Raw genomic sequence first — 55,493 nt, forward strand, 5'->3', positions numbered from 1 at the left:
GTTTCCCGCGTTGACGATGGACGTGTGCGGTTGGTCCATCCGTTCCATCCGCGGTGCGGCGAGGCGTTCGAGTTCCTGGAGCGGATGATCTCGTGGCGCGGGGACGTGGTCCTGGCCCTGGACGAGCAGGGACGCCGGTGCTCGTTCCCGGTGGAGTGGACGGACATGGCGCTGGTGGATGCGTTCGTCGAGGAGGCCGACGGGACCTGTCCGTTCCGGACCGGGGACCTGGTCCGGCTCGTGGATCTGGTGACCGGCCTGCGGGACGGTGTCGGGGGGATGACACCGTGACTGTCTCGCGATCAGCGCCGGTGTCCTTGCCAGGCGGCCCGTGCACCGGGGGCGTGCAGACGTCCGGCTGTGTCTGCGACCTGCTCCTTCTGCTTCTGTGGGTGGCGTTCGCGCCGTTGGCCTGCAGTCCGGGCGGCCGGATCCTGGTGACGTCGGCGATCCCAGGGAGGCGCGATGACCCGGCCGGCGAGCAAGCAGACCGTGTTGAAGGAGTTCCGGGCGCTCAATCCGCGGCCCGGGGCCGTGATCGACGAGGACTTTGCTGTGTGTCGGTTCCTCGATCCGCAGGACGTGGTGCAGGTCAAGTACGAGATGGTGCGCCGGGTTCGGGTGGACAACGTGCCCGTCGCGCAGGCCACGGCCGCTTTCGGGTTCTGCCGCCAGAGCTTCTATGCGATCGCCGCCGCGCTGGACGCGGGCGGGCCGGCAGCGCTGGTTCCGGGCAAGCCCGGTCCGAAGGGCCCGCGCAAACTGACCGAGGAGGTCATGGTCTTCGTCGAACAGCTGGAGGCCGGCGATGCCGCGCTGCGCTCACAGCAGTTGGTGCAGGCCGTTCACCGGGAGTTCGGGATCACCGTGCATCCGCGGTCGGTGGAGAAGGCGCTGGCCCGGCGGCGCGAGCCGCGCAGTACGGAGGTGCCCGATCACCGCTGATCCGGCGGTGTCGGCGGTGGACGGGGCCGAGGTCGCCCGACGGTATGAGGACCTGCGGGCCGCGGTCCTGGGCGGGCGCGACGGGGGAACACGGCACGGCTGGGCGGTGCTGGCCCGATCCGGCATGGCCGCCTGGTTCCGGGCAGTGGCATCCATCCCCGCCGTGTCTTTGCGGGCGGGGAAGCGGCCGCCATCCCCGGCGAGGTCGACGGGGATGGCGGAGGAACTGGTGGACGTGCTGGCGGTCATGGCCTGGACAGCGGCCGGAGGCTGCCGCAGCGACTGACGACAGCGGCGGCCCGAGGAGGGCCTGGTGAGTATCGAGAACAGTGACAAGGTCACGGCCGAGCACCTGCGACTGGACGCGTGTCTGTATGTGCGCCAGACCTCGCTGAAGCAGGTCGTCAACAACAGCGAGTCCACTCAGCGGCAGTACGCCCTGCGCGGCCGGGCCGTCGCTCTGGGCTGGGAGGAGGACCGGATCGTGGTGATCGATTCCGATCAGGGCCGCTCCGGGGCCTCGACCGCGGGCCGGGACGGCTTCCAGCGTCTGGTCGCCGAGGTCTCCATGGGACGCGCCGGGATCGTCCTGGGACTCGAGGTGTCCCGCTTGGCCAGGAACAACACCGACTGGCACCGGCTGCTGGAGATCTGTGCGCTGTCCGGGACGCTGATCCTGGACGAGGACGGCCTCTACGATCCGCGGACCTTCAACGACCGGCTCGTGCTGGGCATGAAAGGCACCATGTCCGAGGCCTTATGCCGATCTCGGCATAAGGCCTCTTATGCGGACCCTGCCGTTGTGCTGAGGTGGCGGCCGGGAGCCGTCATGGCGACAGCGCCCGGCCGTAGGTGAGCGGCGTAATCTACAGACCGTCGAGGAATGCCAGGATGGTGTCGGTGGGTCGGTAGCGGTCCGGGGTGGCGTCCTGCGGGGCGGTCCTGACCAACGCCTGCTCCCTGAGCGCAAGGTCAGCATGTAGTAACGCATGGTCGAGCTGACCGTCCAGTGACCGAGCACCTGCTGAATGGCCACGAGGTCGACGCCGCGTTCGTAGTTGTGGGTCGCGCAGGCCCGTCGCAGGGCATGCGGACTGAACCGCTCGGCCGGCGGACGTCCTTCGAGTTCCATCAAATAGCGGAGCCGGTTGGGGATGGTTCCGCGGTGGAGGCTGCCACCGGATTCGTCGGCGAACAGCACTGGTGAGTCGGGGAACTTGGGCCGCACGTCCTCGAGGAACCATCGCAGCATCAGGTCGAGGCCATCGAGCATGGGCACCCATCGCGGCCGCGGTCCGGAAGTGTGGGCGCCCTTGCCGAAGCGGACGTGGAGCTTGCCGAACGGCCCACGGGTGAAGTGGAGGTTAGGCTTCTCCAGCAGCGATGCTTCCTCGGAGCGAAGTCCAGCGTGATACAGGGACCGGAACATCGCATAGTCCCTCACCGCGGGGCCGTACTTCCTGGCGGTCGCGATCCTCTGCTTCATGAAGTCGAAGAACTCGCCCACCCTCTCCGGCGTCGGAGGCGGCAGCAGGGCCGGGGAGTCGTCACCGACGTGACGCGAGGCATTGAACTCATCGACTGGGCAGACCAGCCGGACCCCGAAGGCGGCCTCGATCTCGGCCGACTTGCGGGCCTGCAGGAACCGGTGGAACCCCTTGAAGATCTGGACGTATTCGCGCCGCGTCGAGGTCGCCCGGCCCTTCACCGCCAGGTCGCCGACCACCCGGTCGATGTCCTCTGGAGTCACCTTCCACACAGGCCGGCCCAGGGCCGCGAGGGTTCGCTCCAGCAGGCCGATGTCGTTGTCGATGTCACCGGGCTGAACCCGCGGGCCCGCCAGAACGCGACGAACGCGTCGACACACGCGGCCTGGACTGCCACGGGTCCGTCGCCAGCGGTTCCTGCGGAACGGCGCCCGCCCGCGATGACCTGCAGTCTCGCCTCGCCCACCGGCACCCCTTCCTCGCGCCTGAACCGTCAAGGTGCCACCTGGAGAAATGGGGTGCCGCCACGAGATTCAACGAGGCCCCCAGGAAGGGGATACGGCCAGGTGGCAGCAGGAACTCTCGATGAGAAACAAGTGCCAGCCCCAGATGAATGGGGCCAGGTCTTCGGCGACGAAGTCCTCGCCATCCTCGACCGCCTCCTGAACCACTGCGACGTGATCGCCATCAACGGCACCGGCTACCGGCTCAAGAACCGCCTCATGGCCATCGAGCGCGAGACCGAAGTGGCCTGACAGCTGGGGACGTTCGTCTTTACGCGCCTGGGGAGAAAAGTCCGTACGCCGACACAAGCAGCCTCCCGCGTCCGTGGCACACCCTTTTCAGGAAGGTGACTTCCATCTCGAGCTCACGGTTACGCCGTTCGAGCTCCTTCAGGCGTGCCCGCTAATTCACAGTCGGCTCTGCATCGGGGGCCTGCTCCAGTTGCTTCTCGTGCTTCTTCACCCAGCCCCGGAGGGTCTCCGAGTTCAGGTCAAGTTCCCGGGCCTTCGGAGATCGTCTTGCTCGACCTCAGAGCAATCTGGACTGCTTCCTCGCGGAACTCCGGCGAGCACTTGCTCGGTGGCGCCACTTCATCCTTGTTTCCTGCTCAGGGCAACCCTATTGGGTCCCTGTCCGGAAACATCGGGGCACTTCACTGCCAGCGGCCCTGGAGATTCGAGGCGTGGTCCGGAGGCGCATTCCGTTCCCGAAGCGATGCCTGACTACTACGCGCTGCGGGTGTTGCCCCCGCGCCGGGCGGGTTCCTGGCGGCCCCCATGGGTGTTCGGTCAGAAGCGAATCCGTGGACAGCCTGGAACCCCCACTGCTTTGCTCCTTCCGTCGGGACCACAGGCGCTCACCGATGCGCCTTATGCTCCTAGATTTCCCTACGACGGGAGGTGATTCGTGATGCGTAAGTACGTCAAGCCGACCGCCCAGACAGTCTCGCAGGGCACCATTCTGCGTGACCGCGCCTGAGCCTAGATCCGGCCTATCCATACGACGGGAGGTGATTCGTGATGCGTAAGTACGTCAAGCCGACCGCCCAGACAGTCTCGCAGGGCACCATTCTGCGTGACCGCGCCTGAGCCTAGATCCGGCCTATCCATCAGGGCGTGCGCACCTGCGGATTCGACGGTGCGCACGTCCTGCCCGGCCTCCCGGGCCCGTGCTGCAAGAGGAAGAACATGTGTGGACTCGCGGGCGTTGCCCGAATCGGCGGACAGGATCTCGGTCCGGAGACGGATGGCCTGCTGAACCGCCTGACCGACATCCTCCACCACCGAGGACCGGACGAGTGCGAGGTGCTCCGCCAGGGACCGGTCGGGCTGGCCTTCACCAGGCTGTCGCTGGTCGACCCGGAGGACGGCTCCCAGCCTCTGGTGAGCGACGACGGCCAACTGGTCCTTATTGCGAACGGTGAGATCTACAACCACAAGGAGCTGGCGTCGGCGCTGCCCTCCGACGTGCGGCTGAGCACGGGGTCCGACTGCGAGGTCCTGCTGTACCTCTACCGCCGTCATGGCATGGACTTCCTCCGGGACGTGCGCGGCATGTTCGCCGTCGTCCTGTGGGACCGCGCGCGCCGGCGACTGGTCCTCGCCCGCGACCGCTTCGGCATCAAGCCCCTCTACTACCACCAGAACGACGAGCGCATCGTCCTCTCCTCGGAGATCAAAGGCCTCTTCGCCGATCCCGCCACGCCCCGGCGTTTCGACTGGGCGAAGGCGTTGGCGGTGCCCTCCCTCGCCGCGGCGCCGCGGTTCAGCGCTCCCGAGCCGTGCACCTGGTTCGAGGGCGTGACGAGCGTCCCGGCCGCCACCATCCAGTGCATCGATCTTCAGGACGGCAGCTCGACGCGGCACCGGTACTGGGAACTGCCCAGCGAACCCGAAGAGTCGGGCGACGCGCGTCATCTCACCGAGCGGTACGCTGAGCTTTTGGAGGCCTCGGTACGCGACTGCGCGACGGCGGACACCGAACTCGGCCTCTTCCTCTCCGGCGGCGTGGACTCGGCCGCGGTGCTGGCGCTCGCGCGGGAGCAGCTGGGCGAGGTCCACACCTTCACGGCGCTGAGCGGGGGAACCCGGGAGAACGGGGACGCCGAGTCCTCGGACCGGCTCGCCCGGGAACTGGGCGTGCACAACCACCAGGTGGTGTTCGGCCCGCAGGACGTGCCGACCGCGGACGAATGGGCGCGTTTGGTCTGGCTGACCGAGACGCCTATGACCGGCCCGGAGGTCTACTACAAGCACGAGCTCCACCGGTTCGCCCGTCAGGAGCGGCCGGAGCTGCGCGGCATGCTGCTCGGCGCCGCCAGCGACGAGTTCAACGGCGGGTACTCCGGCGAGGTGGGCACGGACTGGGCGTCGTTCCTCCACAGCGTCGAGGGTATGAGCCGTGCCACCTGGCACGACCAGGAGCCCATGCTGCGGCACTGGTGGACGCCAAGCGGCTCGTTCATCGACTCCCGCGCGCTGCGGGAGCTGACGGGCCGGGCGCACGACGCCTACACGGAGTACCTCGGCTCGGAGTACCGCAAGATCCAGCAATACAACGTCTGGCACGAGGACCGCACCGCCGCGGGCAGCGGCGTCGAGGCGCGCGTACCGTTCCTCGACCACCGCCTGGTGGAACTAGTGGCGACCGTCCCGGAGCATCTGCGTCCGGAGCTGCTCTGGAACAAGAGGATCCTGCGGGACTCGGTGCGCGGGTGGGTGCCGAGCTGGGTCGCCGAGCGGGAGAAGGTCCCGTTCTTCTACGGCCCCGGAACGGGGCACGCTTACCGGATGCTCGTCCGTCTAATGAAGCGGGACGGCCGGGAGCTGGTCAACCGCGCGCTGTCGGCGCCGGGGGCGGAGACCTTCCTCGATGCCGACGCCATCGGCGCCGCGCTGACGGGCTTCGGCGACGGGTACACCGATGCGGCGTCGGTGGAGATCCTGATGGGGGTCGTCAACATGGGACTGCTCGCCGGCATGGCGGCGCAGCCGCCGACACTGTCGGACCTGTCCGCCGGGCCCGTCCGAACCGCGCTGCCGCACGGCGTGCACCCCGTGACGGGAACCGAGGAGCAGTTCGCCGCCGCCGTCGTGCACCCGTACACGCCCGATCAGGTTCCCGTCGTGTCCGAGGCCCTGCTGGTACTGAGCGATGCCGAGGGGACCTGCTACCTGGCGAACGAGGGGCAGATCGAGTTCGAGGTCGAGCCGAAGGCGCCGATCCTGCGGGTGGTGCGCTGCATCGATGGCGAGGCCACCCTCGCCAAGGTGCTCAGCGAGGCCGGGGTCGCCCTGTCCGACGTCGGCGACGAGCTGGACGCGCTGCTGGGGCAGCGCCTGATCTCCTTCGATGATTGAGAGGAGCCGTGATGTATCTGGAGGCGTTCCAACAGCAGCTCCTGCCCGGTCACGCGGCAGACCGGAGTCATCGTCTCGACTACGCGAGCCGCTTCGAACGTTGGGATGATCGCGCGGGTGTACGCCGCAAACCGCGCCGGAGCTACGAGGCGGGCGGGGGCCCGGGGCTCGGTCTGTTCTTCCCTCCGGAGCTGTATCCCGTGGCGCTGCACCCCCTGGTCGCCGCCCGGGGCGAGACCACTGTGCACCGTCTCCTGCTCCAACGGCTCTACGACTACCTGGCGTTCACGACCGAACTCGAGAGCGTCGCCGTCATCCCGGTAGCGATCAAAATCAGTCGTAGCCGCTCGGGTCTGCCACTCCCGGAGCACATGCAGGCGGACGCCTTTAAGATCGTAACGGATGAGGCGTGGCACGCTCAGTTCTCCGACGACTTCGCGCGCCAGGTCGCGGCGGAGACCGGCTGCGCCTCGCAGAACCTGGCTGGCACGCCTCCTGCCTTCCTGCCCCGGCTCGACGAACTGCGCGACCGGCTGCCTGCGCACGTCAGGGGCGTTGAGTCGCTGCTCTTCGCCATCGTGAGCGAGACACTGATCTCGGGCATCCTCGCGGGCATTCCTCGGGACGGACGCCTGCCGCAGTCCGTACGCGAGGTTGTGCGTGACCACGCGGAGGACGAAGGCCGCCACCACGTCTACTTCCGGTCGATGCTCCGGCACCTGTGGTCGGGGCTGACACCCCGGGAACGCCGCGCCATCGGCCCGCTCGTTCCGTCGGTCATCTACGCGTTCCTAGAGCCGGACTACGCCCGCGCCGCGGACCACTTGGCCGCCGCCGGCCTGAGCGCACCGGAGAGCGACCAGGTCATCGCCGAGTCCTGGCCCTCGGCAGCCACTCAAGCTGAGGTTGCTGAAGCTGCCTCCCCCTTGGTCCGGTACCTCCAGGAGGCCGGTGTCTTCGAGGACGCCCGCACCCATGAGGCGTTCGAGAGCTCCGGCCTGCTCGACGCCGGTCCCTCATCTCGCAGCATCGTGGCTGACGGAGCACCGCTCCTGTGCACCCCGAAGGAGTTCACCCGATGACGATCCATACGGTCGAGCACCGGCCGAGCACCGCAGGCCTGTTCTGGCGGTTCTGGCTGGCGACGACGACGAGCAGGACGGGCTCGATGCTGACGACGGTGGCGCTGCCACTCGTCGCGCTCACCGCCTTCGACGCGAGCGCCTTGCAGGTCACCCTGCTCGCGGCGGCCGGGCAGGTGTCCTGGCTTCTGCTCGGACTGCCCGCTGGCGTAATCGTTCAGAGCTGTCCGCTCCGTACGCTCCAGGTGACGCTGGAGCTCGTCCGCATGACGGCCATGGGCTCCGTGCCCCTGGCTTGGCTGCTTGGGGTTCTGACCTATCCGCACCTGATTGTCGTGGCGCTGATCGGCGGATCCGCCACCGTGCTCTTCGACATCGCCAGCTCGACCTTTCTGCCCTCCGTGGTCGACAAGGAGGAGCTGATCGCCCGCAACAGCCTGGTCTCCGGCACGGATGCGGTCACTCAGACTGGCGGCCCGTCCCTGAGCGGCATACTCATCCCCATCATGGGACCCGTCGGCGTCCTGGCGCTCGACTCGGTCAGCAACCTGCTGTCCGCTCTAGTGCTTAGGACGCTGCCTCAGCGCAGGGCGGGGATGCAGACGCGGGAGAAGGCCATGGTGCTGATTAAGGAAGGCTGGCGTTTCGTCGCCCGGCACCCGGTGATGCGCCCGTGCATGATTTGGGCGACCGCGGTCAACTTCGTCAGCGCCGCGCTGGTGGCGCTCACCCCGCTCTACCTCGTCCGCGAGGCCGGGGCCTCCGCTACCCTCGTCGGCCTCGTCATCGCCATGGACGGTGTGGGCGCGTTGCTCGGCTCGCTCGTGGCGACCCGGCTGGCGGATTGGTTCGGGACGGCGCGCGCCATCTGGGGCGCGGGCGTGCTGGGCGGCGCGCTGGCGCTGCTGATCCCGCTAACCACGTCGGCTGGGACGGTCTGGTACTTCGCGATCGGCAACGGGGGATTCGCCTTCGGTGTCGTCATCGGCAGCATCATGGCCCGGACTCACCGTCAGACCGAGTCGCCCGCCGAGCTGCTGCCCCGTGTGATGGCGACGGTGCGTTTCGTCTCCTGGGGCGCCCTGCCGGCCGGTGCCGCGGTCAGCGGTGTGCTCGCCACGGCCCTGGGCCTGCGTCCCGCGTTGTGGGTTGTGTGCGTGGGCGCCCTCGTCGCTCCGGTGACCCTCCTGCTGACTCGTGTGCGGGGGCTGCGGGACCTGGCGTCGGAGAGCCCGGCGGCATAGGGCCCGCTGCCGGTCACGGGCACGGGGCCCGCGACCGGCGGGGAGCACTGGTCGTGGAACGCATGTCATGCAGGTGACAGAAGATAAGGAGCACATCGTGAGAGAAATGTCCGTCGACGACTGGCTCAACCCGCTCCGTGAGCGGGATCTGCTGCCGGACGGGGCGCTCGCCGCCTTCGTCGTTGGCTCGGCCGCCCGGGGGTGGCACAACGCCCGCAGCGACTACGACATCTACATCGTCACCGGCACGCAGGGTAACTCCGACACCAGAAATCCCATCCCTGTCCCGCTGGACCCGCCCCTCGTGATGAGCGAGACCTTCTATGCGCAGGACAAGCGGTGGGAGGTCAAGTACTGGCTTGAGACGCAGATCAACCAGATGCTCGCCAAGGTCTCGTGGGATATCTACGAACAGGGCACATCCGCTGTGGATGAACTCACGTTCGTCGAAGAGCTCGCCCTTTCCCGTCTGAACAGTTGTCTGCCTCTGCTGGGCGAGGCGTGGGTCCTCGACAGTCGGCGCCGGCTCGCCGAATCAGCGTTCCGCTCCTGTGTCGTCGTCCGTTCCCTGGGAAGCGTGGACGACGCCGTCGAGGACGCGCTGGGGCAGATGGAAGCGGGCGACTTGGAGAGTGCGACGCTCTCGGCACGGAACGCCTTCGGGCATGCCATCGACGCCCTGCTCGAGAGCGAAGGTGAATTTGGTAGCCACTTGTCCAAGTGGCGGCCAAACCGCTTCAAGGCGGTGGCCCAGGAGGCTCTGTCGTTCGAGAGGTACTGGGAGTTGGAGACCATGCGGACGTACGATCCATCTGATCCCCGGCCATGGATCAAGGACATTCTCACCCTCTGCCAGGACATCGCCATGCGCGTGGACGTGTCATGACGTCCACGATCCGGTGCCGTCCTGAGGCTGTACCCCGACGCAGTCTCGGAGTCCGCGTCCGACGTGTCAAGGGCGACTTTCTCATCGGGGTGGAAGACAAGGCCCTGTTGCTGTCTGGACCCGCGCAGCTGATTTACTCCTCCCTCGACGGTGCACGCACTGTGTCCGAGGTCTCTCAACTAATCGCCGAGGAGTACGGCGTCGGCGAGGAGGAGGCGCTCGGGGACGTCCGGGAGTTCCTCGATGACCTCGCAGGCAGGGGCCTGGTCGAGTGGGTAGTCCGTCTCCCTAACCCGACTTCGGCGCCGTGATCAGGCTAACGGTCGACGACGAGAGCCTGCACACGATACGTCTGACGTTTAGCCCGCTGTGGGAGATGATCGGCAGCCTCGGCGTCCTTGCCAGGTATCGGGGCGAGGCACCCTCGCCGTACACGAACTGGGCACGCACTGTCCGACGCACGACGCCTGTCGAGCTCGTCAGGGAACTAGTGGAGGCATTGCGACAACCACAGCCATCGCCGCTCACCCCCGAGCTCTTGCCCGTACCCGACCCTACGCGGAACACTGTCACGTCCGAACTTGACCACCTGGTAGAGACACTGGGTGACGAGTCCGGCGCGCGCCGCGTTGCGACGTTGCTGCAGAGCTACTGGGGCCATGCGATGGCCCCATACTGGACGTCGATACGCTCGTCGTTGGAGGAAGAGATCCTCTTCCGCGGTCGGACCCTTGCCGTGGAAGGGCCCGAAGCAATGCTCAATGAGGTTGGTGGGCGTGTGCTTTGGTCGAAGCCTTTCATCACAGCGCCCTACCACCGCGATCTGGAGCGAAACGTCACGCGGTCGCGACTTGTTGTCGTGCCCACGGTGTTCGCGGGCGGGCTCAGGCTGTTCGTCGAGCACGACGATCGGGTGGCCATGTCCTACCAGGCGCGTGCAGCGGGTTACTTCCACGTGCTGACAGCCCGGCCAGCGCCCCGGGAGGCCGAGGATCGGCTGGTATTGCTACTGGGCAAGGGGCGCGCGCAGGTAGCGCGCGTCCTGGTGGTCCCGAGGACGACCACAGCCGTGGCCGAGACAGTGGGGCTTGCCAAAAGCACAGTTTCCCAGCACCTTGCGGTGCTGACGGAGGCCGGCTTCGTATGGAAGCAGCGGCTCGGCGGTCGAGTCTTCTACCAGTTGGACCGCAGTGGCCTCGCTCTGCTGAGGCAGCTCGGCCTATGAGAGTGCGGTATGTGGCGTTCCGTCGGTCTTGTCATCGCTCGATGGTGTGACGAACACTCCGGCCTGATCACGATGTGGCACATACTTGCCCACGATGTGGAGTACGCCGACCTCGGCGGCCAGTACTTCCTGGAACGCACGGGCCGCACCCAGCTGGGCGTTTCCCCCCGACGCCGCCAGTCTGCTACCGGGCCTCCTGGCGGCTACCCGGACCGGACTTCCACCGGCAGGCAGCAACGAGCTTACGACTCAAGATCAACTACATCACGAAGACCTCCGAGTCTGCTGGGCGCGCGAACGATCGAGGCTAGACTGCCCGATGGCACATGACAACGCGTCACACACGACGGGAAAGCCACGACGAAGCCGGGCGACCTCCACAGATCGCTCGGCGACATGGAAGGACGAATGCTGATGAGGTCGGCGGAAATCCGCAAGCGCTGGCTCGGATTTTTCGAGGAGCGCGGGCACACGGTCGTGCCTTCAGCATCGTTGATCGCGGACGACCCGACCCTGCTACTGGTACCTGCGGGCATGGTGCCTTTCAAGCCCTACTTCCTCGGCCAGGAAAAGCCGCCCTTCCAGCGGGCCACGAGCATCCAGAAATGCGTGCGCACCCCGGATATCGACGAGGTCGGCAAGACCACGCGCCATGCCACGTTCTTCCAGATGTGCGGCAATTTCTCGTTCGGGGACTACTTCAAGAAGGAAGCAATCACCCTTGCCTGGGAACTACTGACCTCCCCGCAGGACGCGGGCGGCTACGGCATGGATCCCGAGCGGTTGTGGATCACCGTCTTCCACGAGGATTCCGAAGCCGAGGCGATCTGGCGCGATGTCGTCGGCGTCCCGCCGGAGCGGATCCAACGCCTTGGCATGGGGCCGAACTTCTGGTCCATGGATGTGCCTGGACCCTGCGGACCTTCGTCTGAGATCTGCTACGACCGCGGCCCGGAGTACGGCCCCGAAGGCGGCCCGGCCGTCAACGACGAGCGCTACATCGAACTGTGGAACCTCGTGTTCATGCAGTACGAACGAGGTGAAGGAACCGGCAAGGAGGACTTCGAGATCCTCGGGGAGCTGCCGGCGAAGAACATCGATACCGGTCTCGGCCTCGAGCGGCTGGCGATGATCCTCCAGGGTGCGAACAACATCTTCGAGATTGACACCTCGCGTGCCGTCATCGACAAGGCGACCGAACTGACCGGAGTCCCGTACGGCGCGGATCCAAAAACAGACGTTTCGCTCCGCATCGTTTCGGACCATATGCGGGCGTCGGTCATGCTGGTCGGAGACGGGGTCACGCCCGGCAACGAGGGCCGCGGCTACGTGCTGCGCCGGATTCTGCGCCGCGCCATCCGCAATATGCGGCTGCTCGGCTCCACCGGGCCGGTGGCCAAGACCCTGCTCGACACAGTGCTCGAGATCATGGGTGAGCAGTACCCCGAACTCCTGGCAGACCGCGCGCGTATCGAAATCGTCGTGCTGGCGGAAGAGGCCGCATTCCTCAGGACACTGAAAACCGGCACCGCCATCCTCGACGAGGCGGTCGCCGAGACCAAACACCGCGGTTCCTCCGTCCTGGGCGGCGACCAGGCGTTCATGCTGCACGACACCTACGGCTTCCCCATCGACTTGACCCTGGAAATGGCGGCCGAGCAGGGCCTGCAGGTCGACGAGGGCGGTTTCCGACAGCTCATGAAACAGCAGCGGGACCGGGCCAAGGCCGACGCCCGGGCTAAGAAGGCCGGCCACGCCGACCTGTCCGCCTACCGGGAGGTCGCGGACCGCGCCGGGGCCGTCGAGTTCACCGGATACGAGTTGCTGGAGGACGAGTCTTCCGTCGTCGGCCTGCTGGTCGACGGCGTCCCCTCACCCGCGGCGTCCGAGGGCGACGACGTCGAGATCGTCCTGAGTCGGACGCCTTTCTACGCCGAGGGCGGCGGCCAGTTGGCCGACCACGGCCGAATCCAGACACACGCGGGCGCGACCGTGACCGTTCACGACGTGCAGCAACCGGTGCCCGGCGTCCTGGTGCATTCGGGCACGGTGCTGGTCGGCGAAGTCACTGTCGACTCAACGGTGCTCGCGACGGTCGACGTCGAACGCCGTCGTGCCGTCTCCCGCGCGCATTCGGCGACCCACCTGACGCACCAGGCGCTCCGCGACGCGCTCGGCCCGTCGGCCGCGCAGGCCGGCTCGGAGAACTCCCCCGGGCGGTTCCGCTTCGACTTCGCCTCACCGTCCGCGGTGCCCCACTCGGTACTCGCGGACGTCGAGCAGGAGATCAATGAAGTGCTGGCCCGCGAGCTGGAAGTGACCGCCGCGGTGATGACCATGGATGAGGCCCGCAAGCAGGGTGCCGTCGCGATGTTCGGCGAGAAGTACGGCGACCGCGTGCGCGTCGTGACCATCGGCGACTACTCCAAGGAACTGTGCGGCGGAACGCATGTCCGCAACACCGCGCAGCTCGGCTTGGTGAAGCTGATGAGCGAGTCGTCCATCGGCGCGGGCGTACGGCGCGTCGAGGCACTGGTCGGCGTGGACGCGTACCGCTTCCTGGCCCGCGAGCACACGTTGGTGAGGCAGCTGACCGAGTTGGTCAAGGGCAAGCCGGAGGAATTGCCGGAGAAGATCGCTGGCATGATCACGCGGATCCGGGACGCGGACAAGGAGATCGACCGGTTCCGGCTGGACAATCTCATGCAGGCGAGTGCGTCGCTGGTTCAATCGGCCGAGCACGTCGGCGGCGTCGCGCTGGTCGCCGCGAAGGTGCGCGACGGGATCGCGATGGACGACCTGCGGCGGATGGCTCGGGAGGTGTGCGGGCGGTTCACGTCCGCAGAGGCTGCGGTCGCCTTGTTCTCCGTCAAGGACGGCCGCCCGTTGTGTGTGGTCGCGGTGAATGAGAAGGGACAGGCGAGCGGACTGAAGGCCGGCAAGCTGATCCATACGGCGATGACGGTCCTCGGGGGTCGCGGAGGCGGCAAGGACAACGTGGCGCAGGGAGCGGGCACCGACACGGGCGCCGTGGACCAGGCAATCGCCGCAGTGCGCCAGGGCGTCCTCGCGCAGGGTCTGTAGAACTGTCGTTCCGGAAATCGATGCGCAGGCCGCGGACTCAGGTTCGCGGCCTGCTTTGAAGCTGTCTCCTCAGCCCGATGCCGCGAGCAACGACAGTGCCCCGAGGCCGGCCCTCTGAGCCAGGCAGTGGGCCAGCCTGCGCGATTCGCGCACCAGGGCGGGCACGTCGACGCCCAGCAGCTCGCCGTCGGCGACCCGTCGCCGTCCCGCCACCCAGACGTCTTTCACCTCGCGAGGTCCCGCGCAATAGACGATCGCCTGGAACGGGTCGTGGACATTGGCGAGGGCCGGCGAGCCGCCGTCGAAGACAACCAGGTCGGCGGCCTTTCCGGGTTCCAGTGAACCGACTGCGGTGTCGAGGTGCAGCGCGGTGGCACCTTCGATGGTCGCCATGCGGAGGGCCGCACGCGCGGTCAGCGCGGCGGGGTCGAGCTGATCCAGTCGTTGAAGGAGAACGCCGGTCTTGATCGCTTCCAGCATGTCCTGGCGGTCGTTGCTGGCCGGGCCGTCGACGCCCAGCCCGACCTTGATCCCACTGCCGCGCAACCGTGAGACCGGGCACACCCCCGACGCGAGGATCATGTTCGATACCGGGTTGTACGCTACGCCGACGCCGTGCGACGCTAGGAGACGGATGTCGGCGTCCGCGAGCCAGACGCAGTGTGCGGCGAGTGTCGGCGAAGCGAACAGCCCGTTCTGCGCGCAGTACGCAATCGGGCTCATGTGCCGGGACTCCCGGATGTACTCGATCTCCTCTCGTGACTCATGAAGGTGGATGTGGACTCCGTCCGCATGCGACGATGCGAAGTCAACCGACCGCGCGAACATCGGCGGGGCTTGCGCGGCCACCGTCGCGATACCGACGCGGAACCGGCACAGCGTGCTGGCGGCTGCGGCCTCACGTAGCGCGGCATGCTCGGCGAACACGTCCTCCACCGGAGTCCCTGACCGCCGATCACTCGCGCCATAGGAGACGATGCCCTTCAGGCCCAGTTCCTCCAGGCCCTGGACGACTCCAGGCGTGACGGGAGTCGTCCTCGGGTCGCAGACGAACATGTCGTTCGTCAGCGTGATCCCGGTCCTCAGCATCTGAACACCGCCGAGCAGCGTACCGATGAAGGCGCTTTCCCGGTCGAGGCGGGGGGCGACGGCGTCGATCAGGACCCGAAGCCAGTCACCGAGAGCGTAGTTCTCCGCGATTCCCGTCACGAGGGCTTCGGAGAAGTGCCCGTGAGTGTTGATGAATCCGGGGGCGACGATATCGTTGGGCCCGCCGAGAACGGCACAGGAAGGAAACCTGCCGGACAGATCGGCGAACGACCCGACGTCTGCGATCGTGTCACCCACCACGCGCACGGCGCCATCCGAGATTATCTCGGGTTCGGACGATGTCAGGACGTGCTTGCCGCGGATCAGGAAACCGGCATCCTGCTGACGGAGATGGGCGTCCCCCTCCGAAGACATCGTCGGATGCAAGCTGTCGGACCGTTCAGTCATCGCATTCGCACCCATTCCCCATCCTTGTCGGAGTCAGTCTGAATTTCCACCGGCCGATGCGGGACATCTGAGATCTACGCCTCCCCCACTCTGCTCTCGGGCATGAGACGGGCGGATCCTTCCAGTTCCTGAGCGAAGTCGTCCCACAACTGCGCGTTCCGCCGGGCCAGTTGCACCATGATGGGCACACTGTGTGAAGGCACCGCCGAGGCGAGAGAGGCCGATTCCAGCAGGCTTGACGCGTTCGCCTGCAACAATCGCAGAAGCTGGCGTCCGGCCTGCTTGTGGCGCATGGACGGATCGCGGGCGAGCTTGGTGACGATGCTGACCGGATCCGCCACCGTTGACAGCGAGGCCCGCAGCGGGCGCGACTCCGAGCGGCGCCGGGCCGACGACACCCGGGCGTCCGGCCGGCCGCTCTCGTCGGACGCGTGCGCTTCCGGTATCGGATCTTGGCCTCGTGCCAGGCGGCGGCGCACATCGGCCACCGTGTTCGGCGATATCCCAGAGCTCTTGGCCACTTCCCGCAGCGATGACTGCGGTTGGTCCTCCAGCATCTTGGCAGCCTTGAGCCGGCCTTCCACCGTGCTCAACGGCCGGGTTTTGCCATCTCGCCCCACCCGAGCGGCCGGCAGCGACGACACGTCCTGGGTACTGGGCCGTATCTCTGCGACGATCTTGGCCGCCATGCCGACGACCTCGGCGATCGCCCGATCGGACATCTCGGGGTGCGACACGATGATGCGTGCCGCGGCGGCGCGCCGGTCGGCGCGTGACAGAGGGAGACCATGCTTCACATTCGCCTCGACGGCGCAGAGGAACGCGTCCTCGGCGGTTCCGTCGAAGAACTCGACGCTGATGGATTCTTCCCCGTTGAGCATCGCGGCCATGAATCGATGGGCGCCGTCGACCACTTCCATCGTTCGCCGGTCCACGAGGATCGGCGGGAGTTCGCCGTCGACCTCCGCGAGGCGCGCGACATGCTCCTCGTCCCTTCCGCCCAGGCGTGGAGACCGCCCGAGCGAGAGGCTGGCCAGCGGGACAACCCAGGGACCCCGCCCTGCGGGGCGGTCGTCGATCGCGACACCGCCGGACGGGGGCATCGGGTCTTGGTAGAGAGCTGATATCGACATCGCATCAACCTGATTCAAGGCTGTAATCCCCTCGTCGATTGACCTCCGCAAGGCAGTCGCACAACTCTCCGCCTCACGACGTATACACGCACCGGTCCATGCACGAACCGGCGGATTCTCAGTTCACTGAAGCAGGGCGGCAGTGAACTGGCCTCTCACACTGGGCAGTCGCGTTCTGGCGCGCGGCGAGAGCGCGGGGTGACACCGAGCGGGCGCCGGTAGTCCCTCGGTCATCGCTACGGCATGCACGAATCAACCTCCGCTGGATGGCTTGCGGAACCCACATGTGAGGGCAAGGGGGCGCCGCGATCTGCCGGAAGCGTCGCCGCCGCACCGATTGCACTGCGCCCGGACCCCCGGAGCCAGGCAGGCGACCGGCAGGTTCGTCGTTGCCGAAGTTTCCGTTGCCTTGCCCGCGCCGTGCCTGGTCCGGGAGCGCGGGCCGGGCGACCCTCGGTACGGGCAACACGGTCCGGGCGCCGAGCGTGGTCCTGTGAGCCGGCACCACGGCGCCGTGCCGGATCGTCCCTGTCGCGCGGCCGGCTCAGCCGGTGAAGGCGAGCGCCTCGGGGCGGAGTGCGGGGGCCTGTTCAGCGAGCACCGCCTGGATGTGGCGCAGCATGCGGTACTCGTAGCGGCTGCCCCGGTCCACCTGGAGCAGGGAGGAGTCGACCAGTTCGGCCATGAGGTCCATCGCCTCAGCCTCGCCGACTCCGAGCGCGGCCGTGCGGAGTCCGCCGGGAATGAGGCCGGCCAACTCGGGCATGCCAGCCAGCCGGGCCAGGAAGCTCTGGTGCCGCTCGTCCAGCAGCTCCAGGCTCCAGCGCACGCTGGCCCGCACCGTCTGCTGGTGCGGCAGCAGCGAGTGGTCCGCCGATCCGAGCAGCTGCCGGGCGCGGCTGTGGGACAGCAGGACCGGCAGCGGTACGGTCCGCAGCCGGTGCGCGGCGAACTCCACCAGCCTAGGCAGCAGGTCGAGCTCCCGGCACAGTTCGCCCAGCTGGTCGCGCTCGCCGGAGAGGTCGAGCATGGGGCACACCATGGCGAGCCGCTCCAGCAGCAGGTCGACGGCCGCCTCACAGGTCAGCGGCGGGGTCTCCCGCAGGACGGCGCCGTGCAGGTTCGGCAGCCGGCGTGAGGTGACGAGCAGATGCATCTCGGGGTATGCGGTGACCAGGTGTTCCACCAGCCGTGCGGTCGTCTCCGGCAGATGCTCGGTGTTGTCCAGCACCAGCAGCGCCCGCCGCGCGGGCTGCCCGTCCCGGATCACCTCGTCCACGGCCGCCAGGGCCAGATCCATCGCCGCCGCCGACGTGTCCAGATGCCGCTCGGCGGGGATACGGCCCATCTCGGCCACGGCCACGCCGTCGGCGAACCAGTGGCCCGCGCTCTGCGCCACCTCCTGGCAGATCCGCGACTTGCCGACGCCGCCCGGCCCGGTGACGACCACCACCTGATGGGCGGTCACCAGATTGCCGAGCTGCTGCAGCTCGCTCTCCCTGCCGATCAGGGAGGTACGCGGGGCACGCGGCCCCTGCCAGGTCCCGGTGCCGGGGTCGACCAGCCGCATCCATTCGGCGACGATCGACGACGGCACCGCCGGATCGCCGGCCAACTGCTCCTGCAGCTGTCGGCACAGGTCGGGGTCGAGTACCCCCAGCAGCATGTCGACGGAGCTGCGGCGAGGTCTGAGGATCAGTCCGCGTTCGAGATTGCGGATGGTCCGGACACTGACGCCTGAACGCTCGGAGAGTTCCTCCTGGGTGTAGCCGCGCAGCAGCCGAAGTCTGACCAGAGAACCGTTTACCACATCGATACACCTCCGGAGCGGACGGACTCGCCGCCGTTTTCGGCGGCCACCGGACGTATTCGAGGACTCGTCAGGCAGTTAGGAGTCTGCGCCGCCCCGTTCCTGTTCTCCTCCCGGGCCAGTACCGAATCATTGAGGGGTCCCCGGCACCGGATCCCAACAGCCGGTGACGCTGCGGCACTCGGGCCGCCCACGACAAAGCCGTGGGGCGGCCCTGCGCATACCGCAGTCAACTGCACACCGTGCGGGGCAGAACAGCCGCCGACTTCAGCGGACCCACGTACCCAGCACGCGAACTGGGAATTGGCCCAGTGGCAGATGCCTCTGGCCTGATAATCCCGCTCCGCAGATCCACCGACACCGTCAGTGATCGTGTTGAGGGAGGGGGGAGGATGCCGACCACACCAACCGCCTGCCAGCCGAGGCAGACACGCACGAGGGCCGAACGTCAGGCTCGACCGCACGCATCCGCACTGTGCGCGATGCCAGGGCGGGAGGACTGACACCATGGGCAGCACCGGTGCCTCCCGGCGCATCGGCGGCCTCTTCCGCAGCCGCGCCCTCGACGACAAAACACCCAGGCGCCGTCGTTCCTTCGACGACGACATCCGTCGGGCCCGCAAGATCTTCCGTTCAGACCTCTGCCTGCGCCCAGGCGCCACCCTTCAGGAACTCGTCGAAGCCGTCGCCGAACTCAACCAGCGCCCGATCCGGGTCGATGAGCGAGACCTCGATCCCTCCCTGGGCGGAATGTGCCTGCACGGGCCCACCGAGGACCGCATCATCGTCGGCCGCGACAACACCGAATGGCAGCAGCACCGCGTCAAGGTCCACGAGATCGGACACCTTCTGCCCGGCATGACCTGCGGTACGGACGACTGCCTGGTCAGCGGACACGGCCAGGTCCGCGGCAGCGAACTCGACCCGCAAACGCTCGCCAACCAGCTGACGACGCTGTCCCCGGACCTCGTGCACGACGTGCTCAACGCGTCCCGGCCGGTCAAACTTCGCGCCACCCACGACAACACCGAGGAGCTGGCAGTCGAGGCCTGGGCCACCGTCGTGCCACGGCTGCTGGCCCCGCCCGGAGATGTGAAATGGGCTGGTCAGCGAGGGTGGTGACGTGGCAGAGCCCCTCGTCGTTGGCGTGGTGATCTCACTCATCACACCGGCGGGCACTTCGCCCGGGTTTAGACATGGCCCTCGCGAGGCGGAGGCCCTGAGCCAACTAACCGTCGCCTTAGGAAGATCCCCTCCCTTAGGCGATCCCATGTTCGTCCCTGTCGTACGTCCTAGCGTGATTTAGGTGCCTCATTCATCTCCTTGAATGCCCTCGCTGGGCATCGCTCCACACTCCGGAGGTTGCGTCGGCCACTGGCATCAAGCCACGGCAACATCCTGCACTCGGCGAATCTGCCCGCTCTCGCGATCGACATTGCGACGCTGCTGTGTGTAGGGCACGCCCACTACATTCGCGCATGTTGGTATACGCGGCGAGCACGTCGCCCTTGGCGTCCTGGTCCGGGTCAGCGGATGCCGGGGCGGAGGACGGGGACGTGGAGTCCTTCTTGTCTTCGGATCCGCAGCCGGCCAGGGGGACGGCGGCGGTGAAGGCGAGGACGGTGCCGGCGATGCGGAGGGGCACGGAACGGGTGGTGGTGGACGGCGCCATGGGCGAATCCCCCTTCAGTCTCGAGTTCGGGCGCTGGCGTGATGTTCACGCGGCGGGCGTGCGGGGAGCGGTGCTCCTGTGCGGCGTCCGTGTTCGCGTGGAGATCACGTCAGGCCAGGACCCGGCGAGCCTACGACTGCGGTGGGCAGGCAGGCGTCGCGTTCCGGCCGCCGTGGCCGTGCAGCTGGCGACGAAGTGACCAGCCAGGATGCGGGCGGGCTGAGCCGCACGGACCTGTTCCGGTCGGACGAGCGCGCTTTGCCCGAGCTGCGCCGTACACGGGACATGCGCTTGGACGAGGCCGGATCCGGCCGGCAGAACCGGTCGTGTACCGGCCCGAGTTGGTGCGGATTGGGCCGCTCCCTGGTGCAACGCGAACTCCCCCTCGCGGTCGAGGACCCGCGTCTCCCACAACGCGATCAGTCCGTGGCCAATTCTGGTGGGGCCCAGTGAGGGCTGCCAGGTCCGGTTTTTTGCCGTTCTTGTCGTGAGCTCCCACAGCGATCACGCCAGGCAGGGCTGCCGACTCGTCGACGGCTATGGATCCCCTGTTGCCTGAGCCTGCGACGAGCACCACGTCATGGGCCTGTGCGTAGGCGATTGTTGCGCGACCGTCGCTCAGGGGCTTGCCGCTCTCGTTGCCGAAGGACATGTTGATGACCTTCGAGCCCTGGTCCACGGCATAGCGCATCGCGGCGGCCCAGGTCTCGTCGTGCATGGGGTCCTTGTCCGTGCGGAGGGTCCGCAGGGGCAGGATCTTTGCCTTCGGAGCGAGGCCCATCATGCCGGAGGCGTTGTCGGTGCCATGGCCATGTGCAGCGATGATGCTGGCCATGGCTGTTTCGTGTCCCATGAGGTCTTCGTGCGGTTTGCCTGCGCCGGTGAAGTCCTTGCCTTCCAGAACGTGGCCTGCCAGGTCAGGGTGCCGGGTGTCGACGCCGGAGTCGACCACCGCAACGGTGACACCCTCTCCCTGGGATTGGGCCCACACGTCTTCGACTGCGAAGGCATCCAATACCCATTGCTGGTCCGTCACATAGTCAGCCGATGCGGTCGGGGCTGACGTGAGGAGCAGTGTTCCTGTCAGCGCCATGACACCCGTCGCGGACCAAGAACGCCTGCCACTCAAGTCTTTGCTTTCCTCACTCTGAAAGCCGGCCTCGCTGGCTGCTGTGTCATGAGTGCCGGGCACTCAGGAGGTGGCGGTCTTGCGCTCGGCTTCACTCAGGGGCGGGCCCTGCAATTGCGGTTTCCTCGGGCCGAACAGCATCGGGAGGAGCATGTCGGGCGAGAACAGCCGGGTGGCAGGCTTCTCCAGGCTCATTACGTCCAGCAGAGCGCCGAGGGCGCGGGGGTTGGCGGCGCCTGTCTCGACCGCGCGGTCGACGAACCGGGCGAGGAACCGCTCCATGGCGGTGGGCTGGGTGTTGGTGGCGCCCGGATAGAGGGCGTCTTGTCCCACGGCCAGGTCCCAGGCGGCGCCGACAGGGCGGGCCGCGGCTCGTTGGAGGCGTCGTGCGGTGCCTGGGGCGGTGAGTTGTGTGGTGCGCAGGATCTCGCGCATGGCGAGGGCGCATTGTGCGGCGACAGTGAGGCCGTGGCCGTAGACGGGGTTGTAGCTGGCGATGGCGTCGCCGAGCACGACGAAACCGTCGGGCCAGTGCTTGGACTTCTCGTAGTGGCGGCGGTGGTTGGCCGTGGAGCGGGTGGTGGCGACGTCGCCGAGCGGTTCGGCGTCCTTGAGGAGTTCGCCGATGACGGGGTCGCCGAGGCCGAGCGCGAAGTCGATGAAGGCGTCGGGGTCGTTGGTGGGCTCGCCGCCGCGGGTGCCGCAGAGGGTGACGATCCACTGGCTGTCTTCGATGGGCAGGATGATGCCGCCTTGGCCGGGGGCTTTGGCGGGGTTGGCCTGGACGTTGATGAGCGGAAATCCGTTGTCCGCGGTGCTGTGGGGGGCGCGGAAGAGGCGGGTGGCGTAGACGAGGCCGGCGTCGACTTGGCGTTCGGTGACTTTCGGCAGTCCGAGCTGGTCGAGCCACTGCGGTGTGCGGGAGCCGCGGCCCGAGGCGTCGATGACGAGGTCGGCCCTGAGGGTTTGGTCGCTGTCACCGCTACGGACGCGCAGTCCCGTAATGCGGGCGGCGTCGCCCTCCAGCTCGAGCGCGGTGGTGTTCTGGAGGAGAGTGAGGCGCTCTTCCGTGCGGAGGCGCTCGCGCAGAACTGCGTCCAGCAGATTGCGGGAGCAGACGAGGTTGCGGTGGTGGGTGGACAGGAAGCGCCGGAACCAGACTTCGTTGGGGGCCCGGGAGACCATGTCGCCCATGATGTGGACCAGGCGTCCGCCGCGGGCGACGACGTCGTCGACGACGCCGGGCAGCAGGTCGTTGAAGGCTGTGACGCCGCCGCTCCAGACGAGGTGGGCGTGCCGGGCCTGCGGGACGCCGCGGCGGGCTATGGGACCATCGGGCAGCTGGTCGCGTTCGACGACGGTGACGTCCGCGAACTCGGCAAGAGCGGCGGCGGCGAACAGACCCGTCGCGCTGGCTCCGATGACGACGGCGGTGGGGCGGCGGGTGCGGTCAGACATGGGTGCTTGCACCTTCTCCGGAGGCCATCCGCTGCCGGATGGCCTCGATAGTGCGCGGCCGGTGGAACGCGCAGGCGATTGCTTCGAGTTCGTCCGGTCCATTGCCGACACGAAAGGTTGCCGTGCCGCAGACGTGGTCATCGTGATTGTCCTTGGCAAGGGGTGCAGGGGAGGCGCCGCGGCAGGCGTCGAGAGCGTCACGTATGGCGACGGCGCCAGCGATGCCTCCTGCCTCGTCGACCTGGCTGCCTGCGGCGAGCGCCTCCGAGTATGCCCGCCGGTGCAGTTCAGGTGAGAGGAAGGGCGTAAGGCGAAGCAGGCCATCATGGATGCGCTGCTGGCGCTGCATGAGGCGCAGGTCGACCGGGGCGAGCCTGCCGACGCGGGCGCGCGCGGCGGATGGGGCTACGTCTCGGATAGCCCGAGCAAGCGGTCGCAGCCGTCGGTAGGTGCGCTGGTCTCGGGTCCACTTCTGCAGGAACGGGCCGCCCTGGGGGAGGATAAATCCAATGCCGACGAGACTCGCATCGAGGATCGCGAAGGGCGGCGCCACGCGGGTGGACAGCCAGTCCCAGTTCGCCCCGGCCCAGCGGGCGCTGATGGCCATCAGTTTCGCGACGTCGAAGACGAGGCCAAAGGCGTAGCCGGCCTGGAGGAAGACGAGCCCGGCTTTGAGCCAGGCGGAGTTCACCTTCGGGATCCATTTCCAGATCATGTAGGCGGCTACGAGCGCGGAGACCATGTGCGCGCCGATGTACAGCAGGATGTGCTCGCGCATCCAAGGCTCGCTGGCGTAATACGTGTCGAGGTCGTAGATGCGTTCGCTGGGAACGTCGGCGAGGAGGAAAGTGATCCACAGTGCGGCGATGATGCTCAAGTAGATCAGCCAAATGCCGCGGATCCTTGCGCGGCGGCGCGCAGAGGGCTTGTCCCGCCAGGTGATGACCATGGTCAGGCAGGAGGCGCAGAAGGCCGTCAGGAGCGAGTACACCCAGGCCGCCGCGATGTTCGGCACCCCTGTCACCGTATTGATCCGGTGGATACTCGCGGGCGCCACCGACACGAACACCGCGGAGGCCAGCAGCAGCAAGAGGGTCGTTGCTCGTACGTCCGGGTCCTTCCAGGCTCGGACGAACGTGGAGGCCTTGAGGCTGAGCGCCACGCCCAGGAGAACGATCGGCAGGGTGTAGGGGATGTGGAAGCTGCTGAGGTTCATCGCCGCTTCTACCCGTTCTCCCCGCCGGTGGCAACGGCGGCCCCGGTGAGCGTGTCGGCAGCGCACAGCCCCCTCGCGGCGGCGGTCCAGCGAATGGCGGCGCTACAGGGCATGTGCATCAACGCCTTCTGTGTTGGTCACCCGCAGGTGGATGCTGTCGACGAGGCGGGGGTGGTGAAGGGCCCGGGAGATGGCGTCGATGTGCTCGGGGATGTCGGTACCGAGCTGGTCAGCCGTGGAGCTCGCCGGGAAGGAGATCTGGCTGCGGTGGGCGTTGATGGCTGCTCGGATGATGACGGCGCCGGCCACGCCGCGCGCCTTCTCGGGGGTGTGGGCCGATGCCGCGTGTTGTACTTTCTGGTACAGGTCCCGGTCGAGGTGGGGGGCCAGGACGCGTAGCGCGTCGTGGATGCACTGTTGACGTTGCACCAGGCGGAGGTCCAACGGCACCCAGAGCCCGAGCCGGGCCTGGGCTGCGGCCGGTGTGACGTCGCGGACGGCCCGCCACAGGGGGCGTAGCTGCCAGTATTCGCGCCGGTCGCGGGTCCACTTCTGCAGGGCGGGTCCGGCCACGGGGACGATGAATCCAGTGGCTACCAGGGTGGCGCCGAGAATCGCGAAGGGCGGAGCGACCTTGACGCTGAGCCAGTCCCAGTTCTTTCCGGCCCACCGTGCGCCGACGGCGACGAGTTTGGCGACGTCGAAGAGGATCCCGAAGAGGTAGCCGACTTGGAGGAAGGCGAGTCCGGCCTTGAGCCACCGTGAGTTTACCTCGGACACCCAGGTCCAGATCATCCATGCTGAGACGAGCGTCGATACCAGGTAGGTGAGCAGGTACAGCACGATGTGCTCGCGCATGAACGGCGTGTTCGCGTAGTAGGTGTCGAGGTCGTAGATCCGCTCCTCCGGCACGTCGGCCAGGAGGAACGTGAGCCACAGGGCAGTGACGGCGAGGGCGTGAATCGCCCAGACCCATCGGATGCGTCGGCGGCGTTGCGGTGACGGTTGCTCGCGCCAACTTATGATCATGACGAGGCAGGCGCCGCAGAACCCGGTGAGCAGTGAATACGTCCAGGGTGCCGCGATGTTCGGCACGCCCGTCACCGTGTTGATCTTGTGGATGCTGGCGGGGGCGACGGACAGGAAGACGGCTGACGCCCACAGCAGGACGATCCACGTCGCGCGGGCTTCTGAGTCTCTCCAGGAGCGGAGGAAGGTCGGTAACTTGGCCACGAGCCCGGCCAGCAGCAGTGCGGTGGGCAGGGCGTAGGGCAGGTGGATGTCGGTGATGTCCATCAGAGGATGCGGCCGCCTCGGTTGAGGAGGGAGATGTTGATGCGTCCCTCGACGGTCGCGGCGCTGACCGGTCCTTGCGCGTAGCGGCCCTTGATCCAGGTGCGTACTTCACGGCCGAAGAGCAGGCCGAAGGTCTCCGCGTCCACCTCGTGTTCCTCGGCGGATTGTGCCCGGGCTGCAACGGTGAGGATGGCTTCGCGGGGAACTTCGTGTGCGTCGAGGATCTGTTCGATGGCCCGGCGGATGGTGTCGGGGTGCTGCTCGGCCGTGAGTGTGCGGGCGGCTGCGGGCAGGCCGGCCACGTGATGTCCTCTGTCTTCTTCCTCCTCGTGCCACAGTTCGTGGCCGAGGATTACCAGTTGCGCCTCTGGTGCGGTGGCTTCCTCGACAACGATGATGGAACGGGCTCCGAGATCCAGGCGCGCGCCCGATACTCCGAGGTCCGGCGGGAAGGCGCTGATTTTGAGCGTGATGGGCCGGCCTTTGCGGACGCTCATGGCGCGGCAGAACTCCTCCATGACGTCCTGGGGTTCAGCGGGCCGCTGAAGCGATTTCGATGCTTCCCTTCCCAGGGCGCTCAACAGCGACTTCATCGCTTTGATGCTCATTGCTTGGTGTCTCCCTCCTGAGGCAGCACCGACCGCAGGACTCCTTCCAGGATGCGCTCCAGCTGTTCACGCGACAGGGAGCCGTGCAGCCGCAGATCGGTGCTCTTGACGCCGTATCGGTCCAGCAGGGCTGCCACGGGGTCCGGCTCGGGGCTCTCCAGACGTTTCACCTCGGGCAGCAGCACCCGGTTGAGCGCTTCGTCGGCCGGGGCCGTGAAGAATGACTCGCCGCCCTCGACGGCGAAGAACCCCACCAGGTGGTGCAGGAGTTCGACGTTGGGCACTTTCTTGCCATCGCAGACCGAGCGCGCCCAGACTTCGGAGATCCCCAAGCGTTCGGAGATCTCAGTGGCGAGGTCCGACATACGTTTGCCGGTGCGGGAAAGATACGCGGTGCTGAGCGCCTGCATGCGGGTGCCGACTCGTTCGTTGACCGTGTCGGCCGGCGGCTTGCGGCCGTTGAGCATGCGGCGGATGGTGCTTTCCGGCAGAGCCGTCCTGGCGGCCAGAATCTGCGGGTCGAGGAAATCCGATCGATTCAAGCCTCGCTCACGGATGAGCTCGCCCAGGCGCTGAAGCGTCTCTGGCAGTGCGGTGTGCGGCTCCAACGCTGTACTCCCTGGGGGCCCGGGGGGCGGCTCTCTTGGGCGTGCATGGCAGCGTACGCGCAACCCCGCCCACATTTCAACGATCGTTTATTGGCCACATGTGATCGTTAACAACACCGACGTAAGCCCCGGACAGGGATATACGGGTGCCATACACACCCGTCGGGCGATACCGCGCAGCTAGCATCCGTCACTAAACGATCGTTTGACAGCCGAAAACTATCGTTGACACAAGGTGTTTGCGCGTAGCAATATCGCCGAACAGCGGAGCCGAAGCGTCCGACTACGCGGCGTGATCCCCTGCGCTCATGCCGACTCCGTCTCGAACGCATCCACGGGAGGTCCACTCATGCACGTGCCACACAGACCGGACGAACACCGCCTCGCCGGGCTCCGCCCTTGTCTGTGTGACCTGCGAGAACCCTTTCAGACACTCCCGGCCGCCCACCTATCTCCCTAGCCGGGACGGCCGGGAGTCCGGGCGGGGGCCGGTCCAGCTTCCCAACCTCTTCGGACCGGCTCTCGCCCACACTCCAGCGACCCGCGGTTGCCCCGCCTGCGGGCGCCCGCCACGCGTCCCGTCCGCGTATGCGCCGGAGTCACCGAGCGGTCAGGCCGCGCGGAAGGCAGCGCGTCATGCGGTATCCGCCCCACGCCGCAGACGGAGATCCGAGGCCTGCCTGCCCTCTCCGCATCACACTCGCGCCGCGCTATCCCGCAGCAAGGAGGCGCTCATGAGCACTCCAGACGCACACCCGAACGCACGCTGGCGCGGAAACCCGGCGTGGCCAGCGGAGCACACTGGCTCGGCGGCCAGCGGGGCCATGGCCGAGTCAGCCCGCCCGTGCGAGGAGCAGCTCCCCGTGCTCGAGCCGCAGGCCGCCCTGTCCGCACTTCCGACACCGCCGGACAAGCCCTCACCGGTGAACCTGTTCGGCGTACCGGCAGGCGAAGTAGTCGATCCCCGTTTCGACTTGAAGCGCCTACGCCGGGTCCGCTGCACCGAAGAACCGCCGGAGACCACACCATGACCGCTGCCGCCCCGAGAAGCTGCAGGCTGTCGGCCGACGACTGGAATGAATGGGCCGCAACGGCCCCGACGACCGCAGTCAGTCCCGCGGAATCCGAGCACTTCCATCAGCGCGTAGGCCCGCGCGCCGGCATGACCGCCATCGATCTCGCGTGCGGCACAGGCCAATGGACACAGCAACTGGCCGCCTGGGGCATGGCGGTGACCGGTTACGACTTCTCCGATCAGGCACTGCGGCAGGCCGAAGCCGAAGGACTGCGGGAAGGCCTCGCGTACGCGCTCTGGGACATCGTGGCCGACCCCATCCCCACCGAACTGCGTCCCGGCACGTTGGATCTCGTGACCTGCCGCTACGGCCTGCCCTATCTGGAACCCGGTCGGCTGCTCACAGACGTGGGGCGATGGCTGAAGCCCGACGGCGTGTTCTACGCAATCGTTCACGTCGGCGCGGACCCTGAACGCCGCAACCGCACTGGGTGGCAGGTCCACGACAGCAGCACCGGCACGGCAGCATTTCACCAACCGATGGGACTCACCGACAAGCAGCTCACGGAACTCGGTGCCGGATGGGTCCGGCGCGAAGTCCACCAACTCGGCCACCAGCAAAAAGCGATCGTCCTGAGCGGATACGGCCGCACGCCGGCGCCCAGCTCCGAACCGGTTGAGTTCCGACGTCTCGCTGGCGCGATCGCCGCCACATACCCCTGACGAGCACTCATGCACACGGCCAGCCCATACGGAGAGCCATCACCGCGTCGGCCCTGGATGACCGGGTGGGCCCCCACGGCAAAGGAGATGCTGTGAACCCGCAGCAGGCAACTGCCCCCGCCTACACCGACGACGATGGCCTCAAGCTCCACACGCTGATGACGGAGCTACTGTCCATGAGTCCGTGGACTGACTGTCACCGCCGCGCTCTCCGCCCTTCTCAACACCCCACCCTCGCCTACGCGGGAGACGGCGATCCGCCCGCCGGCAGCTGCTCGAACGTGGACATCTGCGTCGGCGCCGGCACCGATGGCAACGGCGGCGGCTCCGGAAGCTCCAGCAGCGGCGGCTCCTCCGGCACGGGCAGCGGCGGCGGCAAGGGTGACGGCATGTGCAAGCTCACCGACGACACCGAGATCCCTGCCCGCCGGGCTACATCTACAACCCCAAGGGCCCACAGCCGACACCTTCGACCTCAGCCGCACCACAGCCGCCCAGCACCTCAGCTTCGCCCGCGGCGCCCACTATTGCATCGGCGCACCACTCGGCCACATGACCGCCACGATCGCGCTCGACACCCTGTTCACCCACTTCGACGTCGCCGCTCACGACCTGGACGGGCTCACCCCGGAGCAGAGGTACGCCTCCAACTCATTCCAGTCGCTGCCCGTCACCCTCACCGCGCTCGCACCAGTGTAGGACGACGCCCTGATCCTATGATCCGCATGCACACGGAGGGCTTGCTTCGTTGATGCCACACGGGAGAGGTTTGCGGATGGCGAGTATCGACGGTGACGGTCTGCGGTTCAACGTTCTGGGTCCGCTCGAGGCTTGGGCCGACGGTGTCCGGCTCGAACTCGGCGGCCCGATCCAGCGCCGGGTCCTGGCCACCCTGCTGCTCGACGCCGGTCACATGCTGCCCGTACCGCGGCTTATGGAGGCCGCGTGGGGTGAGGATCCACCCGCCACGGGCGCCCATCAGATCCGTAAGAGCGTGGCTAATCTGCGCCGCCGGATTCCCGAGGGCGGTCAGGTACTCGTCACTGACGGATCAGGCTACACCGCTGTGGTGACGCCGGCCCAGCTGGACCTGCATGAGTTCACCGGCCGGCTGGACCAGTGCAAGGAGCTGGCCGCGAGCGGGCAGCCGCGGGAGGCGGCCGAGGCGCTGCGGGCCGGACTTGCGCTGTGGCGCGGCCCGGCGCTGTCGGGGCTGGACGGCCTGGTGATTGAGGCCGCCACGGTGCTGCTGGAGGAGCGGCACATGGCCGCCGTGGAGCGGTACTTCGAGCTGCGGCTGTCGCTCGGCGAGACCGCGGAGCTGGTCAGCGAACTGCGCGGCCACGTCGGACGGTTCCCGCTGCGCGAGACGCTGTGTGGCCAGCTGATGCTTGCGCTGTATCGCTCCGGACGCCGCGCGGAGGCCCTGGACGAGTACGGCAAAGTCCGGGAACGCCTGGTCGAGAAGCTGGGGATCGACCCCGGCCCGGCGCTGGGCCGGCTGTACGAGGACATGCTGCGCGAGCACCCCTCACTGGCGGCGCCCGCCCCCCTCGAGCCGCCGTCGAAGGCCGCCCCGCCGGCGCCGCCGACCGCCGCGCCCGCCGATCCGCCCCGCAACCTTCCCTACGACCTGGCCGACTTCGTCGGCCGGGAGCGGGAGCTGAGACAGATCACGGCGAGCGCGCGCAAGCAGGGCCAGCGCACCCGCATCGTGGCCCTCGACGGGATGGGCGGCTCCGGCAAGACCTCGCTGGCCGTACGCGCCGCCCATCAGCTCGCCGACGAGTTCCCCGACGGGCAGCTCTACATCGACCTGCGCGGCCACACCCCCGACGAACAACCGGTCACCACGGCCACCGCGCTGGAGATCCTGCTGCGCGACGCGCGTGTCCCGGAGGAGCGCATCCCCGACGACTTACCGGGACGGGCGGCGGTGTGGCAGTCGGAGCTGTCCGGGAAGCGGATGCTGATCCTGCTGGACAACGCCGTGGACGTCGCCGTGGTGATCGGCCTGCTGCCGAGATCCCCCGGCTGTCTGGTGATTGTTACCAGTCGGGCCCGACTGCTGGACCTGGACGGCGCGAAGTGGATCTCCATCGGCGTGATGGCGCCTGAGGAGAGCACGAGCCTCGTCGCGGAGGTCCTCGGCGCCGAGCGGACCGCCGCCGAGCCGCCGGAGGCCGCCGAGCTGGTCCGACTCTGCGGCCACCTCCCACTGGCGCTGCGGATCGCCGCCGCGCGGCTACGCAACCGGCCGTCGTGGTCGCTGCGCTACATGGTCGAGCGGCTGCGCGACGAGACGTACAAGCTGGACGAGCTCAACTCCGGCGAGCGTGGCGTGGCCACCACCCTGCGCCTGTCCTACCAGGGACTGACCGCCGACTGCCGCTCCGCGTTCCTACTGCTGTCCTTCCACCCCGGCCGGGCCGTCGACGTCTTCTCCGCCGCCGCCCTGCTCGGACTCGACGTCCGCGAGACCGAGGACCGGCTGGAGAAACTGCTGGACGCGCACCTGCTTCAACAGCCGGAGGTGGGTCTGTACGTGTACCACGACCTGGTACGCAGCTTCGCCCGTAGCCTGGACGACCGGATGCCAACGAAGAACGGACCGGCCGCCGCCATGCGGCTGGTCGACTACTATCTGGCGGCCACCGAAGCGGCCTGCGCGGTTCTCTTCCCCGGCCGCAGCGAACGCCCCACCGGGCTGCCCCGGTCGGCCGCTTCGCTGCCGCGCTTCTCCCAGGCCGACGACGCGCAGGCGTGGTTCGCGCGGGAGGACGCCACCCTTGTCTCGGTCATCGGCCTCGCCGAGCGAGAATCCCTGGACCGGCACGTGGTGTTCCTCATCCGCAACCTGGCCTTTTACCTCAACCTCCGGGGCAGCCTGCAGGAGTTCGCGCGGGTAAGCCGCACCGCGGTGGCCGCCGCCCGCCGGATCGGCGATGCCGGGCTGCTCAGCATTTGCCTCTCCAATTTGGGTGTGGCCTGCTGGAAGCTGGGCCTGCAGGACGAGGGCGTCAGCGCGGCGCGTGAGGGCCGGGATCTGGCGGTGGCCGCGGACGACCGCCCCACCCAGGCGCACAGCGAAGGCGCCCTCGGTCTGCACGAGAGCATGCGAGGGCAGTTCGATCAGGCGCTGGGCCATCTGGAGGCGGCCGTCGCCCTGGAGCGCGAACTGGGTACGCCCCGCGCGGAGGCCGAGAGCCTCACCGTGCTGAGCGCGCTGTACGAGCAGTGGGGCCGTTACGAGGAGGCCGCCGACACCGCCCGGCGGGCCATCGCGCTGATCCGGCAGACCGGCCGGCACGAGACAGCACTCGTCGCCCTCACCGACCTCGCGCTGGCGCAGGTCGGGATGGGCGACCTGGCGGCGGCCGAGAGTTCCCTGGGCGAGGCTCGGGCGATGTACGACGAACGGACGGACCCCGGCCAGGCCGCGGTCACCCTGGCCCTGTCGGCGATACTCGCCCATCACCGCGGGGATGCCAAGGTCTGCGGGGAACACACCGACCAGGCACAGATCCTGGTCGAGCGGAGTACGTCACCGCTGCGCCAGGCCAAGGTGAAGAACATGCTCGGCCGGCTGTTCGGAGCCTGCGGTGACCACGACAAGGCGCTGTCCCTGCACGTACAGGCGTACCAGGTGGCGTCGGCCATCGGCTACCGGATGGAGGAGGCCCACGCGCTGAGCGGGATGGCGATGGCGGCCCGTGCCCGGGGCGACGAGTTGACGGCGGTCACCCACCGGGCCGCGGCGGAGGTACTGTTCACGGATCTCGGCGTCCCCGAGAGCCGACGTCGTGCCCCGGAGCCTTTTCAGGTCGCAGGGTTCACCGCACGATGATCGTGGGGCCCTTGTCCTCGGCGAGCGGGTGGTGGCCGTTGCCGTCGTGGTGGACGGCGCCGGCGACGGCGATGACAGCGGCGGCGGCGGCGATCAGAACGGCGATCCTGCGTCCCATGGTGTCTCCCTGGTAGGTCGTGCCTGTTGGTGAGACCACAATGCGGGTGGTCGGTCCCGGATCGTTCCCGCACCGGTGCCCCGCTCCGGTAACGAGGCATCCGCGCAGGTCAGGTGTGGTCGATCTGGAACGCGACGATGCGCGGACCGGCCTCGGTGAGAGCGACCTCGGTGACGGCGCGACCGGTTTGGTGCCCGGTGAGGTCGAGCGCGGCGCGTACGACCGAGCGCACGGCGGCCAGCTCTTCGGCGGACAGGCCAGCGAGGGGAACGCCTGCACCGTGCGGGCCCGACGCGGTCACCACGACGACGTCGTGCATGCCGTTCTCGGTCATTGTCTCGACGTGGAACGACCGTCCGGCGTGCCGGGAGTGCTCCTCGACGGACGCGTGCTCGCCCCGGGCCCACTCATCGGTGTCGATCAACTCGTCCAGCAGGTCGGACGGCCGGGAGTTGGGGGCGGGGGACGGCCGGTACCACCGCCGCCGCAGAGACCTGAGCCCGAGGACTACGAAGTGTCTCACGACCACACCTGACCAGCCGTGGCCGCCCGCCAGTCCGCGAGTTCGGGTACGGCGGCCACGATCGCGGCCACCACACTCCCGGCCTCGCTGGTCGGGTAGGAGTGGTTGTCGGGCAGCAGCGTCACGCCGAACCCCGCGCCGGCGCAGCGTTCCCACCCGGCAACGTCGGAGGCTGGCGTGACACCGTCTCCGGTCCCGCCGAACACGTGCAGAGGGACGGTGAGCACGGGCAGGTCGGGCACGAGGTAGTCATCGGCGTGGACTAGGTCCTTTCGAATGCCGTCCATGAGGTCCTTCACGAAGTCGGGGTACTCCAGCAGCTCGGGTCTCAGCCCCGCGTTCGCGTTCAGCCGGGCGAGGTGTTCGCCGTCGTCCTTGTCGCCGATGCGCTCACGCGGGGGAACGTGCGGGGCCCGGACACCCGAGATCAGCACCGCCAGGCGAGTTCCACACCTTCCGGGAGGTGTCCGTGCCAGCTGTTGAACGCTCCGGCCCCACCTCCCGACTGCGGCACGGCGATCAGGCGCACATCCGGCACTCCGACACTGTGCCGCCCAATGATCCATCGGTTGCGCACCTTCACACTTATGCCCCCCTTTTCTGGTCGCCCGGTCGGCCCGCTTCGCCTCGGACCGGCCGCGCACGCATCGTCCACGACACGAGAACGCTCTCGCGTCCGCCACCGCTCCACCAGGAACCCGACCGGCAGCCCACCGGCAACCTGCCGGGACGCCGCCTGCACATGGGCAGCGCGATTACCCAAAACGCTCGCCCCCCGTCGGCGTACACACTTACCTCCGCGCCGACCCGCCAGCCAACTCCATCCAGCCAGAATCCAGACTCGGTCACGCACTGAGGTTCCCCCGTCATGCGGCAGGTGCTGATCAGCTGGTCAACAGGGGTTGATGGGTGTTCAGATTCGTTGGTTCGGCCGTCGCCTGCTCGGCGTGGGTCTGTCAAACGAGCGGCTCTGTTCCGTAGTCGGTGGTGACGGTGCGTTCTCCCTATTGCAGGAGGATGCGGTGGCGGAGGAGGTCGAATCGTGCTCGGCCGTGCATCTGCCGCATGATCTTCTTTGTGCGGGTGTTGACGCCTTCGGTGCGGCCGTTGTGGTGGGGCAGGGTGAGGCCGGCGTTCACAGCGGCGCGGTCGAGTTCGAGGCCGTTGCAGAAGCTGTGCAGGTGGGGCAGGTGGGCGGTGCGGACTGTGGTGATCCACTGGCTGAGCTTGTCGTGGTTGGCCTGGGCCGGGGTCAGGAGTGCGGCGAACTCGCCGGTGAGTCGGGCGAGTGCGGTCATCTCCGGGCAGGCCGCAGTGAGGAGGCCGAGCAGGTCGGTGTCCTTGGTCCGCAGGCGTTCGGGGTGGGTGAGCAGGAGCCGGGCGAGGCGGCCGGGGGTTGTCACGGGGCGGTCGCCTTCGGCCCGGCCCTGGTTGACGTAGCGGACCAGCAGGTTGGCACTGCCGGTGTAGCCCAGTTCCCTGATCTCGTGCAGGAGGTGGGTGACGGGGACGGCCGGGTTGCCGGACCGGCGCTGGCGCAGGTGGTCGCGGTAGGGGTCGACCAGGGTGGGCCGGTAGCGGGGGGCGATGCGATCGGCGGGCGGTTCGGGGATGCGGGCGTAGCTTGACGGTGTTCAGGGCGAGGTTCAGTCTGCGGGAGCAGTCGAGCAGGCCGACGCCGGAGCCGATCAGGGCGTGAATGCAGGTGGAGGACCACAGCTTCTACTTCATCGGCCCCGACGTCGAGGTAGCAATACCCTTCGGCATCTACGATCTGGCCCACGACAGCGGCTGGGTGAACGTCGGCACCGATCACGACACCTCGGTTTTCGCCGTCGAGTCGATCCGCCGCTGGTGGCGGGTCCGTGGCCAGGTGGACTACCCGGACGCGGACCGGTTGTTGATCACCGCGGACTGCGGAGGGTCCAACAGCTACCGCTACCGGTTATGGAAGGCCGAACTCGCCACGTTCGCCGCCCAGATGGGTCTCACGGTGACCGTCTGTCACTTTCCGCCGGGCACCTCGAAGTGGAACAACTTCGAGCATCGGCTGTTCTCACACATCACCATGGGATGACGTCGAGTCCGAGGTATGTGACGTCATCACCACCGGCATGGTCGCGCTCATGCGAATGAACCCCGATGCAGAGGCCGTGTTCGCACGGCACATGGCCCGCATCGCCGCTCGGGACCTGGTGGACCGGGGCGAGACTGCCGATGCTCGGACCGGCTCGACGACGGGACAGCAGAGTTGAACACGCACACGGTGAACACGCAGACCTGGGTCCGCTACGGCCAGATGCAACTCGACCGGGGATATATGCCACCGGTTCCCGAGCAGATGAAGTGGGGGTTCTGGGACGGCGTCGGACCGGGGACCGATGCGCTCGGACCCCTCCGTGGAAAGCGGCTACTGGCCTTCGGATCAGGACCTGGGCATCAGGCCGTGCACCTCGCACGCGACCATGGCGCCCTGGTAGACGCAGTCGAACTGTCGCCCACCCAGCATCAGCGGGCTGTCCGGCAATTCAGCGCAGTGCCTGGCGTCCAGTTCGTGAACGCCGACGTCGTTGAGCACCTCCGTACCGCCAAGCCGTACGACACGGCCTACGCGATCGGAACCCTCGCGTGCAACGACCCTCACTACCTCCTGCCGGCGCTCCGGCACGGGCTCATCGAGGGCGGACGGCTGGTCTTCTCCGCACTGCACACCAACCTCCACGGACACGGTCCTTCCTCCGTGGTCGCACCTCGGCAGGAGATGATCCGGATTCGCGGCCAGGAGCCGATCCCTGTGCACATGTGGGTCTTGACGCCCCAGCTCTGGGAAGACGTGCTGGTCGACTACGCATTTCGCGTGGAGGCGATCGACCTATTGCGCGCTCCCGAGTCCGACAACCCCGTCGTCGTACAACTCGTCCGAGCCCGCCGGGCCACGCGCACATAGGCAATCCGATCCACCCTCGGCCCCGTTCGACGGTGCCTTGCGGACCAGTCGACGCGTCATCCGGGGAAGCCTCGCCAGGCTGTCTTCTACATCGTTGGCGTGTCCGGGGCAGCCTCCGGAGGCTGATCGGGATGCGAGAACTCCGCCGTAGTGCGGCTGGCGTAGGGCGATTCCGGCTTCGCGGCGCAGGGCGTCGAGGGCTTTCCAGCATCGGCCCTCCGCCGTCCATCTTGAGTCCGATGCGTGATCTCCTCTTGGAGACCGGACGCTCGGTGTTCAGCACCGCGAGAGGTGCTCCGCGCCGTGACTGCATCCGCTCGGAGGCGCTTGGCGCTTTGGTTGTCCTTCTCCTGGGCTCGTCGCCGGAGTGCGAGCTTGTCTGGCTCGGACATGTTCGCCTCGATGAGCACGGCGTCGAACTCATCGGCGGGACCTGCGGACGCGGGCGCCTCGCGGAGTCTCCCATTCAACTGCTCCAGCTCACGCACGGCCTGTTCGTACCCATGGACAAGTTCGCCACGGTCGGCTTCGACTGTGCTCCTGGCATCCCCGCGCAACACTGGTCGCCCGAATCGACCGGTGGCGGTCAGCTGTTGTTGGAGCCTTTCAACACGTTCCTCGACGCCGCGTAGATCAGCGGTCCGTTCGGCGACAACCCCCCTCAGCGCTTGAACTTCACAGATCGCGGCAGCGCGGTGGGCAATGTCCTGCTGGCGACGGTCGAGCGCGAGGACGTTCGGGCCGGTTCCGGCGGCGACTTGTTGTTCGGCGCGGTCGGCTACCGTCTCCGCCTTCTCGGCCGCCGTCCTGGTGGCGCGCGCGGCCGTGGCCGCCTTGCGCGCAGCGTCGCGAAGGGTCGCGTTGCTGAGATGTGCGTACGGACGGTCAGCCGTCGGCGCGGTATCCGGTGCTGAGGCCGGCGTCGTGGGCCGCTCGGTGGTACTCGGGGTGTGCCGTTCGTCGGGCTCCGGCGCGTCCTCGGGGCCTTCCGCCTCGTAAGGGCCACCGGTTCCGGGAGCGTGCGGGGTCGGTAGATCGGCTACCGCCTGCCGGATGTGGGCGGGGACCACGTTCTTCGGGAGTTCGGTGAGGATCATGCGTTCCTCGGTGCCGCTCTCGATCTCGCGGATGAGGCCCGCGACAGCGCGGTCAAGCTGTTCCTGCTCGGTGAGGGCGTCGCCTCCACGGGCGCGGTCGGCGTCGGATTCGTAGACGGACAGCGGCAGGAATAGGTGGGACTCCTTCTTGTCCCGGCTCATCATCGTGTAGAGCGCATTCGCCTGCGCGCCGGGGCCGTAGACCAGGGCCTCTTGGACGCTCAGGCCCTGGGATTTGTGGCCGGTGATCGCGTACCCGAGGCTGAGTCCTCCTTGCGCGATGTAGTCGGCGTCGACCCATTCGGCTACGTCTCGGTGGCCGTCGGCGGTCTTCTCACGCCACTCGACAAGGACCTGGCGCTCCTCATCGACGGCGCGAACGATTCCGCGGTAACCGTTCAGTACATCCTCGTTCTCACCGCGGCTTCGCTTGCCCCGGTAGTCGTTGGTCCGAAGGAGGACCTGGTCCCCGACGGACAGCGTCAGTTCGCCACCGCCGGGGAGAGCGTAGACGTGTTCCGGGCCGGTGAAGTTACCGCTCGCCATCCGCAGGGCGCGGGCCCCGACGTTCAGTTCCTCCACGATCTCGTTGGTGGCGGCCAGCATGAGGAGCTGCTGTACGGCGGTGTGGTCGTCGGTGTACTCGGCGCGCTTGTCGGCCCAGACGGTGAGCATCGCGGCGAGGGTGGCGTCCTTGTCCGCGAGGGCGTGTACGCGGCCGGTTCCGGCGAAGGTACGGAGCGCTTCCACGCGGCTGTCGTCGCGCCACAGTTCCAGTGCCCGGCGCTCGACCAAGTCCTTCTGCCGGAAGTTCTCGCTGAGGCTGAGTCCGCCAACGATGTGGTGCACGGCGGCGAAGGACCCGCCGATGCCGGGCGAGTGCAACTGCTTGGGGTCACCGATGCCGACGACCTTCGTTCCGGTTTCCGCAGCGTGGGTGAGGAGTTCGGCGATGTCGCGGTCATCGCACATGGCGGCTTCGTCCACGACCAGCACGTCAACGCCCGTGAGGCCGGGGCCGCCGTTTCGGATGCCGGTGAGCCAGGACGCGAGGGTGCGGGACTCGATGCCCGCCTCCGCCTTCAGGTTCGCGGCGGCGACGGCGGCCGTGCTCGCGCCGGCAATGACAAGACCGTGGGCCCCCCATGCCTGCCGGGCGGTGTCCATGATCGTGGTCTTGCCCGATCCGGCGATGCCCTCCACCGAGTCGATCCCGTGCCCGGCCGTGAGCAGTCGTTCGAGGACGGCGCGCTGTTCGTCGGAGAACGCGAAGCTGCCGCCGTGCTGGGCCTCGACGGTGGACAGGGTCATGTCGACCGTGTCGCGGCTGACGACGGCGGCCTGCTTGTTGAGCCGGTTCGTGGCCTCGGCGACGATCAGCGTTTCCGCGGCCACGATGTCCGCCGTCGTGTACCGGTCGGCGTGCGTGAAGTGCTGGGCGCCCTTCGGGTTCAGCTGAACCGCGTAACCGGCGTGGCGGAGGACGGAAGTGGTGAGCTGTTCGGCCTCCTCGGCGTTCGCGACTCCGTACGGAAGGGCATCCAGCACAGCGGCGATGGCGGCGGCGTGGGTGAACTCCTTGGAGTGGCTGGTCAAGCCGGTCTTCGGGTCGAAGACCTGGGCGCACAGCTCGTCCAGACCAGGGTTCTGATCCGCTCGGTCCTGCTCCATCGCGCTGGCTGCGATGGCCTCGGGATCGTCACCGGCAGCGCGGCCTTCGGCCTGCCAGTAGGCGCGAAGAACGTCGTCCCCGACTCCGGCGGCTTCGACGTTCTTCGCGGCCTTGGACGCGGTGGAGGCGGCGGTGCGCTCGCGGGTCGTGGCGCTGTCGTAGTCGATGCCCAGCTTCGTCAGCAGGTCCCGGACCTGGCTGTCACGCTTGCTGAACAGGCGGATCGTGCCCTCGGGAATCGCCGCGATCTCCCACGCGCCGGTCCGCTCCTCGCGGCGGAAGCTGATGCCGAAGGTGTCGGTCAGCTCCCTGCGGATACGGGCGTTCATGAGGGACTGTGTGGCGCGGGTGTGCCGGTGGAGGTCGCGGCCCCCGCTGGCCATGGTGGACCACTTGCCGTCGGTGCCCTTGACCATGTTGGCCAGGGTGAAGTGCAGGTGGAAGTGGGGGTCGCCGTACGGGGCGCCGTCCACGGGCCTGGCGGCGCGGTGCACCATCATCCAGCCGGAGAACCCGCTCGTCTTCACGGTCTCGGCCTCGTCGCCGTCGCCGTGGTGGCCGCGCATGGCGTACGCGGTCCAGTGCTCCAGGGCGCTGATGGACTCGCGGCCGGCGGAGGTATAGATGCCCTCCACCTGGGCGGCGATCTCTTCCGGGGCGTAGGCGAGGAACGCGCTCTTCGACTTCGCGAGGTCCAAGGTGACGTCGGCGCCGAAGTTGCCGACCTGCACGCGGCCTTCGAGGAGGGCGGCTTTGATCTCCTCGGCGTCCCACACGTCCTCGAGCGCGAGTCCTGCCGCCTTGGCCATGGCGACGGCTGCACGGACGTCCATGGGCAGATCCCGAAGCCGTCGTTCGCCCTCGCCCGCGGTCTGGATGTACCGGCGCTTCATGGACGCAGCGGTGAACAGGTCGGCGGGCTGCTGTCCGATCTCGGTAGCGCGCGCCTCGACGGCGCGCAGGAGTGCGCGGGCGTCGAGGTGGCCACCCGTCTCGGCGGCCACGGCCTTCTCCAATGTGTCTTCGCCGTACAGGTCGACGGCGTCGATGCCGACGGCGTCGGCGAGTTTGAGCAGGGTGGAGGCGGGGATGCGGTGCGATTCACCGAACCGCTTGAGCTGGTTCTCCATCCTGCGGAAGGCGTCCTGCTTGCGCTTGGAGTCCAGCAGCGTCAGGGGGTTCACGCTGCGTTCGGCGGCGGCACGGCGGATGGCGCGAGCCAGCGGGGCGGCGGGGAGCTTGGCGGTCGGCGCGATGGCGAGCTTGGGTTCTACGAGGGTCTGCCCGGTCCGGGGGTCCTCGCCGTGCATGAGGCGGCGGGCGGCCTGGAAGTGCTCGGGGGCGAGGACGCTGCCGGGGGTGATGTCGAACTCGGTGAGGCCGTTGCCGATCCACAGCAGGGGGCGTTCGCTGGCGTCCAGGTGGTAGTCCACCTGTCCGTCGGCGGCCCTTGGAGGAAGGGCCTGTTCGCCGTAGAGGTCGCAGGCTTCGAGTCCGGCTGCGGCAGCGACTTCGACGGCGTCGTACCCTGTGAACCGCGCCGTGCCCTTGCTGCGGATGAGCCCGCGGGCGCGGAAGAAGGCGCGCTTGGCCTCGCGGGAGCCGAGCAGGGACGCGACGGGGGCACCGGCCGCTTCGGCCTTGGCCTCGATGGCGGCGACGAGAGGGGCAGCGTCGACCGTGGTGGACTTCCCGCAGCCGTGACCGCCGGTAAGGCGGTACTCAACCTGCTCGTCGGACGGGCCGATCATGGTCGTCCACCCCACCGGCCCGCTCACCCCCTGCTTCCGTTCAGTCAGATCCGGTCATCTTGGCTGATTGTATCGTCACGGAGTGACGATACCTTGGTCCTCAAGATTCAAGATCGGCTGGAACTTGCGGGTTCCGTTCCGGATTACTGTCCGGTCGCGGCTGACCTTGCACAGGTCAGCCGCGACCGTGCATCTGAGGCTGTACAGGCCAGTTGGATCTTGCACTGAGCGTCGGCGAAGTCGGAATGCAAGGGGTCACGGTCGGCCGGATGATGGCTATGTGAGGTGATCGTGATGAGCAAGTCGAGTAGCAGCAAGAACGGTGGGCGGTCGAGCAGCCGACGCACTGCGATGACCCCGCAGGCGGCCTCTCGTGTGCAGTCCTCTGCTGCGAAGAATCCGTCGGGGCGGTCAGCGCGCACCGGCTGGGCACAGCGGGCCCAGTCGGCCGCCGCGACGTCGCCGGACGGCGACTCGAAGCACACCTCGTCGTGAGCCACGCCGTTGATGCCGAAGTAGCGCGCGAGATCGGCCCGCTCGCCGAAAATGCAAGGTAGAACTACACAACACAACCGCGGCGCCGATGGTGCGGGGGACTTTTCACCTCGCTGGTCACGACCGCCGACGGGTGCAGCCGCCAGCCGCACCGGACAATTACAGAGAACCTCTGGCTGTCAGGTTTTCGCTGTTATCGGCTTGCCTCTTACAGCTCTGTCATGTCGTCTGCCGCCGACGTGGTGTCTCACGACGTAGGTTCCGCTTAGCCACCATCAGGTCGGTGCTGCCGTGTTTCCTCATGCCCAGTCGTGCATGGGTTCGGTGTACGCGCCGGCCCCGAAAAGAATCTTGGGGCCGGTGTCATCAGAACGGCGCCCTCGCGGCCCTTCAAAGAGAACGGCCGCCGCTCGTGTACCTGAGCCCTCAACGGCCGCACACTGAACGGGAGGTTGGGCCGTGGAGGTCGTTGGCATCGTGGCGTTGGTGATCCTGCTATTGGTCCCGAGTTTGAAAAAGCTCTTGAACAGCGTGGCGTACCGGATCCGGGCGCGAGGCAAGGCAGAGATCATCCGCGCCGAGCGCGGCGGCGATCATCCGAGGCGCGCGCCGTCCGGCGAGGGGAAGCAGGCGAAGCAGGGGAAGGGCAGGATGCGGTGACTCAGCCGGAGGCGGTGACCGCCGATTCGCTGGCGCGGGTGTTTGTGGAGTACCGGGGCGAGTTTACGGGTAAGGCCAGAAGGCTTCTTGCTGACGCGGGGGTGCCAGAGTCGGTGGCGGACGCTGACGACATCGTCAGCAGCGCCTTCGCCACGGCACTGCGGGACCCGGGCGCTGTACGGAAACCGCGCCCCTACCTTCACAAGCTGATCCGTACTGAGGTCGTGCACCTGGCGACGCGCCTTGGGGAGCACAACCGCCTGGACGAGAAGCGGGCAGCCGATCCGCTGTGCTGCCCGGCCTCGGAAGTCGCCGACTTCAGCGCGCTGGTAGACAACCGGGACGCGGTCTACCGGGCGACTCAGGTCCTGTCGGCCCCGCAGCGCACCGCGGTGTGGGCGACCCATGGCCTGGGCTACACCCGGGCCGAGGCCGCCGTCTTGATAGACAGGCATCCCGGCACGGTTGCCCGGCACTGCACGCGCGCCCTGGTCCTGCTCCGTGCTGCCATCGCTCCCGTGATCGTGGGCGTCCTGACCTCGCTCAGTTTCGCGGTCGGCAGTGCGCTCCAACGCACGACGCCCGCGGACGACCCGCGCAGTATCCCGGCGCTGCCGTCGGTGCAGTGGTGGCCGGGGAGGGAGGCGCTCCCAGCGGTCCTGCTGGCCCTCTACGTTGCGAGCTGGCTGATCGTGATCGTTCGCGGGCGTAGCCGCCAGCGTGTGCCCGCCCGCCTCCGCCAGCCTCAGCCGATGGCTCCGCTGGGCCCACTGGCAGCCCGGAAGGGTGCGTCCATCGCTTCGGCGACCGGTCCGGGAGCAATGGCTCAATCCGCGCCCACTGCCCGTCCGCCCATGACACACCCAGACTCAGTAGGTGCTGGGGTTGTCAGAGTCGGAGTTGTTGAAGACTCTGAGGCCCCCTTCGAGGGGTGTCCGGCCGATCCTCGGGAAACGTTGGTTACTTGAGGCCAGACTGCCGTCTGTGACGAGAGGGTGCCCACCGAGACGCCAAGCAGGGCCGCGATGGTCTCGTGCTGTTCTCGGGGTTTGACCTCCCACGTTCCCTCCCAGCTCGAAGGCAGCATCTCGTGAGCGACCTGACCCTCTTCGCCGACACCCCCACCATCCCGGCCGGTCCACCGCAGTCCCCGGCCGCGTCCGTCGTCCACGGCGCGGTCATCATCAGCGCGATCGAGACCGCGTGGCGCGAGATCCGGCGCCGCTTCGACAGCGTCCCGGACATCTCCGTCACGACCCCTCCCACCGCTAGCGCCCAGGACCCCACCAAGTGCACGGCGCTGCGCACCGGACGACGCTTCGTACGCGACGGGCACCTGACCATGGAGCTTCAGGTCTCCTCCGCCACCCTCACTCTCGGCGGCCGTCCGATGATGGAGGGGCTGCTGCACCACGCCGCGCACGGTCTGGCTCTGACTCGCGGCATCGCCGACGTCAGCGGCGGTGACCGGCGCTGGCACAACAAGAAGTACGGGAATCTTGCACGCGAGGTCGGCCTGGTCCCGCCCCCACGGGCGGCCCGTGTCATCGGCATGGGCCGCTGCCCCCTATCCGACAGCGAAGCACGGAAGTGGGCTGAGGTGATCGCCGCCCTCGACGGCGCGGCCACCGTCCAGCTCCAGGCCACCGTGCAGGCCGTCGCACCGCCACGCGGCGGACGCTCCGGCTCCCGCTTCGCAATCGTCTGCGAGTGCACCCCCGTTCCCCGGCGCCAGCAGGTTACCCCGCACTTCTACGAACAAGGGCCGCTGCTGTGTGGGGTGTGCCTGGCCGTCTTCCGCCCCGCCGACAGCGTGGTGCTGCCTGCCCAGTCCGCTGGGGAGGATGCGTGATTCCCGCCCCGGACGCGGCCGGTATGGGCACAGGAGCGGTCGCCTTGCCGTAGCGGGACGACTGACGTTCACGCCGGCAGCCGACATGTCAGTGGCTGGTGCTTTCCTCGGAACGTCGATCGACGTTCCGAGGAGGCTCTTCCGTGACCGCTGGTTCCACATCCGCCCCGACTCTGGCCCACCGTCTGCGCCCACGCCTGTGGATCGGAACGGCCTGCGTGACCGCGGGAGTCGTCCTCACGGCAACAGCCCGCATCTACGACGCGAGTGCCCTGATCATCCCGTCCGGACTGCTGATGGGGAGCGCCTACGCCGTAGCGAAGCCGTGGTTCGTGGCTCGGTCCGAGATCTGGCACCGCGTGATCACCTTCGTGCCGATGGTCCTGCATGTGCTCCTGCTCGGCGGAGTTGTGCTCCTGGCTGCCGACGGACTGCCCGCCGACCCCGTACCGGCAGGTCTGGCCCTTATGGGTGTGTGGATCTTCCACGTGTTCTGCGGTGTGCCAGAGCCGACGGGCTTCGCCTACGAACGGCTGGCAGGACGCCTTACTTGGGCAGTGGTACTCCAGGTGTTCTCGATGGCCTGCGGCACGGCTGGCATTGCTCTGTGCCTCACCCGCGGCCTGCCGGTCCCTCAACGCTTCGAACCGGTGGTCGTCGGCACGTCTCTGGGGCTCATCGTCGCGCTGTGCACCGCTTCGCTGAAGGTGTTCTCCCGAGGGCGCCGGCTCGCGACGCGCCTGGCGGGCGACGCGCGGCAGATGGCCCGGTGCCTGGAGAGGCTGGCGCGTGGCGGTGCCGCGGAAATGAGTCGACTTCAGGAGGCGGCTGAAGACGCCTGGGACGCATTGGAGTTGACCCTGCGCAGCAAGATCGAGACCGGCTTTCATCTCTCCGGGACCTTCGTGATTCCCAACGAAGAGCGTCGGTCGCTGGAAGCCGCTGTGGCGGAAGCCATCGCCGACCCAGATTCCCGGTCGCACAAAGAGGCGTTCGCAAAGCTGACCATGCTGCGGACGGCCTGCCACGACAAGATCGACATCGCGGCGTGAAGGACGGTCGCGTTCCCCCCTTCGATCGCAGCTGATCCGCATGACTTCGCCAGATGGCCCTCATGTGCCGGTTCGGCCGTGCCACGATAGACGGGCTCAAGCAAGACGAGCATGAGGCTGACGGCGGGCGCGGGAATGCCGGTCTAAGGTCTTCGTTGTCCCAGGGTCGGCGTGCTGGGAGAACGGAACACACTCGAAACCCTCAACAGCGCGTGGATCAGTTCAATCCCACTTGGGGGCAGCCGGTAGATGCGGGTCGGCTCCGCGCGGATCTGAAACGTCGGCAGGTCCTCAGCTAGTGGCCACTTTCGTCAGGTGGTCGGGCTGAGGCTGCCTTGCCACGGGCGCGACCACCGCAAGCCGGATTGGGTAGAGATCCGCATGCTGCCGAACTTCAGGACCCGGCTGCTGCTCATCGTAATTGCTGTGCTCTTCTCCCTTGTGGTCGCCTTTGCGACCGCGTTCCTCTTCTACGCCATGCAGGAGGACTTCGTGGTCGCGTTGACCGCTGCGGGTGGCTCCTTCGTCGCCACGATGACCCTTTCCGTCGGAGTACTCGCGTTGCTCTTCCGGTAGGGCGCGTTACCGAACTGCGCAAGCGGGTGGGGGAGGCCGTTGGGCCTGCCCCACCCGCTTCGTGTGTCACGGCGGCGCCGTCATCAGCCCCGCAGGGGCCATTCACCAAACGGCACGGGTGGCTGTCCAGCGGCGTCACGGACGGCCTCGTCTGTTCCGCAGGGTATGCAGATGAAGACGTCGCGCTCAGCAGTGAGCCGCGAACGCGCGGAAGGTTCGCCGAGGGGCCCGGCACAGCGCGGGCAGCGGGAGGAGTCGGCGGTCATGTCAGTCCTCGGGGTGTTCTCGGGCGGACTTGAGGATCAGATTCCAGGTGGGGCGGGAGTACACCTTCTCCGTCTGGGTCTGGAGCCCGGGGATCAGTTCCGCGTTCGTCGCGGTGGGATTCTCGGCGAGGACTCGGCGGGCGAGGGCAAGGCGTTCGTCGCCCTGGTATGGGTAGGCCAGTCCGCGGCGGCCCGTTGGGCGTCCGCCGGCGTGGCCGCGGCCTTTCCGATCCGCGACGTACTGCCACAGCCTCCAGCGCTTCCACTTCGGGCGCCGACGGGTCGGAAGCTCATCCCAGTCGTCGGGGTCGGGCCATCCTTCCGGCGGGTTGTTTACGTAGTGGGAGACGGTGGCGGAGTTCGCGAACCCGCAGACCTTCGCCGCCTCGGCCGGGCCAACCATCTCTTCGGGGTCACCGTCGAGCTTCGGCGGGTTGGTTGTGTTCGCCGCGGCCCGTTGGCGTTGAAGCTCGTGGTGCCACTTCGCCCAGACGTCGCCATCCCAATGCATGACGCCGTCGATCATCTCCGCGACAGACGGGTGGCCGTTGTTCTCGCGGTCGGCCCAGAGGTTCTGAAGCGTGGGCTCACTGATGTTGTGGACCTTGCGCAGGTCCGCACGCGAGCAGAGCGTGCGGCCAGTCTTGCGGGGCACGGTCATCTCCTGTTCCTGGTCGGGGGTCACGCCCCCTTGGCGTCATCATTCGGTGTCATCCGGCCTCGGGGCCGGCGCCCACGTACGGCTACCACTCGGTTCGAGCCGGGTCAGCGTGGCTATCTCGCTGAGGGGGACCGCGGCGGCCCAGTCGGCACGACCGGGGTGGCCGACGGGGAGGTTAAGCACGAGGAGCTGGCCGGTCGGGGGGAAGTCCTCGACGATGACGAAGCTGTCGGTGTGCTCGGCGCTGATGCTGTTACCCCTCTTGAGCTGGGCGATGTCGCCGGGCTGGGGACAGTCAGGGTGTCGGTCGCATAGCATGGTGAGGTTCTTTCTGGTGAGAGAACACTGACGGCCAGCGCCTTGTTGCCCTTGTGCGCTGGCCGTCGCTTGTTGTCTGAGTAGTGCGGCGTCGGTTGCGACGCCTTGCCGATCGGAGGTTGCCCACTCCGCTGACGGCGAAGTAATTAAACCACCTTTGCCGGGACAGAGGTGGGGCCCTGGTTCGAAGAACGGTGTTCGTCAGAAGAGGGCCCCCTGAGCTGTCCCACGCTTGGTCCGGTTTCTCGGCGGCCGGTCGATGCGGAGTTCGTAGCGGGGCCGCCCCCTGTGTGGTGGGGCATGGGCTTCGCCCCTGTAGCGGCTCCAGGCTAGGAGCGGGGCACCCTGGTCCATCCACCCCGCCGGGTAGAGAGAGATCAGCTGAGCCCAGCGCCGTTGATCGCGTGGTAGTTCCCACCGGTCCTGGACCTTGATGAGGGACGGCAGCGTGCGCCAGCCGGGGAATGCGTGGTCGTGCGCGTCCTCCACCGCCTCGTTGTCACCGTCCCCGAACCCGTCGCCGGAGTGCACGGGGCCTTCCCACTCGCACGCGAGACACCCGCCGCGGAACTCCTGCTCGTCCCTCCGGCGGCCGGTCGGCCGGCTGCGGGAGAGCAGGGTCGGGGTGTGGTGTACGGGCGGGTCCAGCTCTTGGCCGAGGTCGCAGTACGCGCCGCCGGGGTGTCCGGGCTGGATGTGCCACGCCTGACCGGCGCTCTCGGGTGGGTGGTGCGTCCGCCCGTTGCGCACTCGCCAGTAGTACGTCTGCCGTGCCCGCGCTCGAGTCGGCTCGGCGACGGTGGTGGTCACGACTTCCCCCTTCCGGCGGCAAGGACTTCGCGGAGCGGGTCAGCGAGCACGGCCTGTTCGTCGGGGGCGTCGAGGAACCGCGGCCCGTACGCGCGGCGTACCGCGCGGCGGGCGTCCTGGTGGCGGTCGAGTTCCGGGTAGTACGGCGATCGGTCGAGCACGTCATAGCCGTGCTGGGTGAGCACGTCGGCGATGAGCGACCGGACCCGTACCGGGTCGAGGGCGGTGAGGTCGGCTTCCCCCGGGGCCGCGAGGAGTACGCGGATCAGCTCGGTCGCGCTGAGCCGGGGGTGGAGGGGGACGCTGAGCCGGTGGACGCCGTCTCGGCTGGGGGTGGCGGCTCCTCGGCGGCTCGGCGTCCTGGTGGTGCTGCGGTTGTCTGTCGTCTCGTCCATCGTGCTGGCCTTCGATGACTCGGGTTGCTGGCGGGCGTCGGGTGTCAGAACAGGGCGTGTTCGGCGCGGGCGGCGGCGGTGCGGAACGCGTGGGCGGCGTCGGCGGCGGTGCGGCCGAGCTCGGCGCTCCATCGGTCGATGACCTCGCGGTGCAGGGCCTTGGCGGCGGGGTCGTCGGTGTCGACGGGGTGACCGGTGAGGGTTTCCGCGAGGATGGCGAATGCCTGGTCGCGGGCATGATTGATGCGGTCCCAGTCGTACGTCCGGCCAGCGGCTCCCCGTCCGTGGCCGGCGGCGACTTCGAGAGCGCCGCGCGGCCAGCACGCCAGCGTGGCCGTACGGCCAGGACCGGCGAAGAGGTGGGGGCCCTGGTGGATGCCGACGTGTTCGATGTGGCAGGCGGCCCATTCCAGGATCGCGGCCGGGGTGTCCGCGATGACGATGCTTTCGGGGGTGTAGCGGGTCGGCACGGCGGTGTCCTTCGGGAGGGCGGGGGCGGCGGCGCGGTGCCGCCGCCCCCGGTGGGGCTGCTACTGGTAGGCGGGGATCAACCGGCGGACCTTGTCCTCTCCGATGCACCCGCCCTTGTGACGGCGTGGGCTCGGCGGCTCTCCGTTGCGCCCGCGCAGGTGGCTCCAGAACTTCGGGCCTTCCCAGTCACACAATTCGCAGCTGAGGTACCAGTGGTTATCGCTGCCGGGGAACCCGGTGAGGACTGCCCGCCAGTGGTGGGCCCGGAGCCCCGCGAACGCGATCTGCGCGCCCTCGATGTTGCGATCGTTGACCGGCATCCGCGGGTGCAGGAGAGGCACCGGCCCGCACAGCGGGGCGGGGGCCTCGGCGAGCACCTGGTCCAGGGGGACGGCGCCGATCCGACCGGCGGCGTATTCCTGCGCGAGATGGGCGGCGGCCATCTCGGTGCCGGGTGTCCCCTTCGGCGGGCGACGAAGGTTGCGTTCGCCCGCGGTGGTGAGGACAAGCCAGTCACGGTGCCACCTGTAGGCGCGGCCGATGACCTGGTCTTCGCCCACGATCACGGGGTAACGGCACTGGATGTCGGGGGAACCGACGCGGTACTTCGGGACGGTGGTGGTGCCCTCGGTCGCGGGGACGATGAGCCCGCCCGCTCCGGGGTCGGGGACGGTCGTGGGTCGTTCGAGGAGTTGAGTGGTCATGGTGGTGCCCTGTTCTGGTGAGAGAGGGGCCCGCCCGGCGCGCTCGGCCGCCGGGGCGGGCGGGGGTGTGGTTACGCGGCCTCGGCGGGGGCCTGGGGGTTGGCGGTCCATTCGCGGCGCGGGGTGATGCCCAGGTCTTCGAGGACCGGGTCCAAGCTCCCGTTGTCCGGCACCCATTCCCAGTCGGCGCCTTCGGTGCCGGGCCGGTCGGTCCAGGTGAGCATGTAGGAGCGGCCGGAGGTGCGGGGGTCGCCGCACACGGCTTGTGCCTCGCGGCGGGTCGTCGCCCACAAGGCGCGCTTGCGGGAGCGGCGGGAGTTCTTCGAGGCGATCAGCACCAGCGCCATGCCGTCCTGCCAGTTCGTACCTGCGCCGGGGGCCGCCACGGGGGTCGGCTTCTCCGCCGGTACTGGCTCCTTGCTCGGCGTGGACTGCTCGGCCTGCTCCTGCTGCTCGGCGGCCTCGGCCTGGGGTGGCTGCATCTCGTCGGCGCTTTTGCGTCCGGAAACGTCGTCGTAGGGGGCGGTCCAGGTCCAGCCGTCGTGATGGTTGTCCGTGGCGCGGACGACGCGCTGACCGACCCCGTTGTGAATGTGCGGGATGGTCACCGACTTCGGGTTGACCCGCAGGACCTCGTACCAGGTACCGCGGTAGAGAACGAAGTCACCGCGGGTGAAGTCGGCCTTCGACCAGACGTTGAAGCCCTTGGCCTCTGCGTCCTTGATGACCTGCTGCCAGTGCTCGATCTCCTCGGTCAGTTCCTCGTGCCGGATCGTCAGCTCAGGGTCGTCGGGGTTGCGGGAGTATCCCTTGGCGGACTCGCCGCGCTGCCACTTCTCGACCGCACGGAGGTCGGCCCGCAGCTTGTCGAGACGGCGGAGCGTGCGGCCGGGGTCCTTTCTGAACCGCTCGTAGTTCGCGGCAGCCTGCGCCCGGCCGGTCCAGTGCTCGGCACGGTCGCGCTCACCGATGCTCTTGCGCATCGCGTCGTCCATCCGCGCGTGATCACGGCGGGCGCGTCCCTCGGAGTGGTGGCCGATGAGGATGGGCTGACCGAAGGCAAACCGCTCGGATATCTCGTGGCTCGACTTCCACGCGGCCTCGGAGTTCCGGGCGGCGGTGTCGGCGTACCCGCCGAACCTCTCCGCCCGGCCTTCGGCCTTCTCTTCCCGGTCCTGCTCGGCCTCGGAGAACGATCGACGGTCGGCGTTGTCGATGGTCAGTGTGACCTCGAAGCCTGCGTCTCGGAGTCGCTGGGCGAGGAGTTCGAGCGACGGGGTGTAGGTGGCGTGGTCACGGCTGTGCGGGAGGTACCAGCAGTCAAGGTTCCTGCTCCAGCGGAAGGGCTGGCGCTGGGTGCGGCCGTACTCGCGGAGCCGCAGGATCTCGGCTGATCCATCTCCCCGGCTGGTGCCCTCGATCAGGGTTCCTTCTCGGCGGGTGTGGGTGATCTCGATAGTCACTGAACTGGTCTTTTCTGGTGAGAGTTTGTGGTCCGGCCGTAGGGCGGACCGTGCGTTGGCAGCGGCGCTGCACCACCGGCGCGGGCCGTGAGGGACGATCGGCTCGCGGGTCGTCGCGCCTGCGCGACGACAGGGGCTGTCGCGCCCCCGCGGGGCGCGTCCGCTGCGGTCCGGTGCCCGTCGTCGGTCGGCGGAGCCGCCTGCGGCGGAGTCGGCCGGCGGCGGTGAACGCACCGGACCTGTCCTGCCGCCCCGAAGGGGTGTCCGCTGGGGTGCTGGGGCCTGCCGGTCCGGAGGTGTTGCCCTCCCCCGGACCGGCGGGGCCTGGTGTCAGCTGCGGTGGAGCGTGTGCCGCGCGGCCGGGTCGGCGTCGGCCAGTCCGGTCCGCGCGCGCCATGCCTGGCGGACGGCGGCGCGGAGTGCGTCCCCGTCGTCGTAGGCGAACCGGCCCCGGCGCAGACCGCACACGATGTCGCGGAAAACGTCCTGGTTCATCGTGGTCAGCGTGTCGTCAAGCGGCGTCAGCTCGTGCGGGAACATCGCCTGAACGCTGTCGCCGGGCTCGGGGGCACCGAGAGTGAAGTACCAGACGACCGCCATGGTGGCCTCGTCCGCGAACTCCGGTCCGCCGAACGGGCCGACGACGACGGCGGGGCGGGTGTCGAGCTGGTAGCCCCGGTGCCAGGGTCCGGCGATCACGAGCGTCGCGGCGGGGAAGTCCTGGACGGTGGGCTTCTGGTCGGTGGTGAGCATGTCGTGTCCTGTCTGGTGAGAGATTCCGCCGGGACCGGTCGGCCCCGGCGACGGTGTCGGTCGGGGGGTTGCCCTCCCCCTTCCGATACCATTAATTAAACCATGTTCTTGGCTCTGGGTCAACCGCTCACGGCAAGTTCGCGGCGGCGTTCGGCGGCCGTGATGACGGCGCGGGCGATGGCGCGGCCGGTCTCGATGACCCGGACGGCGGACTCGTGAATCGGGGGCTTCTTGTCCTGGGTGATGATGCCCGCGAGCGGGGGCATGACGGCGGGGCCCGGAGTGATTCCGAGGATGAGCGCGGCGACGTGGGCGGCTGAGGCGACTTCGGCGGCGTGCTGGCCGGGAAGGGGGGCGTCCGCCTCGGTGATACGTCGCCACGCGTGGCCGTACAGCAGGATGCGGACGGCGTTGTCGGGGGCTTCCCGGGTGAAGTCGAACCCCCCGGCCTGCTCGGGGTCCTCGTGGTACTGGTCGCGGTACTGGTTCACCAGTGCATCCCGGATGATCTCGGGGGCGAGCAGGGCGGCGGCGGGCGGCTCGTAGGCGTCGCCGTCGGTCTGGCTGATGTCGAAGACCGGCCCGGCCTTGAAGCCGGAGACCTTGCGCCCCTGGCTCTCGGCGGCCTCGCCGGTGGTCTCTCGCTGCCCGCCGTCGGTGGCTGCGGCCGTGGCCTCCTGGGCATCCTCGGTCCGGCGCTTGATCGGCGTCCAGATGCGGAGGGAGGTGGACCCCTTGACCGGGAAGCGTCCAGCCTTTCGCCAGTCTCCGGAGCTGAGTACGTGGGTGGCGTTCGGGCACTGGGCGGCGATGGCGATGCAGTTGGTGGGGCTGCGGTCGTCGCGGTCCGGGTGGGTCAGGTTTGCGGCCGTGCGCATGACGGCGGCCCAGAAGTCTTCGCTGCCGACCATCGCGCCGTACGCGCGGTCCATGACGGCTTCGAGTTCGCCGCGCATCTTGGCGGAGTAGGCCCGGCGCTCTTCATCGGTCATCTTCGGCTTACGGGGCATGTCGCGGTCCTCCTGGTGAGAGATCGGCGTCCGGGGCCGACTGGCCCTCGGGGGGTGTCGGTCGGGGGGGTGCCCTCCCCCTTCCGACACCATTAATTAAACCATGTTTTTGGGTGATCGGCAACCCCTTAAATCCGGTACAACCCTGCTTCGTTGCTCACAGCCCGGTATGCGGCTATGACCTCGTCCTCTATTTCCGTCCAGCGTTCGAGGATATCGGGGGCGGTCTTCTTGTCGCTGGCCGCGCGCCTGGCCCTGCGCCACTCAATGGCGATTTTGAGCGTGCGGAGTTGAGAACGGGTCAGCTCCCATCGGCCGGAGTCCGGGAGTTGATCGCCGTAGGCCATCGCTACGGCGTTGTTGATGTGCTCGGTACCGGACCACACATTCCGTGCGGCCTGGAGCGCAAGGGCGCGTTTGAGGGTGCACCGGAGGTGCGGGGCCTGGACGATCCATTGCGGTTCGATGATGAATATGTCGGCGCTCATCACAGGGCCTTCTCCTGTGGGGGCGGCGCGCTACGGGAGCGCGCCGCCGGGATTCGTGGGGGAGGTTAGAGGGCGTATCCGTCGACGTATTCGCCGCGCTCCCCCTCGGGGGTCTGGACGTGGGGCAGGAATCGACTTACCGCGAATACAACGGCGTCGGCGATAGTCCGGGGCACATCGTTGAGTACGAGGCTCACCGCATCGCCGTCGAGCCCGATACGGACTTCTCCCGGTTCAAGGTTCATGTAGACAAAGGCAGTTGTGCCGTCGATTCGGGTTCGCGCGCCGGGAAGTCGCTCGGAGAGGTCGCGTGCGGCTTCCTCGACGTCCCGGCGCATCTCGGCCTGTGCGCGGTTGTGCTCCTTCACCCGCTCGTGAACGTCACGGTGCACGGGGATGAGGTCGGCGGCGATCCGGGCCGCGATGTCTGCCGGGTCCTCGTTCATGGCGACTCGGACGGTGTCGCGCTCGCCCCTGCGGAACGGGTAGTCGGTGGCAGGGAAAGCGCCTCGGATGTGCAGGTAACCGGGGTCGTCAAACCGCTCGGAGAGGTGGAGCTGTCGGCCGTCCAGGTGGGTGAAGGTGGCGGCGTGGTCCAGTTCCTTGACGCCGTGGCGTGCGGGCTGCGGTCGCCAGTTCCCGCCGAGTTCGAGGGCGATCGGGTGGGCCAGCTCCGCGACGGTCAGAGGCATATTCATCGCTTGTCTCCTGGTGAGAGAGGTTGTCGGCGGCCGGTCGGCCTGCCGGTGCCGGTCGGGGGTTGCCCTCCCCTTCCGACACAACTAATTAAACCATGTTCTAGGGGTTGAGTCAACCCGGATGCACGCTCTGACCTGCTCTTTTGCCGTGCCACCGGTCCGCACCCGCCCGGCCGGGCCCGGCCACAACGGGCCTGGGCGGGGTTCCCTCCTCGGTCGGACAGCTCCGCCGTACCAGGGTTCCGGACGCGGTGTCCTGGCTCGCGCAGCGACCGCGCAGCGGCCCGGCCTGGACGCCGCGTCCGGGTTCCTGGTACGCCCCCTGGGGTGTCCGACCGAGGAGGGAACCCCGCCCTCACCCGCACCACAACGCACCCACACCCAACCAACCAGCCCCCACCCCCTCCGAGGAGGACCCGCCAGAGGCTGCTTGTTGCCCCTTCCTGGACCGACGGATTCTCGGCGTCGCCGCCGGCCTCCGCCGCCGCACCCGTCGACGACCTGCATCAGCACAGCACCGCGCACCTCGCAAGATCATCCCGTCCAGCCAACGTCCAGAAGGTCGATGCCGTCCAGGTAGGCGGCGAAGGTGATCCACGAGCGTGGGCCGAACAGCGTGGCCGCGTCCCAGCCGCCGGGGGCAGGCCACGATTCCCGTCTGACAAGGGCGGTCGCGATCAGCTCCATCACCTCACTGCGCCCCCTCTCGGGGAGTTCGACCAACGCCTCCTCTACCTGGGACGCTAGATCCACCCTGTACGGCATCGTGCCCCCCTTGCTCCTGATCAGCTGGGGCAGGACCGTATGACAATCCACAAGCCCGTTTGTATGCCTGTGGATAACTCGGGTGGCCCACTTCATTCCATGATCCCGAGCTCGGTGTCCGGGCGGCAGAAGGCGCACGCCTCGATGTTCGGGTCCATGAGAGAGACACGCGCGTCGTGCTCAGTGATCCGATGAGGTGTGCCCTCGATCATCGTGCAGTCGCCGACATGGATGATCGCGGGCTCGGGACCGCGGGGCGTGCGCTTCTGCTGGACGACGAACTGCGGGCGCGGCTGCATCTGGGCCATGGGGCCAAGGCCCGCCCCGCCCTTCGGCAGGCGGCGCGGCCGCCTCGGAGGCGGATCATCGGCACGGGCGAGCGCGGCTCGTACTGCGTCGCGCTGGAGGCGGAGGTAGATGCCGACGGTCTCGTTGTCGGCGAGCTGCTTATCGAGGTGCGCCAGGATCGCGTGGAGACGCGCAGGATCCGGAGGCAGCTCGCTCATGTGTTCGATGTTAGTTCGGCAATGCCCCTCCGCGATGTGGTCGAGCTCAGGGCCGCTCAGACATCGGTGGAACGCGCTCCACCTTGCCTGCCATGGGACAGTCGGATCGCGTGTGGGTCCCAGCGGTACATCCGCCGATATGTGACCGCCGCCCCCCACTCCGGCTCATAGAACGGGACCCATGCGTCCATCACTGCCCGGTCCTTGGTCGGCCCGTTGAAGCGGCACCACAGCTCGGCCCGGCGCCAGCGGCCCCCGGCGCGCACCTCGATGCCGCGGCGCGGCCGGAATGTCGTCCAGTCGCCTTTGAAGCAGTCACTCATCTCGCCAGCCCGGATCCGATGGGTGTCACCCTCATGCCACTCGGCCTCCGCCGTCGCGAGCGCGGCCCCGTGCCACCGGTTGATGAGCTGCATGTTCTCGGGGTCCCAGTAGACCCACACCATGCGAATCCTGCGCGAAGGCACCGGAGGGTGATGATGCGCGTTCACGATGGTGAGCACGGCACGTCGGCCGTCCGCGAGGTCGCGGACCTCCAGGAGCCCCGTCCGTTCACGCTGGCCGTCCCATTGCAGCTCGATGAAGAGCCCCGTGCGGTCGGTCACTGTCGCACGCCGACCCGGCACCTTGTCCGGCACCGGCACGGGGGCCACTTCCGCATCACGCCATTCGCTCATACATTCGAATCTAGTAGGTGTTCAATTACTTGGCGATGTGACTCGCTGTTGTCCTGTGCCATCGCGCATTGAGCAGATGCCACCGAAGTTTGACCACAGGGCAGCTCGTGTCATCGAAGTTTGATTTCCGCTGGTCACAGTCGATGCTGAGCGGCTCTGGGCCTGCTTGAGAGGATCGGGGCATGGCGGACTCACCTATGCAGATCAATGCCCTCATCGTCGATGCCGCAGACCCCGAGCGGCTTGCTATCTTCTGGTCCGAACTGCTCGGTAGGCCGGTCGTGGGCCGTATGGGCCCATACGTCTGGCTGCGGCGGGATGACGGCCTGGGTCTGGGCTTTCAGCAGACCGTCGAACCCAAGTCGGGCAAGAACCGGATGCACTTCGACATCACCTCTCCTGATCCCGCCGCCGAGCAGCAACGGGTCGAGATGCTCGGCGGGCGCAGGCTGGAGCAGTACGTCGACGGCGGGTTCCTGGTGATGGCGGACCCCGAGGGCAATGAGTTCTGCATCATCCCTGAGGGTGCCTTCGAGCTCGACGACGAGGGGTGCGCGAACTACCTCGGCTGATGGTCAAACTTCCCTACGTTGTTCTACGGGACCGGGCGAGCCCTTCGTATGGTTGGCCCACCCAGGGGCGTCGGGTGTGGCTTTCAATCTTCTGCCGCTTGTGGCTTCCATCGATTGGCCGCCCGATGCCCCACGACGACTCGGCTGCCAATTAGGAATTGCGAATGATCGCTCCGTAGGGAATCGACAGCGAGGTCGTCCGTCGGGTGGAACCAGCAGCACACCGTACGGAGGCACCACATGGCCGCGATCTGGGCCGGCATCGACGCAGGCAAGACCCACCACCACTGGTGCGACCTGCAAAGCCTCTCCGCATGAGCGGATGACAGAAGGGAGATACGTCAACCTCGGCGAGTGATCAATGC

The 55,493-nt window shown here is 68.0% G+C and carries 54 protein-coding genes and 3 pseudogenes; 26 read left to right on the forward strand and 31 right to left on the reverse strand.

Translation table 11 applies throughout. The features are described 5' to 3' along the window. The first annotated feature begins 24 nt into the window (after positions 1 to 24). From AB0I98_RS27600 to AB0I98_RS27615, 4 genes are all read left to right on the forward strand, one after another. Entirely contained in the window at positions 25 to 291 is a 267-nt protein-coding gene (locus AB0I98_RS27600) for a DUF5372 family protein (RefSeq protein WP_362946397.1), read from the forward strand. Positions 292 to 465: 174 nt separating this feature from the next. Beyond that, the gene (locus AB0I98_RS27605; protein WP_362946399.1) at positions 466 to 945 is read left to right on the forward strand and encodes a helix-turn-helix domain containing protein; all 480 of its coding nucleotides are present in this window, start codon (positions 466 to 468) and stop codon (positions 943 to 945) included. 16 nt (positions 946 to 961) lie between these two features. Beyond that, positions 962 to 1,231 (forward strand): hypothetical protein, encoded by a 270-nt coding sequence (locus AB0I98_RS27610; protein WP_362946401.1) that lies wholly within the window; start codon positions 962 to 964, stop codon positions 1,229 to 1,231. A 27-nt stretch (positions 1,232 to 1,258) separates the two neighbouring features. Next, the gene (locus AB0I98_RS27615) at positions 1,259 to 1,801 is read left to right on the forward strand and encodes a recombinase family protein (RefSeq protein ID WP_362946404.1); all 543 of its coding nucleotides are present in this window, start codon (positions 1,259 to 1,261) and stop codon (positions 1,799 to 1,801) included. Here the strand turns inward: AB0I98_RS27615 and AB0I98_RS27620 are convergent. Beyond that, positions 1,703 to 2,812 (reverse strand): site-specific integrase, encoded by a 1,110-nt coding sequence (locus tag AB0I98_RS27620; protein ID WP_362946407.1) that lies wholly within the window; start codon positions 2,810 to 2,812, stop codon positions 1,703 to 1,705. The two genes, AB0I98_RS27615 and AB0I98_RS27620, sit on opposite strands and share 99 nt — an antisense overlap. A gap of 231 nt (positions 2,813 to 3,043) precedes the next feature. On the opposite strand from AB0I98_RS27620, the pseudogene AB0I98_RS27625 reads away from it, so the two are divergent. Continuing rightward, positions 3,044 to 3,187, forward strand: a pseudogene (locus AB0I98_RS27625) (ATP-binding protein); the annotation flags it as partial. A gap of 151 nt (positions 3,188 to 3,338) precedes the next feature. On the opposite strand, the gene AB0I98_RS27630 reads toward AB0I98_RS27625, so the two are convergent. Then, on the reverse strand, positions 3,339 to 3,398 hold the full coding sequence (locus AB0I98_RS27630; RefSeq protein WP_362946526.1) for a hypothetical protein: 60 nt from the start codon (positions 3,396 to 3,398) through the stop codon (positions 3,339 to 3,341). 725 nt (positions 3,399 to 4,123) lie between these two features. Here AB0I98_RS27630 and asnB point away from each other — a divergent pair. The 7 genes from asnB (at position 4,124) to alaS (ending at position 13,816) form a co-directional block, all read left to right on the forward strand. Then, entirely contained in the window at positions 4,124 to 6,295 is a 2,172-nt protein-coding gene (gene asnB / locus AB0I98_RS27635) for an asparagine synthase (glutamine-hydrolyzing) (RefSeq protein WP_362946409.1), read from the forward strand. Positions 6,296 to 6,306: 11 nt separating this feature from the next. Continuing rightward, entirely contained in the window at positions 6,307 to 7,377 is a 1,071-nt protein-coding gene (locus AB0I98_RS27640; RefSeq protein WP_362946412.1) for a diiron oxygenase, read from the forward strand. Further along, positions 7,374 to 8,621 (forward strand): MFS transporter, encoded by a 1,248-nt coding sequence (locus AB0I98_RS27645; RefSeq protein WP_362946415.1) that lies wholly within the window; start codon positions 7,374 to 7,376, stop codon positions 8,619 to 8,621. Before AB0I98_RS27640 ends, AB0I98_RS27645 begins: the two co-directional genes overlap by 4 nt. 106 nt (positions 8,622 to 8,727) lie before the next feature. Next, positions 8,728 to 9,507, forward strand: a complete 780-nt coding sequence (locus AB0I98_RS27650; RefSeq protein WP_362946417.1) for a hypothetical protein — start codon at positions 8,728 to 8,730, stop codon at positions 9,505 to 9,507. Next, positions 9,504 to 9,818: a PqqD family protein gene (locus AB0I98_RS27655; protein ID WP_362946420.1), complete on the forward strand. Its 315-nt coding sequence runs from the start codon at positions 9,504 to 9,506 to the stop codon at positions 9,816 to 9,818. The genes AB0I98_RS27650 and AB0I98_RS27655 overlap by 4 nt, the downstream gene beginning before the upstream one ends. After that, on the forward strand, positions 9,815 to 10,732 hold the full coding sequence (locus tag AB0I98_RS27660; RefSeq protein WP_362946423.1) for a helix-turn-helix domain-containing protein: 918 nt from the start codon (positions 9,815 to 9,817) through the stop codon (positions 10,730 to 10,732). Before AB0I98_RS27655 ends, AB0I98_RS27660 begins: the two co-directional genes overlap by 4 nt. A 414-nt stretch (positions 10,733 to 11,146) precedes the next feature. Further along, positions 11,147 to 13,816, forward strand: coding sequence for an alanine--tRNA ligase (gene alaS, locus AB0I98_RS27665; protein WP_362946425.1), 2,670 nt, complete (start codon positions 11,147 to 11,149; stop codon positions 13,814 to 13,816). Positions 13,817 to 13,885: 69 nt separating this feature from the next. On the opposite strand, the gene AB0I98_RS27670 is transcribed toward alaS, so the two are convergent. The 3 genes from AB0I98_RS27670 to AB0I98_RS27680 all read right to left on the reverse strand — a co-directional run bounded on the left by AB0I98_RS27670 (position 13,886) and on the right by AB0I98_RS27680 (position 18,256). Next, complete coding sequence (locus tag AB0I98_RS27670) at positions 13,886 to 15,328, reverse strand: amidohydrolase family protein (protein WP_362946427.1); 1,443 nt, start codon at positions 15,326 to 15,328, stop codon at positions 13,886 to 13,888. 59 nt (positions 15,329 to 15,387) lie between these two features. Next, positions 15,388 to 16,464 carry a ParB/RepB/Spo0J family partition protein gene (locus AB0I98_RS27675; protein WP_362946429.1) on the reverse strand — a complete coding sequence of 359 codons (1,077 nt, stop codon included), beginning with the start codon at positions 16,462 to 16,464 and terminating at the stop codon, positions 15,388 to 15,390. A gap of 526 nt (positions 16,465 to 16,990) precedes the next feature. Further along, on the reverse strand, positions 16,991 to 18,256 hold the full coding sequence (locus AB0I98_RS27680; RefSeq protein ID WP_362946432.1) for an AAA family ATPase: 1,266 nt from the start codon (positions 18,254 to 18,256) through the stop codon (positions 16,991 to 16,993). Positions 18,257 to 18,763: 507 nt separating this feature from the next. On the opposite strand from AB0I98_RS27680, the gene AB0I98_RS27685 reads away from it, so the two are divergent. Further along, positions 18,764 to 19,378 carry a hypothetical protein gene (locus AB0I98_RS27685; protein ID WP_362946435.1) on the forward strand — a complete coding sequence of 205 codons (615 nt, stop codon included), beginning with the start codon at positions 18,764 to 18,766 and terminating at the stop codon, positions 19,376 to 19,378. Between the two features lie 680 nt (positions 19,379 to 20,058). Here AB0I98_RS27685 and AB0I98_RS27690 read toward each other — a convergent pair. The 6 genes from AB0I98_RS27690 to AB0I98_RS27715 all read right to left on the reverse strand — a co-directional run bounded on the left by AB0I98_RS27690 (position 20,059) and on the right by AB0I98_RS27715 (position 26,243). Continuing rightward, positions 20,059 to 20,964: a S8 family serine peptidase gene (locus AB0I98_RS27690; RefSeq protein ID WP_362946437.1), complete on the reverse strand. Its 906-nt coding sequence runs from the start codon at positions 20,962 to 20,964 to the stop codon at positions 20,059 to 20,061. Between the two features lie 156 nt (positions 20,965 to 21,120). Continuing rightward, positions 21,121 to 22,515: an FAD-dependent oxidoreductase gene (locus AB0I98_RS27695; RefSeq protein WP_362946440.1), complete on the reverse strand. Its 1,395-nt coding sequence runs from the start codon at positions 22,513 to 22,515 to the stop codon at positions 21,121 to 21,123. Next, positions 22,508 to 23,731 (reverse strand): MAB_1171c family putative transporter, encoded by a 1,224-nt coding sequence (locus tag AB0I98_RS27700; protein WP_362946443.1) that lies wholly within the window; start codon positions 23,729 to 23,731, stop codon positions 22,508 to 22,510. Before AB0I98_RS27700 ends, AB0I98_RS27695 begins: the two co-directional genes overlap by 8 nt. A 102-nt stretch (positions 23,732 to 23,833) precedes the next feature. Then, the gene (locus tag AB0I98_RS27705; RefSeq protein ID WP_362946445.1) at positions 23,834 to 25,027 is read right to left on the reverse strand and encodes an MAB_1171c family putative transporter; all 1,194 of its coding nucleotides are present in this window, start codon (positions 25,025 to 25,027) and stop codon (positions 23,834 to 23,836) included. Beyond that, positions 25,027 to 25,635, reverse strand: a complete 609-nt coding sequence (locus AB0I98_RS27710; protein ID WP_362946447.1) for a toxin — start codon at positions 25,633 to 25,635, stop codon at positions 25,027 to 25,029. Before AB0I98_RS27710 ends, AB0I98_RS27705 begins: the two co-directional genes overlap by 1 nt. Next, positions 25,632 to 26,243, reverse strand: a complete 612-nt coding sequence (locus tag AB0I98_RS27715; protein ID WP_362946450.1) for a hypothetical protein — start codon at positions 26,241 to 26,243, stop codon at positions 25,632 to 25,634. The genes AB0I98_RS27710 and AB0I98_RS27715 overlap by 4 nt, the downstream gene beginning before the upstream one ends. Positions 26,244 to 26,977: 734 nt before the next feature. Here AB0I98_RS27715 and AB0I98_RS27720 point away from each other — a divergent pair. Both AB0I98_RS27720 and AB0I98_RS27725 read left to right on the forward strand, forming a co-directional pair. Then, positions 26,978 to 27,274 (forward strand): hypothetical protein, encoded by a 297-nt coding sequence (locus tag AB0I98_RS27720; protein ID WP_362946452.1) that lies wholly within the window; start codon positions 26,978 to 26,980, stop codon positions 27,272 to 27,274. Continuing rightward, positions 27,271 to 27,981, forward strand: a complete 711-nt coding sequence (locus AB0I98_RS27725) for a class I SAM-dependent methyltransferase (RefSeq protein ID WP_362946454.1) — start codon at positions 27,271 to 27,273, stop codon at positions 27,979 to 27,981. Before AB0I98_RS27720 ends, AB0I98_RS27725 begins: the two co-directional genes overlap by 4 nt. Positions 27,982 to 28,219: 238 nt before the next feature. Here AB0I98_RS27725 and AB0I98_RS27730 read toward each other — a convergent pair whose 3' ends face one another. Beyond that, positions 28,220 to 28,372, reverse strand: coding sequence for a hypothetical protein (locus AB0I98_RS27730; protein WP_362946457.1), 153 nt, complete (start codon positions 28,370 to 28,372; stop codon positions 28,220 to 28,222). A 161-nt stretch (positions 28,373 to 28,533) separates the two neighbouring features. Here AB0I98_RS27730 and AB0I98_RS27735 point away from each other — a divergent pair, with 161 nt between their 5' ends. Both AB0I98_RS27735 and AB0I98_RS27740 read left to right on the forward strand, forming a co-directional pair. Further along, positions 28,534 to 28,680, forward strand: coding sequence for a hypothetical protein (locus tag AB0I98_RS27735; RefSeq protein ID WP_362946459.1), 147 nt, complete (start codon positions 28,534 to 28,536; stop codon positions 28,678 to 28,680). Between the two features lie 76 nt (positions 28,681 to 28,756). Beyond that, positions 28,757 to 31,828 carry a BTAD domain-containing putative transcriptional regulator gene (locus AB0I98_RS27740; RefSeq protein ID WP_362946461.1) on the forward strand — a complete coding sequence of 1,024 codons (3,072 nt, stop codon included), beginning with the start codon at positions 28,757 to 28,759 and terminating at the stop codon, positions 31,826 to 31,828. Here AB0I98_RS27740 and AB0I98_RS27745 read toward each other — a convergent pair. The 4 genes and pseudogenes from AB0I98_RS27745 to AB0I98_RS27760 all read right to left on the reverse strand — a co-directional run. Continuing rightward, positions 31,815 to 31,946, reverse strand: a complete 132-nt coding sequence (locus AB0I98_RS27745; protein ID WP_362946463.1) for a hypothetical protein — start codon at positions 31,944 to 31,946, stop codon at positions 31,815 to 31,817. The two genes, AB0I98_RS27740 and AB0I98_RS27745, sit on opposite strands and share 14 nt — an antisense overlap. A 109-nt stretch (positions 31,947 to 32,055) precedes the next feature. Then, positions 32,056 to 32,469: a hypothetical protein gene (locus AB0I98_RS27750; protein ID WP_362946465.1), complete on the reverse strand. Its 414-nt coding sequence runs from the start codon at positions 32,467 to 32,469 to the stop codon at positions 32,056 to 32,058. Beyond that, entirely contained in the window at positions 32,466 to 32,903 is a 438-nt protein-coding gene (locus tag AB0I98_RS27755; protein ID WP_362946468.1) for a hypothetical protein, read from the reverse strand. The genes AB0I98_RS27750 and AB0I98_RS27755 overlap by 4 nt, the downstream gene beginning before the upstream one ends. A 570-nt stretch (positions 32,904 to 33,473) precedes the next feature. Then, positions 33,474 to 34,170 (reverse strand): annotated as a pseudogene (locus AB0I98_RS27760) (transposase); the annotation flags it as partial. A 34-nt stretch (positions 34,171 to 34,204) separates the two neighbouring features. On the opposite strand from AB0I98_RS27760, the pseudogene AB0I98_RS27765 reads away from it, so the two are divergent. The 3 genes and pseudogenes from AB0I98_RS27765 to AB0I98_RS27775 form a co-directional block, all read left to right on the forward strand. Further along, positions 34,205 to 34,540: pseudogene (locus tag AB0I98_RS27765) on the forward strand (ISAzo13 family transposase); the annotation flags it as partial. A 61-nt stretch (positions 34,541 to 34,601) separates the two neighbouring features. Further along, positions 34,602 to 34,724 carry a hypothetical protein gene (locus AB0I98_RS27770; protein ID WP_362946471.1) on the forward strand — a complete coding sequence of 41 codons (123 nt, stop codon included), beginning with the start codon at positions 34,602 to 34,604 and terminating at the stop codon, positions 34,722 to 34,724. An 86-nt stretch (positions 34,725 to 34,810) separates the two neighbouring features. Then, positions 34,811 to 35,416: a class I SAM-dependent methyltransferase gene (locus tag AB0I98_RS27775; protein WP_362946529.1), complete on the forward strand. Its 606-nt coding sequence runs from the start codon at positions 34,811 to 34,813 to the stop codon at positions 35,414 to 35,416. Between the two features lie 86 nt (positions 35,417 to 35,502). On the opposite strand, the gene mobF is transcribed toward AB0I98_RS27775, so the two are convergent. After that, complete coding sequence (gene mobF / locus AB0I98_RS27780; protein ID WP_362946474.1) at positions 35,503 to 39,936, reverse strand: MobF family relaxase; 4,434 nt, start codon at positions 39,934 to 39,936, stop codon at positions 35,503 to 35,505. A gap of 954 nt (positions 39,937 to 40,890) precedes the next feature. Here mobF and AB0I98_RS27785 point away from each other — a divergent pair. The 5 genes from AB0I98_RS27785 (at position 40,891) to AB0I98_RS27805 (ending at position 44,571) form a co-directional block, all read left to right on the forward strand. Further along, the gene (locus tag AB0I98_RS27785; RefSeq protein WP_362946476.1) at positions 40,891 to 41,091 is read left to right on the forward strand and encodes a hypothetical protein; all 201 of its coding nucleotides are present in this window, start codon (positions 40,891 to 40,893) and stop codon (positions 41,089 to 41,091) included. Continuing rightward, positions 41,088 to 42,059 carry an RNA polymerase sigma factor gene (locus tag AB0I98_RS27790; protein WP_362946478.1) on the forward strand — a complete coding sequence of 324 codons (972 nt, stop codon included), beginning with the start codon at positions 41,088 to 41,090 and terminating at the stop codon, positions 42,057 to 42,059. The genes AB0I98_RS27785 and AB0I98_RS27790 overlap by 4 nt, the downstream gene beginning before the upstream one ends. Before the next feature lie 122 nt (positions 42,060 to 42,181). Then, positions 42,182 to 42,943: a hypothetical protein gene (locus tag AB0I98_RS27795; protein WP_362946481.1), complete on the forward strand. Its 762-nt coding sequence runs from the start codon at positions 42,182 to 42,184 to the stop codon at positions 42,941 to 42,943. A gap of 359 nt (positions 42,944 to 43,302) precedes the next feature. After that, positions 43,303 to 43,995, forward strand: a complete 693-nt coding sequence (locus AB0I98_RS27800) for a hypothetical protein (RefSeq protein ID WP_362946484.1) — start codon at positions 43,303 to 43,305, stop codon at positions 43,993 to 43,995. A gap of 381 nt (positions 43,996 to 44,376) precedes the next feature. Continuing rightward, positions 44,377 to 44,571, forward strand: coding sequence for a hypothetical protein (locus tag AB0I98_RS27805; RefSeq protein ID WP_362946486.1), 195 nt, complete (start codon positions 44,377 to 44,379; stop codon positions 44,569 to 44,571). A 267-nt stretch (positions 44,572 to 44,838) separates the two neighbouring features. Here the strand turns inward: AB0I98_RS27805 and AB0I98_RS27810 are convergent, their stop codons facing one another. The 14 genes from AB0I98_RS27810 to AB0I98_RS27875 form a co-directional block, all read right to left on the reverse strand. Continuing rightward, positions 44,839 to 45,498, reverse strand: coding sequence for a hypothetical protein (locus AB0I98_RS27810; RefSeq protein WP_362946531.1), 660 nt, complete (start codon positions 45,496 to 45,498; stop codon positions 44,839 to 44,841). A 39-nt stretch (positions 45,499 to 45,537) separates the two neighbouring features. Then, complete coding sequence (locus tag AB0I98_RS27815; RefSeq protein WP_362946489.1) at positions 45,538 to 45,816, reverse strand: DUF6211 family protein; 279 nt, start codon at positions 45,814 to 45,816, stop codon at positions 45,538 to 45,540. Positions 45,817 to 46,017: 201 nt separating this feature from the next. Beyond that, the gene (locus AB0I98_RS27820) at positions 46,018 to 46,626 is read right to left on the reverse strand and encodes a DUF6349 family protein (RefSeq protein WP_362946492.1); all 609 of its coding nucleotides are present in this window, start codon (positions 46,624 to 46,626) and stop codon (positions 46,018 to 46,020) included. Then, positions 46,623 to 47,021: a DUF6181 family protein gene (locus AB0I98_RS27825; RefSeq protein ID WP_362946494.1), complete on the reverse strand. Its 399-nt coding sequence runs from the start codon at positions 47,019 to 47,021 to the stop codon at positions 46,623 to 46,625. The genes AB0I98_RS27820 and AB0I98_RS27825 overlap by 4 nt, the downstream gene beginning before the upstream one ends. 44 nt (positions 47,022 to 47,065) lie before the next feature. Then, positions 47,066 to 47,491, reverse strand: coding sequence for a DUF6197 family protein (locus AB0I98_RS27830; RefSeq protein WP_362946496.1), 426 nt, complete (start codon positions 47,489 to 47,491; stop codon positions 47,066 to 47,068). A gap of 60 nt (positions 47,492 to 47,551) precedes the next feature. Beyond that, positions 47,552 to 48,196 (reverse strand): hypothetical protein, encoded by a 645-nt coding sequence (locus AB0I98_RS27835; protein ID WP_362946499.1) that lies wholly within the window; start codon positions 48,194 to 48,196, stop codon positions 47,552 to 47,554. Between the two features lie 71 nt (positions 48,197 to 48,267). Then, positions 48,268 to 49,659: a DUF3560 domain-containing protein gene (locus AB0I98_RS27840; RefSeq protein ID WP_362946502.1), complete on the reverse strand. Its 1,392-nt coding sequence runs from the start codon at positions 49,657 to 49,659 to the stop codon at positions 48,268 to 48,270. Between the two features lie 330 nt (positions 49,660 to 49,989). Next, the gene (locus tag AB0I98_RS27845; RefSeq protein WP_362946504.1) at positions 49,990 to 50,412 is read right to left on the reverse strand and encodes a DUF6409 family protein; all 423 of its coding nucleotides are present in this window, start codon (positions 50,410 to 50,412) and stop codon (positions 49,990 to 49,992) included. Between the two features lie 119 nt (positions 50,413 to 50,531). Then, a complete protein-coding gene (locus tag AB0I98_RS27850) occupies positions 50,532 to 51,422 on the reverse strand; it encodes a hypothetical protein (protein WP_362946507.1) in 891 nt (296 codons plus the stop codon). 128 nt (positions 51,423 to 51,550) lie between these two features. Then, on the reverse strand, positions 51,551 to 51,910 hold the full coding sequence (locus tag AB0I98_RS27855; protein ID WP_362946509.1) for a hypothetical protein: 360 nt from the start codon (positions 51,908 to 51,910) through the stop codon (positions 51,551 to 51,553). Positions 51,911 to 51,975: 65 nt separating this feature from the next. Beyond that, positions 51,976 to 52,608, reverse strand: a complete 633-nt coding sequence (locus tag AB0I98_RS27860; protein ID WP_362946512.1) for a hypothetical protein — start codon at positions 52,606 to 52,608, stop codon at positions 51,976 to 51,978. Positions 52,609 to 53,142: 534 nt separating this feature from the next. Continuing rightward, positions 53,143 to 53,373, reverse strand: coding sequence for a hypothetical protein (locus AB0I98_RS27865; protein WP_362946515.1), 231 nt, complete (start codon positions 53,371 to 53,373; stop codon positions 53,143 to 53,145). Positions 53,374 to 53,465: 92 nt separating this feature from the next. After that, positions 53,466 to 53,879: a DUF6233 domain-containing protein gene (locus AB0I98_RS27870; RefSeq protein ID WP_362946517.1), complete on the reverse strand. Its 414-nt coding sequence runs from the start codon at positions 53,877 to 53,879 to the stop codon at positions 53,466 to 53,468. Between the two features lie 56 nt (positions 53,880 to 53,935). Next, a complete protein-coding gene (locus AB0I98_RS27875) occupies positions 53,936 to 54,523 on the reverse strand; it encodes a hypothetical protein (protein WP_362946520.1) in 588 nt (195 codons plus the stop codon). A 215-nt stretch (positions 54,524 to 54,738) separates the two neighbouring features. On the opposite strand from AB0I98_RS27875, the gene AB0I98_RS27880 reads away from it, so the two are divergent. Next, positions 54,739 to 55,128, forward strand: a complete 390-nt coding sequence (locus AB0I98_RS27880) for a VOC family protein (protein WP_362946522.1) — start codon at positions 54,739 to 54,741, stop codon at positions 55,126 to 55,128. The last annotated feature ends 365 nt before the right edge of the window (positions 55,129 to 55,493 follow it).

The organism is Streptomyces sp. NPDC050211, from assembly GCF_040656035.1.
GTDB lineage: Bacteria > Actinomycetota > Actinomycetes > Streptomycetales > Streptomycetaceae > Streptomyces.

Bases quoted from the DNA above. Each gene is read 5' to 3' on its own strand.
- AB0I98_RS27605 (WP_362946399.1), top strand. From the start codon at position 466: ATGACCCGGCCGGCGAGCAAGCAGACCGTGTTGAAGGAGTTCCGGGCG.
- asnB (WP_362946409.1), top strand. From the start codon at position 4,124: ATGTGTGGACTCGCGGGCGTTGCCCGAATCGGCGGACAGGATCTCGGT.
- AB0I98_RS27640 (WP_362946412.1), top strand. From the start codon at position 6,307: ATGTATCTGGAGGCGTTCCAACAGCAGCTCCTGCCCGGTCACGCGGCA.
- AB0I98_RS27645 (WP_362946415.1), top strand. From the start codon at position 7,374: ATGACGATCCATACGGTCGAGCACCGGCCGAGCACCGCAGGCCTGTTC.
- AB0I98_RS27650 (WP_362946417.1), top strand. From the start codon at position 8,728: ATGTCCGTCGACGACTGGCTCAACCCGCTCCGTGAGCGGGATCTGCTG.
- AB0I98_RS27655 (WP_362946420.1), top strand. From the start codon at position 9,504: ATGACGTCCACGATCCGGTGCCGTCCTGAGGCTGTACCCCGACGCAGT.
- alaS (WP_362946425.1), top strand. From the start codon at position 11,147: ATGAGGTCGGCGGAAATCCGCAAGCGCTGGCTCGGATTTTTCGAGGAG.
- AB0I98_RS27670 (WP_362946427.1), bottom strand. From the start codon at position 15,328: ATGGGTGCGAATGCGATGACTGAACGGTCCGACAGCTTGCATCCGACG.
- AB0I98_RS27685 (WP_362946435.1), top strand. From the start codon at position 18,764: ATGGGCAGCACCGGTGCCTCCCGGCGCATCGGCGGCCTCTTCCGCAGC.
- AB0I98_RS27695 (WP_362946440.1), bottom strand. From the start codon at position 22,515: ATGTCTGACCGCACCCGCCGCCCCACCGCCGTCGTCATCGGAGCCAGC.
- AB0I98_RS27700 (WP_362946443.1), bottom strand. From the start codon at position 23,731: ATGAACCTCAGCAGCTTCCACATCCCCTACACCCTGCCGATCGTTCTC.
- AB0I98_RS27705 (WP_362946445.1), bottom strand. From the start codon at position 25,027: ATGGACATCACCGACATCCACCTGCCCTACGCCCTGCCCACCGCACTG.
- AB0I98_RS27710 (WP_362946447.1), bottom strand. From the start codon at position 25,635: ATGAGCATCAAAGCGATGAAGTCGCTGTTGAGCGCCCTGGGAAGGGAA.
- AB0I98_RS27720 (WP_362946452.1), top strand. From the start codon at position 26,978: ATGAGCACTCCAGACGCACACCCGAACGCACGCTGGCGCGGAAACCCG.
- AB0I98_RS27725 (WP_362946454.1), top strand. From the start codon at position 27,271: ATGACCGCTGCCGCCCCGAGAAGCTGCAGGCTGTCGGCCGACGACTGG.
- AB0I98_RS27730 (WP_362946457.1), bottom strand. From the start codon at position 28,372: ATGCCGTCACCCTTGCCGCCGCCGCTGCCCGTGCCGGAGGAGCCGCCG.
- AB0I98_RS27735 (WP_362946459.1), top strand. From the start codon at position 28,534: ATGACCGCCACGATCGCGCTCGACACCCTGTTCACCCACTTCGACGTC.
- AB0I98_RS27740 (WP_362946461.1), top strand. From the start codon at position 28,757: ATGGCGAGTATCGACGGTGACGGTCTGCGGTTCAACGTTCTGGGTCCG.
- AB0I98_RS27745 (WP_362946463.1), bottom strand. From the start codon at position 31,946: ATGGGACGCAGGATCGCCGTTCTGATCGCCGCCGCCGCCGCTGTCATC.
- AB0I98_RS27770 (WP_362946471.1), top strand. From the start codon at position 34,602: ATGAACCCCGATGCAGAGGCCGTGTTCGCACGGCACATGGCCCGCATC.
- AB0I98_RS27775 (WP_362946529.1), top strand. From the start codon at position 34,811: ATGAAGTGGGGGTTCTGGGACGGCGTCGGACCGGGGACCGATGCGCTC.
- mobF (WP_362946474.1), bottom strand. From the start codon at position 39,936: ATGATCGGCCCGTCCGACGAGCAGGTTGAGTACCGCCTTACCGGCGGT.
- AB0I98_RS27805 (WP_362946486.1), top strand. From the start codon at position 44,377: ATGCTGCCGAACTTCAGGACCCGGCTGCTGCTCATCGTAATTGCTGTG.
- AB0I98_RS27810 (WP_362946531.1), bottom strand. From the start codon at position 45,498: ATGACCGTGCCCCGCAAGACTGGCCGCACGCTCTGCTCGCGTGCGGAC.
- AB0I98_RS27815 (WP_362946489.1), bottom strand. From the start codon at position 45,816: ATGCTATGCGACCGACACCCTGACTGTCCCCAGCCCGGCGACATCGCC.
- AB0I98_RS27825 (WP_362946494.1), bottom strand. From the start codon at position 47,021: ATGGACGAGACGACAGACAACCGCAGCACCACCAGGACGCCGAGCCGC.
- AB0I98_RS27835 (WP_362946499.1), bottom strand. From the start codon at position 48,196: ATGACCACTCAACTCCTCGAACGACCCACGACCGTCCCCGACCCCGGA.
- AB0I98_RS27845 (WP_362946504.1), bottom strand. From the start codon at position 50,412: ATGCTCACCACCGACCAGAAGCCCACCGTCCAGGACTTCCCCGCCGCG.
- AB0I98_RS27850 (WP_362946507.1), bottom strand. From the start codon at position 51,422: ATGCCCCGTAAGCCGAAGATGACCGATGAAGAGCGCCGGGCCTACTCC.
- AB0I98_RS27855 (WP_362946509.1), bottom strand. From the start codon at position 51,910: ATGAGCGCCGACATATTCATCATCGAACCGCAATGGATCGTCCAGGCC.
- AB0I98_RS27860 (WP_362946512.1), bottom strand. From the start codon at position 52,608: ATGAATATGCCTCTGACCGTCGCGGAGCTGGCCCACCCGATCGCCCTC.
- AB0I98_RS27865 (WP_362946515.1), bottom strand. From the start codon at position 53,373: ATGCCGTACAGGGTGGATCTAGCGTCCCAGGTAGAGGAGGCGTTGGTC.
- AB0I98_RS27870 (WP_362946517.1), bottom strand. From the start codon at position 53,879: ATGAGCGAGCTGCCTCCGGATCCTGCGCGTCTCCACGCGATCCTGGCG.
- AB0I98_RS27880 (WP_362946522.1), top strand. From the start codon at position 54,739: ATGGCGGACTCACCTATGCAGATCAATGCCCTCATCGTCGATGCCGCA.